General features: G+C 72.9%; 47 protein-coding genes and 1 pseudogene. 20 read left to right on the forward strand and 28 right to left on the reverse strand.

Annotation, left to right across the window (positions count from 1 at the left end; translation table 11 throughout):
- Positions 1-114: 114 nt before the first annotated feature.
- From ACEPPI_RS19930 to ACEPPI_RS19955, 6 genes are all read left to right on the forward strand, one after another.
- Positions 115-2,376, forward strand: coding sequence for an MMPL family transporter (locus ACEPPI_RS19930; RefSeq protein ID WP_373916581.1), 2,262 nt, complete (start codon positions 115-117; stop codon positions 2,374-2,376).
- Positions 2,373-3,089, forward strand: a complete 717-nt coding sequence (locus tag ACEPPI_RS19935; RefSeq protein ID WP_373916582.1) for a DUF2993 domain-containing protein — start codon at positions 2,373-2,375, stop codon at positions 3,087-3,089. Before ACEPPI_RS19930 ends, ACEPPI_RS19935 begins: the two co-directional genes overlap by 4 nt.
- A gap of 75 nt (positions 3,090-3,164) precedes the next feature.
- Positions 3,165-3,467 carry a DUF1876 domain-containing protein gene (locus ACEPPI_RS19940; protein ID WP_373916583.1) on the forward strand — a complete coding sequence of 101 codons (303 nt, stop codon included), beginning with the start codon at positions 3,165-3,167 and terminating at the stop codon, positions 3,465-3,467.
- A 94-nt stretch (positions 3,468-3,561) separates the two neighbouring features.
- On the forward strand, positions 3,562-4,215 hold the full coding sequence (locus ACEPPI_RS19945) for a DUF4389 domain-containing protein (RefSeq protein ID WP_373916584.1): 654 nt from the start codon (positions 3,562-3,564) through the stop codon (positions 4,213-4,215).
- Between the two features lie 135 nt (positions 4,216-4,350).
- Positions 4,351-7,164 carry an AAA family ATPase gene (locus ACEPPI_RS19950; protein ID WP_373916585.1) on the forward strand — a complete coding sequence of 938 codons (2,814 nt, stop codon included), beginning with the start codon at positions 4,351-4,353 and terminating at the stop codon, positions 7,162-7,164.
- A 441-nt stretch (positions 7,165-7,605) separates the two neighbouring features.
- Positions 7,606-8,265 (forward strand): LuxR C-terminal-related transcriptional regulator, encoded by a 660-nt coding sequence (locus tag ACEPPI_RS19955; protein ID WP_373916586.1) that lies wholly within the window; start codon positions 7,606-7,608, stop codon positions 8,263-8,265.
- A 38-nt stretch (positions 8,266-8,303) separates the two neighbouring features.
- Here ACEPPI_RS19955 and ACEPPI_RS19960 read toward each other — a convergent pair whose 3' ends face one another.
- Both ACEPPI_RS19960 and ACEPPI_RS19965 read right to left on the reverse strand, forming a co-directional pair.
- The gene (locus ACEPPI_RS19960) at positions 8,304-8,585 is read right to left on the reverse strand and encodes a hypothetical protein (RefSeq protein WP_373916622.1); all 282 of its coding nucleotides are present in this window, start codon (positions 8,583-8,585) and stop codon (positions 8,304-8,306) included.
- A 92-nt stretch (positions 8,586-8,677) separates the two neighbouring features.
- Positions 8,678-8,811: pseudogene (locus ACEPPI_RS19965) on the reverse strand (IS5/IS1182 family transposase); the annotation flags it as partial.
- A gap of 550 nt (positions 8,812-9,361) precedes the next feature.
- Between ACEPPI_RS19965 and ACEPPI_RS19970 the strand changes: the two are divergent.
- From ACEPPI_RS19970 to ACEPPI_RS19980, 3 genes are read left to right on the forward strand one after another with little or no spacing between them, the layout of a single operon-like run.
- The gene (locus ACEPPI_RS19970; RefSeq protein ID WP_373916587.1) at positions 9,362-9,820 is read left to right on the forward strand and encodes a MarR family winged helix-turn-helix transcriptional regulator; all 459 of its coding nucleotides are present in this window, start codon (positions 9,362-9,364) and stop codon (positions 9,818-9,820) included.
- Between the two features lie 26 nt (positions 9,821-9,846).
- Entirely contained in the window at positions 9,847-11,325 is a 1,479-nt protein-coding gene (locus tag ACEPPI_RS19975) for an MFS transporter (RefSeq protein ID WP_373916623.1), read from the forward strand.
- An 11-nt stretch (positions 11,326-11,336) separates the two neighbouring features.
- Positions 11,337-11,777: a hypothetical protein gene (locus ACEPPI_RS19980; RefSeq protein ID WP_373916588.1), complete on the forward strand. Its 441-nt coding sequence runs from the start codon at positions 11,337-11,339 to the stop codon at positions 11,775-11,777.
- Between the two features lie 312 nt (positions 11,778-12,089).
- Here ACEPPI_RS19980 and ACEPPI_RS19985 read toward each other — a convergent pair whose 3' ends face one another.
- Entirely contained in the window at positions 12,090-13,229 is a 1,140-nt protein-coding gene (locus tag ACEPPI_RS19985) for an amidase domain-containing protein (RefSeq protein ID WP_373916589.1), read from the reverse strand.
- Between the two features lie 526 nt (positions 13,230-13,755).
- Here ACEPPI_RS19985 and ACEPPI_RS19990 point away from each other — a divergent pair.
- Complete coding sequence (locus tag ACEPPI_RS19990; RefSeq protein ID WP_373916624.1) at positions 13,756-15,606, forward strand: transglycosylase domain-containing protein; 1,851 nt, start codon at positions 13,756-13,758, stop codon at positions 15,604-15,606.
- Between the two features lie 49 nt (positions 15,607-15,655).
- Here ACEPPI_RS19990 and ACEPPI_RS19995 read toward each other — a convergent pair whose 3' ends face one another.
- The 9 genes from ACEPPI_RS19995 to ACEPPI_RS20035 all read right to left on the reverse strand — a co-directional run bounded on the left by ACEPPI_RS19995 (position 15,656) and on the right by ACEPPI_RS20035 (position 27,638).
- Positions 15,656-16,969, reverse strand: coding sequence for a hypothetical protein (locus tag ACEPPI_RS19995; protein ID WP_373916590.1), 1,314 nt, complete (start codon positions 16,967-16,969; stop codon positions 15,656-15,658).
- A gap of 176 nt (positions 16,970-17,145) precedes the next feature.
- Positions 17,146-17,421 carry a hypothetical protein gene (locus ACEPPI_RS20000; protein ID WP_373916591.1) on the reverse strand — a complete coding sequence of 92 codons (276 nt, stop codon included), beginning with the start codon at positions 17,419-17,421 and terminating at the stop codon, positions 17,146-17,148.
- 480 nt (positions 17,422-17,901) lie between these two features.
- Positions 17,902-18,051, reverse strand: coding sequence for a hypothetical protein (locus ACEPPI_RS20005; RefSeq protein ID WP_373916592.1), 150 nt, complete (start codon positions 18,049-18,051; stop codon positions 17,902-17,904).
- Between the two features lie 95 nt (positions 18,052-18,146).
- Positions 18,147-18,704, reverse strand: a complete 558-nt coding sequence (locus ACEPPI_RS20010; RefSeq protein ID WP_373916593.1) for a hypothetical protein — start codon at positions 18,702-18,704, stop codon at positions 18,147-18,149.
- A complete protein-coding gene (locus ACEPPI_RS20015; protein ID WP_373916594.1) occupies positions 18,701-20,434 on the reverse strand; it encodes a hypothetical protein in 1,734 nt (577 codons plus the stop codon). The genes ACEPPI_RS20010 and ACEPPI_RS20015 overlap by 4 nt, the downstream gene beginning before the upstream one ends.
- On the reverse strand, positions 20,431-23,460 hold the full coding sequence (locus tag ACEPPI_RS20020) for an ATP-binding protein (protein ID WP_373916595.1): 3,030 nt from the start codon (positions 23,458-23,460) through the stop codon (positions 20,431-20,433). Before ACEPPI_RS20020 ends, ACEPPI_RS20015 begins: the two co-directional genes overlap by 4 nt.
- Positions 23,457-25,334 carry a hypothetical protein gene (locus tag ACEPPI_RS20025; RefSeq protein WP_373916596.1) on the reverse strand — a complete coding sequence of 626 codons (1,878 nt, stop codon included), beginning with the start codon at positions 25,332-25,334 and terminating at the stop codon, positions 23,457-23,459. The genes ACEPPI_RS20020 and ACEPPI_RS20025 overlap by 4 nt, the downstream gene beginning before the upstream one ends.
- A 123-nt stretch (positions 25,335-25,457) precedes the next feature.
- Entirely contained in the window at positions 25,458-25,586 is a 129-nt protein-coding gene (locus ACEPPI_RS20030; RefSeq protein ID WP_373916597.1) for a homocysteine S-methyltransferase family protein, read from the reverse strand.
- 429 nt (positions 25,587-26,015) lie between these two features.
- Positions 26,016-27,638 (reverse strand): ADP-ribosyltransferase domain-containing protein, encoded by a 1,623-nt coding sequence (locus ACEPPI_RS20035; protein ID WP_373916598.1) that lies wholly within the window; start codon positions 27,636-27,638, stop codon positions 26,016-26,018.
- Between the two features lie 225 nt (positions 27,639-27,863).
- On the opposite strand from ACEPPI_RS20035, the gene ACEPPI_RS20040 reads away from it, so the two are divergent.
- Both ACEPPI_RS20040 and ACEPPI_RS20045 read left to right on the forward strand, forming a co-directional pair.
- Positions 27,864-28,541: a macro domain-containing protein gene (locus tag ACEPPI_RS20040; protein WP_373916599.1), complete on the forward strand. Its 678-nt coding sequence runs from the start codon at positions 27,864-27,866 to the stop codon at positions 28,539-28,541.
- 88 nt (positions 28,542-28,629) lie between these two features.
- Positions 28,630-29,010 (forward strand): hypothetical protein, encoded by a 381-nt coding sequence (locus ACEPPI_RS20045; protein ID WP_373916600.1) that lies wholly within the window; start codon positions 28,630-28,632, stop codon positions 29,008-29,010.
- Between the two features lie 191 nt (positions 29,011-29,201).
- Here the strand turns inward: ACEPPI_RS20045 and ACEPPI_RS20050 are convergent, their stop codons facing one another.
- On the reverse strand, positions 29,202-29,981 hold the full coding sequence (locus ACEPPI_RS20050; RefSeq protein WP_373916601.1) for a crotonase/enoyl-CoA hydratase family protein: 780 nt from the start codon (positions 29,979-29,981) through the stop codon (positions 29,202-29,204).
- Between the two features lie 338 nt (positions 29,982-30,319).
- On the opposite strand from ACEPPI_RS20050, the gene ACEPPI_RS20055 reads away from it, so the two are divergent.
- Positions 30,320-30,583: a hypothetical protein gene (locus ACEPPI_RS20055; RefSeq protein ID WP_373916602.1), complete on the forward strand. Its 264-nt coding sequence runs from the start codon at positions 30,320-30,322 to the stop codon at positions 30,581-30,583.
- Between the two features lie 39 nt (positions 30,584-30,622).
- On the opposite strand, the gene ACEPPI_RS20060 is transcribed toward ACEPPI_RS20055, so the two are convergent.
- Both ACEPPI_RS20060 and ACEPPI_RS20065 read right to left on the reverse strand, forming a co-directional pair.
- The gene (locus ACEPPI_RS20060; RefSeq protein WP_266845971.1) at positions 30,623-30,802 is read right to left on the reverse strand and encodes a hypothetical protein; all 180 of its coding nucleotides are present in this window, start codon (positions 30,800-30,802) and stop codon (positions 30,623-30,625) included.
- Positions 30,803-30,890: 88 nt separating this feature from the next.
- Positions 30,891-31,253 (reverse strand): STAS domain-containing protein, encoded by a 363-nt coding sequence (locus ACEPPI_RS20065; RefSeq protein ID WP_373916603.1) that lies wholly within the window; start codon positions 31,251-31,253, stop codon positions 30,891-30,893.
- A 236-nt stretch (positions 31,254-31,489) separates the two neighbouring features.
- Between ACEPPI_RS20065 and ACEPPI_RS20070 the strand changes: the two genes are divergently transcribed.
- Positions 31,490-32,611, forward strand: a complete 1,122-nt coding sequence (locus ACEPPI_RS20070; protein ID WP_373916604.1) for an alkene reductase — start codon at positions 31,490-31,492, stop codon at positions 32,609-32,611.
- Between the two features lie 48 nt (positions 32,612-32,659).
- On the opposite strand, the gene ACEPPI_RS20075 is transcribed toward ACEPPI_RS20070, so the two are convergent.
- The 6 genes from ACEPPI_RS20075 to ACEPPI_RS20100 all read right to left on the reverse strand — a co-directional run bounded on the left by ACEPPI_RS20075 (position 32,660) and on the right by ACEPPI_RS20100 (position 37,733).
- Entirely contained in the window at positions 32,660-33,082 is a 423-nt protein-coding gene (locus tag ACEPPI_RS20075) for a CBS domain-containing protein (protein WP_373916605.1), read from the reverse strand.
- Between the two features lie 80 nt (positions 33,083-33,162).
- On the reverse strand, positions 33,163-34,008 hold the full coding sequence (locus tag ACEPPI_RS20080; RefSeq protein ID WP_373916625.1) for a class II glutamine amidotransferase: 846 nt from the start codon (positions 34,006-34,008) through the stop codon (positions 33,163-33,165).
- 231 nt (positions 34,009-34,239) lie between these two features.
- On the reverse strand, positions 34,240-34,431 hold the full coding sequence (locus tag ACEPPI_RS20085) for a CsbD family protein (protein WP_373916606.1): 192 nt from the start codon (positions 34,429-34,431) through the stop codon (positions 34,240-34,242).
- A 125-nt stretch (positions 34,432-34,556) separates the two neighbouring features.
- Positions 34,557-34,679: a hypothetical protein gene (locus ACEPPI_RS20090; RefSeq protein WP_373916607.1), complete on the reverse strand. Its 123-nt coding sequence runs from the start codon at positions 34,677-34,679 to the stop codon at positions 34,557-34,559.
- Positions 34,680-34,810: 131 nt separating this feature from the next.
- Positions 34,811-35,689, reverse strand: a complete 879-nt coding sequence (locus ACEPPI_RS20095) for a helix-turn-helix domain-containing protein (RefSeq protein ID WP_373916608.1) — start codon at positions 35,687-35,689, stop codon at positions 34,811-34,813.
- Between the two features lie 61 nt (positions 35,690-35,750).
- Positions 35,751-37,733 carry an amino acid transporter gene (locus ACEPPI_RS20100; protein WP_373916609.1) on the reverse strand — a complete coding sequence of 661 codons (1,983 nt, stop codon included), beginning with the start codon at positions 37,731-37,733 and terminating at the stop codon, positions 35,751-35,753.
- Between the two features lie 306 nt (positions 37,734-38,039).
- Here ACEPPI_RS20100 and ACEPPI_RS20105 point away from each other — a divergent pair, with 306 nt between their 5' ends.
- On the forward strand, positions 38,040-38,672 hold the full coding sequence (locus ACEPPI_RS20105) for an AAA family ATPase (protein WP_373916610.1): 633 nt from the start codon (positions 38,040-38,042) through the stop codon (positions 38,670-38,672).
- Between the two features lie 55 nt (positions 38,673-38,727).
- Here the strand turns inward: ACEPPI_RS20105 and ACEPPI_RS20110 are convergent, their stop codons facing one another.
- A complete protein-coding gene (locus tag ACEPPI_RS20110) occupies positions 38,728-39,669 on the reverse strand; it encodes a M56 family metallopeptidase (protein ID WP_373916611.1) in 942 nt (313 codons plus the stop codon).
- 14 nt (positions 39,670-39,683) lie between these two features.
- Complete coding sequence (locus ACEPPI_RS20115; protein ID WP_373916612.1) at positions 39,684-40,088, reverse strand: BlaI/MecI/CopY family transcriptional regulator; 405 nt, start codon at positions 40,086-40,088, stop codon at positions 39,684-39,686.
- A 265-nt stretch (positions 40,089-40,353) separates the two neighbouring features.
- Between ACEPPI_RS20115 and ACEPPI_RS20120 the strand changes: the two genes are divergently transcribed.
- The gene (locus ACEPPI_RS20120) at positions 40,354-41,190 is read left to right on the forward strand and encodes an undecaprenyl-diphosphate phosphatase (RefSeq protein WP_373916613.1); all 837 of its coding nucleotides are present in this window, start codon (positions 40,354-40,356) and stop codon (positions 41,188-41,190) included.
- A 30-nt stretch (positions 41,191-41,220) separates the two neighbouring features.
- Here ACEPPI_RS20120 and ACEPPI_RS20125 read toward each other — a convergent pair whose 3' ends face one another.
- Entirely contained in the window at positions 41,221-42,147 is a 927-nt protein-coding gene (locus tag ACEPPI_RS20125) for a M56 family metallopeptidase (RefSeq protein WP_373916614.1), read from the reverse strand.
- Positions 42,144-42,515: a BlaI/MecI/CopY family transcriptional regulator gene (locus tag ACEPPI_RS20130; protein WP_373916615.1), complete on the reverse strand. Its 372-nt coding sequence runs from the start codon at positions 42,513-42,515 to the stop codon at positions 42,144-42,146. The genes ACEPPI_RS20125 and ACEPPI_RS20130 overlap by 4 nt, the downstream gene beginning before the upstream one ends.
- A gap of 155 nt (positions 42,516-42,670) precedes the next feature.
- Between ACEPPI_RS20130 and ACEPPI_RS20135 the strand changes: the two genes are divergently transcribed.
- A complete protein-coding gene (locus ACEPPI_RS20135; RefSeq protein WP_373916626.1) occupies positions 42,671-43,345 on the forward strand; it encodes a DedA family protein in 675 nt (224 codons plus the stop codon).
- A gap of 58 nt (positions 43,346-43,403) precedes the next feature.
- Here ACEPPI_RS20135 and ACEPPI_RS20140 read toward each other — a convergent pair whose 3' ends face one another.
- A complete protein-coding gene (locus tag ACEPPI_RS20140) occupies positions 43,404-44,414 on the reverse strand; it encodes a GNAT family N-acetyltransferase (protein WP_373916616.1) in 1,011 nt (336 codons plus the stop codon).
- Positions 44,415-44,591: 177 nt separating this feature from the next.
- On the opposite strand from ACEPPI_RS20140, the gene ACEPPI_RS20145 reads away from it, so the two are divergent.
- The gene (locus ACEPPI_RS20145) at positions 44,592-45,224 is read left to right on the forward strand and encodes a hypothetical protein (protein WP_373916617.1); all 633 of its coding nucleotides are present in this window, start codon (positions 44,592-44,594) and stop codon (positions 45,222-45,224) included.
- A 26-nt stretch (positions 45,225-45,250) separates the two neighbouring features.
- Here the strand turns inward: ACEPPI_RS20145 and ACEPPI_RS20150 are convergent, their stop codons facing one another.
- Positions 45,251-46,597 carry a chloride channel protein gene (locus ACEPPI_RS20150; RefSeq protein ID WP_373916618.1) on the reverse strand — a complete coding sequence of 449 codons (1,347 nt, stop codon included), beginning with the start codon at positions 46,595-46,597 and terminating at the stop codon, positions 45,251-45,253.
- A 291-nt stretch (positions 46,598-46,888) separates the two neighbouring features.
- Here ACEPPI_RS20150 and ACEPPI_RS20155 point away from each other — a divergent pair, with 291 nt between their 5' ends.
- Positions 46,889-48,709: a glycoside hydrolase family 15 protein gene (locus tag ACEPPI_RS20155; protein ID WP_373916619.1), complete on the forward strand. Its 1,821-nt coding sequence runs from the start codon at positions 46,889-46,891 to the stop codon at positions 48,707-48,709.
- 13 nt (positions 48,710-48,722) lie between these two features.
- On the opposite strand, the gene ACEPPI_RS20160 is transcribed toward ACEPPI_RS20155, so the two are convergent.
- A complete protein-coding gene (locus tag ACEPPI_RS20160; protein ID WP_373916620.1) occupies positions 48,723-50,501 on the reverse strand; it encodes a cation:proton antiporter in 1,779 nt (592 codons plus the stop codon).
- A gap of 310 nt (positions 50,502-50,811) precedes the next feature.
- Between ACEPPI_RS20160 and ACEPPI_RS20165 the strand changes: the two genes are divergently transcribed.
- Positions 50,812-51,492 (forward strand): hypothetical protein, encoded by a 681-nt coding sequence (locus ACEPPI_RS20165; RefSeq protein WP_373916621.1) that lies wholly within the window; start codon positions 50,812-50,814, stop codon positions 51,490-51,492.
- Positions 51,493-51,576: the final 84 nt, after the last annotated feature.

Genomic DNA, 51,576 nt, shown 5'->3' on the forward strand with positions numbered 1-51,576 from the left:
TGCGCCGGCGCCCGCGCGCCATCCGCGGTCCCCGCGGCGGGCGCGCGCGGGCCCGTACGTTCCCCGAACAATGCGCCAACGGTCCCCTTACCGGAGCCCCGCACCGTGGGGCCCATGAACACCACACCGTCCGGCGGGCCCGGACTCCTCCACCGCAGCGGGCGCTGGTGCGCCCGGCACGCCTGGCGGATCGTCGCCCTGTGGGTCCTGCTCCTGGCCGGCCTCGCGTCCGCCGACCACGCCTGGGGCGGCACCTTCGCGGACAGCTTCTCCCTGCCCGGCACCGGCGCCCAGACCGGCGCCGACCTGATCGAGGCGCACACCACCGGCGCCGGGGGCACGGCCGCCCCCCTCGTGCTCCACACCGGCAGCGGTACGGTCGCCGCCCACCGGGAGGCGGTCGCGGCGGCCGTGGCCAACCTGAACCGGCTGCCGGACGTCCTGTCGGTGGCCGACCCGCTGACCACGCCCGGGGCGCTCTCCCCCCATGGCGACACCGCCCGGGTGACGGTCCGCTTCGACGGCAACCCGGCGGGCTTCGACCCCTCCTACCTGGCCCGGGTCGACGCGGCCGTGGAGCCGCTGCGCGCCGACGACGTCACCGTCGAGTACGGGGAGCCGCTCGGCCAACCGGCCTCGGCCGGATCCGCCGACCGCGTCTCGGAGGGCATCGGGCTGGCCGTCGCCGTGCTGGTGCTGCTGATCGGCTTCGGCAGCGTGGCCGCGGCCGGGCTGCCGCTGCTGACGGCCGTGCTGGGCCTGGCCGTGGGTCTCGCCGCCCTCGGCCTGCTCGCCGCACCGTTCGACTTCGCCCGGGCGTCCCCGACCCTGGCCGCGATGATGGGCCTCGGCGTGGGCGTCGACTACGCCCTCTTCCTGACCACCCGCTACCGGGCCCTGCTGCACGCCGGGGCGGAACCGGCCGACGCGGTCGGGCGTACGGTCGCCACCAGCGGCCGTGCCGTCCTGGTCGCCGCGGCCACGGTGGCCATGGCGCTGGGCGGGCTCTGCGTCTGCGGCGTGGGCTTCATCGGCACCCTCGGCATCGCCGCGGGGCTCGGTGTGGTCGTGGCCGCCGCCGCGTCGGTGACGCTGACGCCCGCGCTGCTGGGTCTGCTCGGCCGCCGCGTCGACCGGCTCCACGTGCGCACGCCGGTCGCCGAGCCCGCCGGGGAGTCCGACGTCTGGCACCGCTGGGCCCTCCGGGTCGCCCGACGTCCCTGGGTCTTCCTGGCCGCCGGCCTGCTCCTGCTCGGCGTCCTCGCCCTCCCGGCGGCGTCCATGCGGCCGGGGCACGTCGACGCCGGGGCGCAGTCCACCGCCAGGACCGACCGCCGGGCGTACGACCTGATCACCGAGGGCTTCGGTCCGGGCGCCAACGGCCCGCTCACGGTCGTCGTCCAGCTCGACAGCGGCCGGGTAGCCGACCCGGCCCGCCGCGAGGACCTCGCGGCTTCGCTCCGGCGGCGGCTGACGGCCGTACCGGGCGTGGCGTCCGTGACGGCCCCGGTCGCGGGCGGTGACGGGGCCCTGCTCCTGTCCACCGTCACCCCCTCCACCGGACCGCGGGACCCGGCGACCGCCCGGCTGTTCCGCACCCTGCGGGACGAGACCGTCCCGCGGGCCCTGACGGGTACCGGTGCCACCGGCTACGTCACCGGCACCGCCGCCGCCACCCAGACCTTCACCGACACCCTGGCGGGCGCGCTGCCCCGGATCGTCGGCGTGGTGGCCGTGGCCGCGTTCCTCCTGCTGCTCGCCGTCTTCCGCAGCCCGCTGATCGCGCTCAAGGCCGCCGTGCTCAACCTGTTCTCGATCGCGGCCGCCTACGGGGTGGTGGTCGCGGTGTTCCAGTGGGGCTGGGGCGGGGCGCTGTTCGGGGTGGGCGAGCCGGTGCCCGTCGAGTCGTACGTGCCGGTGATGATGTTCGCGATCGTCTTCGGACTGTCGATGGACTACGAGGTCTTCCTGCTCTCCCGGATCCGCGAGGTCTGGCTGCACCGGCGCGACAACCACCTGGCCGTGGCCACCGGTCTCGCCGCCACCGCCCGGGTCATCACCTGTGCGGCGCTGATCATGACCAGCGTCTTCCTGGCCTTCCTGCTCTCCACGAACGTCGCCGTCAAGATGCTGGCCCTCGGCCTGGGGGTGAGCGTCGTCCTCGACGCCACCGTGGTCCGCCTGCTCCTGGTGCCGGCGTCCATGTACCTCTTCGGGCGCGCCAACTGGTGGCTCCCCGACCGGCTGGACCGGCTCCTGCCCCGGCTCGACCCGGAGGGCCCCGCCCCGGCACACGCGCCGGCGCCCGCCCCCGAGAGCACTCCCGAAGCCGCTCCCGAAGCCGCTTGCGCACCCCTTCCCGGAGACCGGCGATGAAGCGCGTTCCCCTCGCCGGGACCCGGGCGGCCCTGCGCCGCCACCTCCTCCTCACGATCACGGGCGCCGTCGCCGCGGTGGCCGTCGCCGTGACCGGTGCGGCCGAGTCCGCGGCCGGCGCCGTGATCCGCCACCGTGTCGCGAAGGCGGCTCCGGGACTCGGTGACGCCGTCACGGTCGGCGTCGGCGGCGACTGGGCCCTGTGGGACCTGGCGCACCGGAGCATCCCCCGGCTCGACGTCGGCAGTGACGACGCCCGCGTGGGCCGCCTGTCGGGGGTCCGCGTACGGGCCCGGCTCGACGACGTCCGCCTCGGCGAGCGGGCCACCGTCGGGGGCACACGGGCCGAGGTGACCGTCTCCCCGGGGGCGATCGCCGACGCGATCCGGGCCACCGCACCGTCGGTGACCGTGGCCTCGGTGACGGCCGACCCGGCGGCCGGCACGGTGCTCGCCGCCGTCGGCCCCGGCGGCGCGGGACGGCTGACGCTGCGTCCCGCCCTCGCGGACGGCAAGGTCACCCTCGCCGTGGACGGGCTCACCGTCTTCGGCCGCACCGTCCCCGCCGGCCGGCTCGGCCTGGACGGCCTCGCGCCGGGTCCGGACCCGCGCGCGGCCTACCCCCTCGGGCTCAGGGCCACGTCCGCCGAGGTCCGGCCGGACGGCCTGCACGTGTCCCTGGAGGGCGGCCCCGGCCCCCTTCCCGCCGCCTGACGGCCCGGAGCGCGCCCGGACCCGCGCGGAGGGATGCTGGAGGGGAGAGGGACCCGGGGCGTGAGGAGGCACGTCATGACACATGCCGAACAGTGGCAGGTGGGCGTCTACCTGGACGAGGAGAGCGGCACGACCACGGCGCGCGCGGTGCTCGACAACGGGACGTCCATCATGACGGGCCGCGGCAAGGCGCGCTGCAACCCGCAGGACGTGGAGGTCGCCGCGATCGGTGACGAGCTCGCGGCGAGCCGGGCGATGCGCGACCTGGCCGGTCAGCTGATGCGCGCCGCCGACCGGGACCTGGCCGCGATGGGCGCGGTGCCCGAACGGCCGCGCACCGGCTACGGCTGGCCGGACGACGCACCGCGCAAGGGCTGACCCGAACACCCGGCCCCGGAAGAACGCGCCCCGGCCCCGGACCGCAGCCGGGGCGCGCCCCCCGGGCCCGCGGACGACCGAAAGCGTGATCCTCATGACTACAGCAGCCGACGCCCACCGGCCGGTGACGGTGACGGCCTACCTGGACGCACCCCTGTCCCGCTGGATGTGGCTGGTGAAGTGGCTCCTCGCGATCCCCCACTGCATCGTGCTCGCCTTCCTGTGGATCGCCTTCTTCGGGGTGAGCGTGGTCGCCTTCTTCGCGATCCTCTTCACCGAGCGCTATCCGAGGGCCCTGTTCGACTTCAACCTCGGGGTGCTCCGCTGGTCCTGGCGGGTCTCCTACTACGCGTACGGCACCCTCGGCACCGACCGGTACCCGCCCTTCAGCCTGGGCCCCGAACCGGACTACCCGGCGCGGCTCGACATCGCCTACCCGCAGCACCTGTCCCGCGGGCTGGTGCTGGTGAAGTGGTGGCTGCTCGCCATCCCGCAGTACCTCGTGGCGGGCATCTTCACCGGCGCCCTGCACGGCGGCTGGTGCCCCGGCGGGCTCATCGGCCTCCTCGCGCTCATCGCGGTCGTCACGCTGGCCTTCACCGAGAAGTACCCGCGCGACCTGTTCGACCTGGTGGTCGGTCTCAACCGCTGGGTGCTCCGCGTCACCGCGTACGCCGCCCTCATGACGGACCGGTACCCGCCCTTCCGCCTCGACATGGGCGGCGAGGAGCTGCCCACCACGGGCTGACGGGGCACCGCCCGGGGCCATGAGACGCAGTTCACAGGGGGGTACGGAGCGGCCCCGGGGTTTCGCACGTCTTGCAGCGGCAGACAGAATTGCCACTCCCGTTACGCAGCGTGCCTTGAAAGTCCAGGAGTTCCCATGCCGAGCCCCGCCCTCCGGGACCGTGCCCACACCTCCTCCGCCGTGCTGCGGGAGCGTGCGGAGCCGCCGGCGAGGGCTCGGGCGCTGGTGAGACGGGCCGAGGCGGGGGCCGGGGGCACGGTGGTGATCCGGGGGGCCAGCGGCAGCGGACGCAGCTCCGCGCTGCGGGCCCTCGCCCGGGACACGGAGCGTCACGGGACGACGGTCCTCAGGGCCCGGTGTTCCCTCCAGGAGGCCGGGGTCGACTTCGGGGTGGTCCTGCAGCTGTTCGACGGCCTCGGTCCCTGCGACGGCCCGCCGGACGTCGACGCCTGGGGCGGGTCGTTGCACGGCGCCGACCTGCCGTCCCGGCTGTGGAGCCTGCTGCGGTCACGGGCCGCGTCCGGGCCGGTGCTGCTCGCCGTGGACGACGTCCACCTGGCGGACACGGTGTCGCGCCGCTGGCTCGCCCAGGTGACGCGGCGTCTGGACCGGTTGCCGGTCGTGCTGGCGGTGACCGAACGGTGGCAGTACGACCTGGTGCTGCCCCAGCCCTCGTTCACCGACGCCTGCCGCGTTCCGGCCGACGAGATCTGCCTGCTGGCCCCGCTCGGTGCGACGGCCGCCCGGGCTCTCGTGCGCTCCGTCCTCGGCGACGGCACACCGCACACCCTGACCGAGGAGTGCGTCGGCGCCGTCGGCGGCAATCCGATGCTGCTGCACGCGCTCCTCACGGACCTGCGGGAGATGGCCGTCGGGGGCCCCCTCCCGGCCCGTCTGCCCGGGAGTTGCGCCGACCTGCGTCCCGGCGCGTTCACCTGCGCGGTGCTCCGATGGCTGCACGACGCCGGTGCCGAGACCGCGGACGCCGTCCGGACCTTCGCCGAGATCCAGGACGAGGACGACGCACTGGCGCTGCTGGTCGCCGTGACCGACGTCGACCCGTCCCGGGTGCGCGGCTGGACCGGCGAACTCACCCGTCAGGGGCTGCTGCGCGAGGACCCGCGCAGCGGCCGGCCGGTCTTCGCCCACCCGCTGCTGCAGGAGGCCGTACGCGACACTTGGGAACGGCACCGCCGCGCGGACGTGCGCCGGCGTGCGGCCGAACTGCTGCACCACCGGGGCGATCCGGAGGAGGCGGTGGTGCGCCACCTGCTGCCGATACCCGCCGTGGGCGCTCCCTGGGCCGCCGACGCCCTGGCCGGCGCCGCCGCGAAGGCCGTCCGCGACGGGCGACCCGACGAGGCGATCGCCTGCCTCCGCCGGGCGCTGCGGGAACGGCTGTCCGTCGTCCGCCGCAGCGAGACCCTCATCCGGCTGGGCTGTCTGGAGGTACGGGACGAACGCGCCTCCGGAGTGCGCCACCTGGCGGAGGCCCTGCGTCTGCAACGCTCCGCCGGAGGGCGCGTCCGTGCCGCCACCGCGCTCGGTACGGCCCTGGTGGCCCGCGGCGAGGTCCACACCGCCCTGGACGTGCTGGCCGAACTCGCCGAGGGTTTCGCCGACTCGACCGACCTCGCGCACGCGGTGCAGGCGGCGACCGCCCTGATCTCCTCGCACGACGGGGACAGTTGGCTGCGGGTGGTGGCCGAGCTGCGCCGCATCGAGGAGCAGTCTCCCGACGGGATCGCCCCGACCGCCAAGGCCCTGCTCACCGAACACGGCGCGACGGCCGGGCGGTTGTCGGCGGCCGAGGCCATGGAGCGGGTCCGGCCGCTGACGCGCACCTCGCTGGACCCGCTGCTCGCACCGTACCTGTACGCGTCGGCCGCCACGCTGGCCCAGTGGGCGGACGAACTGACCGAGGCCGACCGGTTGGTGGCCAGGGGGCTCGTCGCCTGCCGGACGCCGAACCTGCTGCACCCCGGTCACCAGAGCCTGCTGAGCGTCGCCGCGGAGACCGAGGTGATGCGCGGCCGGTACACCGCGCTGCTGGCCGACACCGCGCTGTGGGACGTCCTGCCGGGCGACATGGCCGCGCCCGGCACGGAGCACTCCCATCTGCGCGCCCAGGCGATCATCGCCCTGATCGAGACCGGGCGGCTCGCCGAAGCCCGCCGCCTCGCCTACGCCGCTACGGCCGGGGGCGCGCACGGCTCGTGGGAGTGGAACGAGTTCCTGTACGCGCGGGGTCTGCTGCACATGGCGTCGGACGAACCCGGCGCCGCCCTCCTGGACCTCCTGGAGTGCGGCAGGCGCCAGTCCGCCCGGGAGGTGGAGAGCCCGATCGTCACCCCGTGGCGCTCCGCCGCCGCCGACTGCCACGTGGCGCTCGGATCGCCGGAGCGGGCTGCCGTGCTGGCCCGGGAGGAGCTCCGGCTGGCCCGCGCCTGGGGAACGCCCCGCACGGTGGGCCGGGCGCTGCGCGCCCTGGGCGTGGCGCTCGGCGGCCGGCACGGGCTGGAACTTGGCGAGGAGGCGGTGGAGTTGCTGCGCGGCACGGCGGAGCCGCTGCCCGAGCTGCTGCCCGCCCTCGTATCCCTCGGGCGGTCACTGCAGGACTCGGGCCAGAGCCGGCGGGCCCGCGCGGTGTTCCGCGAGGCCGTCGAGCGGGCCGAACGGACGGGAGCGTTACGGATGCACCTCGTCGCGCGGGCGGCCCTGCGCGACTGCGGGGCCCGGCCCCGGCGGGTGCGGCACACCGGAACCACGGCGCTCACCTCCAGCGAGCGCCGCATCGCGCAACTGGCCGCGGCCGGGCACAGCAACGTAGAGATCGCCGAGTTGCTGCACCTCGCCGTACGGACGGTGGAGACCCATCTGACGCACTGCTACCGCAAGCTCGGCATCCGCCGCGGGGACCTGGCCGTGGCCCTCGGCGAGACCGGCTGAGCCGACTCGGCCGGCTGGACCGGCCGGACCGGCTGACGACCGGACCGGCCGAACCGGCGTCGTGGTGATCAGGGGGAAACCCCACGACGCCGACGAGCCTAGGAGCGGGCGGGCGCCGGGGGCAGTACGGGAAGGGCAGACCGGAGGGAAACCTCCGCGCCCTTTCGTTGCCCGCAAGGGCGCCGGCTCTGCCCTCGGCGTCGGGGCGCGGAGGCGCGGGCCGCGGATAGCCTGCGATCCGGACGTGTCCGCGCGCCCTGGCGACCCCTGCCGGACCGGTGCGGACGTCCGGTACTCCCGTGGAGCGCTCCCCACGGACCCGCACGCCCCCGCACCGCCTTCCTCGTGGTCGTGGTCCCGATCTCGTGGTCGACCACGATGGCCGCGCCCCGCCCGATGGGAAAGGGTGGGAGCCGGTCGTGGGAAAAGGAGTTCTTCACCGTGCTGCAGTTCGTCGACGACGTCCGTACCTCCCGCCGGGTGGCGGTCGCCATTCACGCCCCGGACCCGATCACCCGGGCCGGAGCGATGAGCCACCTCCGCCAGTACCCGGAGATCGCGCTCGTGGACGACCCCCGGCAGGACGGCGCCGACGTCGCCCTGCTGATCGCCGACGCCTTCGACGAGACGGTCCTGTCGAGGCTGTCCCGGCTGGTGCGGGCCGAGAAGGTCGGGGTGGTGCTGGTCCTGGACCGGATCCGGGAGGCCGAACTGCTGGACGTCGTCGCGTGCGGTGTGACCACGATCCTGTGGCGCCGCGAGGCCACGGGGGCACGGCTGCGCCAGGCCGTACTCGCGGCCGAACGGGGCGGCTGCGAGCTGCCGCCCGACCTGCTGGCCCAGCTGATCGGCCACATGGGGCGGCTCCAGGACGGCAAGGCCGGCGGGCAGGGCACCGCCTCCGTCGCCCTGGGCATGGTGCCGCGCGAGGTCGACGTCCTGCGGCTGGTGGCCGACGGCATGGACACCGCGGAGATAGCGGTCGAGCTCGCGTACTCGGAGCGGACGGTCAAGAACATCCTGCACACCGTGACGACCCGGTTCCAACTGCGCAACCGGGCCCACGCCGTGGCCTACGCGCTGCGCGAGGGCTACATCTAGTGCGTGTTGCGAAGGTATCGATGCGGCTGCCTGACAGCTCACAGGCCGTGGATGGCTCCGGCCAGGTCAGGGCCATAGGAGGCCCAGCAGATCACGGATCCGTCAGCGTCGATCTGTCCCATGAACCATTCGCCACCGTCTCTTGCGAGACACAGGCCGTGGAAGGAGAGGATGAGGTCGGGCTGGAGGACGTCGTAGTCGGCGGAGCCGTACTGCTCGACAACGACGAGTCGTTCAAGCGAGATCAGATCCGCTTCAGCGTCACCCGATGCGCGGCGGACCTGCTCGATCATCCAGCCGTCGGGGAGATTCGTGTTCACGGCCGCATCGTCGCAGCCGATGTGTCTCACAGCCACTCGTTTGTCACTGCGACCAGAACGGTTGCGTGATGGCGGACGGCGAGCTTGATGCCCTCCGGGATGGTGCACTTCGCTCCCCTTCGTCGCAGGTATACGCGGTTCGCGCGGGAGCCGTACGCCTTGTCCGCGCGGACCGCTCGACCGCCAGGTGCAGCTTCGTGGTCAGCCCGCCGCGCGACCGGCCGAGGGCGTGGTCCCCCGGCTCGGTATCTACGGCTCCGGGAGGCTCCTTCGAAGTCCGACAGCAGGAGCTCGCGCTGGTCGGGGAAGTCGGTGAAGGCTTTCAGCCCGTGGGCCATGGCGTTGCGGGTCGTCTCGTCGCCCGCGGCCACCAGGAGGATGAAGAACGAGCCGAACTCCTGGCCGGTCAGGCTTTCGCCGTCGACGTTCGCGTTCACCAGGGCCGACGTCAGGTCGCCGGTCGGGTGGTCCCGGCGCTCGCCGGCCGAGGGCGGCCGCCGGGCGATGCAGCTCACGGCCGGCCGAGACCGGCTTGCAGAGGCTCGCCGCCGTGCTCGGCCTGCCCGACGATCCGGTGTCCGCGCCGGTGCACTCCCGGCCGCCGCCTCGGCGACGAATTCGCCGGTGCGCCGCTCGACCGGGCCGTCCACGATCCCCGCGGTGATGCGCGTCAGATCGCCGTCGCGGCCGGAAGGCATCTTCGGGGTTCCGGCTCGCCTCCACGACGTCCGCGACAGATACATAAAGAATGCATATAAATCCGCTATGCTTCGAGCATGAGTCGTCAAGACCCCGCCCCCGACGCTTCGGCCGCCATCGGGTCAGCCCTCTACGGCCTGGCCACCAGGGCCGTGAGACGCCTTCCCCGCGACATGAGCCTCACCTCCGCCGCCACCTTGGCCACCCTGGACAAGACCGGCCCGCGACGGATCACCGATCTGGCCGCGGCCGAAGGCGTCACCCAGCCCGCGATGACCGTCCTGGTTCGGGTCATGGAGGAATCCGGCCTGGTCGAGCGGAGAGGCGATCCGTCCGACAAGCGGGTCACGCTGGTGTGCCTGACCGAGGCCGGCGCGTCCTACGTCCGGACGCGGCGCCAGGCGGGCGTCGACGCGTACGCGCGGCTGATCGAGGCGCTCACCGGTGACGAGGTCGAGGCCTTGACGGCAGCCCTTCCGGCGCTGCTGCATCTGGCAGAGCTCGAAAGCCACGCCCGAGAGGGGTCGGGGCAGTGACCGCGGCCCAGGCGCGGGACCAGCCGATGAGCACCGCCCCGATACGTGCCGAGGCACGGCTGCTGGTCCCCGCCCTGATGTTCATCGCCCTGGTCGTGGCGGCGGTCGCCAGCCTCGGGACACCGCTCATCACCAGCGTGGCGACCACCTTCCACGTCTCCCTCGACAGCGCCCAGTGGACGCTGACCATCGCATTGCTCAGCGGCGCCGTCGCCACGCCCGTCCTCGGCCGGCTCGGAGCCGGCCCACACCGACGGGCCACGATTCTCGCCACGCTGGCGATCGTCGTCGTCGGCAGCGCGCTCACCGTGCTGCCGCTGCCGTTCGCTGGGCTGCTCGTCGGCCGGGCGGCCCAAGGCGTCGGACTCGGCCTCACGGCGCTGTTGATGGGCGTGGCCCGCGACCACCTTCCCGAGGAGCGCAGCGCTGCCACGATCGCCCTGATCTCCGTGGTCTCCATCATCGGAGCCGGCGTCGGCTACCCGCTGGCCGCGCTGCTCGCCGAGATCGGCGGGCTGCGGGCCGCCTACGGCCTCGGTCTGCTCGTCACCGCCATCGCGTTCCTGACCGCGTGGCGCTCCGTGCCCGCAGCTCCCGAAGGCCGCTCCGCTCGGGTACACGTGGCCGGCGCGCTCGTCCTGGCGAGTGGGCTGTTCCTCGTCCTGTTCCTGGCCGGCGAGAGGAGCCTGTGGAGCCGTCACCTCGCCGCGGCGGTGACCCTCGCCGTCGTCGCCGTGCTCCTGCTCTGTCTATGGACCGTTTCCGAGCTGCGCAGCAAGACGCCCCTGGTCGACGTCCGGGCGGTGCGGCACCCGGCGGTCGCCGGGGCGAACATCGCGATGTTCGTCGGCGGGAGCGGCATGTACCTGCTGCTCACGCTCATCACCCGATACGCGCAGACGCCGTCCGGCGCCGGCTACGGCTTCGGTTTGACCACCTTCGTCGCGGGGCTGGTCCTCATCCCGTTCTCCGTGCTGGGGTTCGTCGCCGGCAAGCTCACGCCGAGGGTCCGCGAACGGATCGACGGCCCCCTGCTCCTGGCCGGCAGCGCCGCCATCGTCGGCGGCGGGTTCGTCCTGTTCGCGACGGCCCGGTCCAACCTGGCCGAACTGCTCGTCGCCATGGGTGTGCTGGGATTCGGCGTCGGCGGCTTCTCGGCCGCCATGCCCGGCGTCATCCTGGCCGTCACCCCCAAGAGCGAGACGTCGAGCGCCATGAGCTTCAACTACGTCGTCCGCAGCGTCGGGTACTCCCTGGGCAGCGCCATCGGCGGTCTGGTCCTGGCCGCCGGCACCGCCACCGGTCGCCTCTTCCCGGACGACGACGCCTACACCACCGCGGCGCTGGTCGGCATCGCCGCGATGGCGACCACGACGGTGGCCGGCCTCGCTCTCGCGCGTCGGCGCTCGCCCGAGACCAGCCTGACCACAGACCCGACCGCAGACCCGACCGCAGACCCGACCGGTGTGCCGGGCCAGGGCGAGTCGACTCGAACCGGAAGCTGAGGACCGCCCGCATGCAGTTCCCTCACATGGCAGCCCGCGACGCCGCGGCACTCGCGCCGTCCGAAGACGCAGCCGCCGATGACGCCACCACTCGATGGAGCGTCGCACCGCGACAATGGGCGACGGTGGTCATCGTCACTCGCCAAGGGCTCGGGGACCCCGTGGAGCGCGTGCGGTCCGGCCGGCCCCTGGTGGTGGAGTTCCGCACCGGGGCCGACTGGTACACGGTGTACGACGTACCGGGCGACGCGGCGTTCGCGGCGGCGGAGCGGCGCCGGCGCGAACGGATGGACCGGGTCGTCGACGAGGTGCTCGCGCTGGAGCCGTCGGGGTGGGAGTACTGCGGATGCCCCCCGTCCGCGACTCGGCCGGGCCGTTCGGCGGGTCCCGGTGGATGCGCCTGGTGGTGGGCGCCGGGCCGAGGCGCCCGTCGGGCGCCGCCGCAGAGGTGACGGTGTTCCGCGCGGGCGGGACCGTCGCCCGCTCGGTCCGGGCCGCGCGCGCCCTGGCCGCCACGGGCGTGACCGTCCGGCTCTTCGGGCCCTCGCGCCGTTCCCGTTCGGCCTGGAGCCGGTCACGGGGTTCGCGGGCCCCGGCGGCCCGGTGTCCGTCGTCGACGACGGGCCGGGCCCGGCCGGGTGGGCCGGCGCCGTCGCGGCCGCGCTGGCGACGCGCCTGCGGGGGACCCTGCGCAAGGCTCCCGCGCCGTGAACCGGCCGCTCCCGCCGCGGAATCCCGCGACGGGAGGGGCCGAGGAGCACCGGTCAGGTGCGGTACGCGTAGTACACCGCGTCCGGGTAGGACGCGATGAGGCTCGCGAGCGACTTCCGGTAGGTGTTCGTGGAGTGGTACGTGACGTACGGCATGCCCGCACTGCTGCGGTACGTCACCATCATGGAGTGGTCCTTGGACCCGTCCTTGTTGAAGTCCACCTGCACGATGTCACCGACGTCCGTCTGGTAGACGTTGGCCAGGTTGGCCGCACGCTGGTTGGACAGCGTGAACCAGGCCCACTCGTTCGCGCCGACCCAGGAGTCGGACTGCTTGGCTCCGTCGTACCACCAGTTGCGGTAGTCCGAGGTGGAGCCCGGGACGGCCTTCCAGCCACCCGCCTTCAGCGCCTGGCTGATGAAGTTGGTGCAGTCACCACCCGCGCCGGAGAACTTCCGGTACGCGGGGTTGTAGTTGCTCCAGTACTTCTCGGCGTACTTCGCCATGGCGGCGTAGTCGTAGGCACCGCCGGTCTTGGCCTTGGGCTTCGCCGGCGCCGGGTACTTGGTGGACGCGGGCGTGCCGTCCGGGTACTGGTTGCCGTCGTCCTTGACCACGTTCGCCTTGGCCGCCACGGGCTCGTTCACCGCGACCGGGCCGTTCTCCTGGGACTTGATCGAGTTCAGCTCCCAGGCACCGCCCTTCTTGCTGGTGAGCTTGAGCTCGTACCGGGTCCGGAAGTCGGTCGTCGCCGGCTCGTCCCCGCGCAGCTTCTTGTACGTGAGCGTGGTCTGTTCGGTGACCTCGACGGTGGCCTTCCCGCCGGTGACCGTGGCCTTCTCCACGGTCACCTTGGTGTCGGCCTTCGTGTAGGCCTCCCCGAGGTCCGCGAGCCGGGTCCTGCGGGACTTCAGCGACGAGAGCGCGGAGTCCTCGTCCTTCGCCAACTGGGCCGACATGCGGCTCTTCGCGGCGTTACGGCCCGAATTGCGATGCCCTCCCTGGTCCTCGACCAGGGCATCGGAGCGCTGCGACAGTACGTCGCCCGCAAGGCGCCCGAAGGTGTCGACCGTCTTCCGGTCGGCTGCTTTGGGGCCGGATTCCGCACTCGCAGAGGAAGCGAGCAGACCTGCGGTCACCACGCCCACGGTCAGGGCCGCGCCGGCGGCGAGCCTGAACCTCTTTGGTATCACTATTTTTCCCCTTGTCACCCGGTCCACTCGAACCGAGGGACGGAATTTTCGCACAACTCGACGACCCCTTCGTTCCGTTCCGCTTGTGCGGCCGGACCGGCGGCACGTTTCCCTACTCACCCGTACGGAAACGGACACGTTCGGTCGCTGGGCGACTCCACAGCAAGTGCCTCTAGGGTGTGGGGCAAGAGCAGCAGAAGGGGCATGCGCAGTGGGCAGGCAGGAAAAGGCCGGAAGCGGCCGATCACGGGACAGAAGGGTGGTTCCGGACAGCGGCGGTGGCGCCCCCTCGGGCCGTCGCGGAAGTTCCGGTTCCCGTCGCAAGCCCCGCGCGACGGCCCGTCGGCGCATCACCCTCCCCCCGGCCCTCGTCGGCGCCGCCACCTCCGCCGCCACCAGGGCCGTCGCCGCGGCGCGGCCGTGGCTGCGGCGCCTGCGCCCCGCCTACCCGAGACCCGGCCGCACCGGCTGGCGGCGCTGGGCCCCCTCGTGGCGCCAGTGGCTGGGCGCGTGCCTGTACGCCTTCATGGGCATGGTGGGCTTCGTCGCCTGCGCGTACGCGACGACGGACATACCCGACGACCTCAACTCCTTCGCCAAGCAGCAGGACAACATCTACTACTGGGCCGACGGTTCCACGATGGCCAGGACGGGCTGGGTCAGCCGGCAGGAAATGCCGCTCGACAAAGTGCCCCCGAAGGTCCAGGGAGCCGTCCTCGCGGCCGAGAACGCCAGCTTCTACTCGGACCCCGGAGTCTCCCCCTCCGGCGTCCTGCGCGCCGTACGCGCCGCCGTGACGGGGGGCGAGACCCAGGGCGGGTCGACCATCACGCAGCAGTACGTGAAGAACGCCTACCTGAGCCAGGAACGCACCCTCTCGCGGAAGTTCACCGAGCTCCTGCTCGCGGTGAAGCTGGACAACCAGAAGCCCAAGAAGCAGATCCTCCAGGACTACCTCAACACCAGCTGGTTCGGCCGCGGCACCTACGGCATCCAGCGCGCATCCCAGGCCTACTACGGCAAGGACGTCTCGCAGCTCAACGCCAGCGAGGGCGCCTTCCTCGCCTCGCTCCTCAAGGGCGCCGGCCTGTTCGACCCGGCCCTCGGCAAGGAGAACCGCGAGCGGGCCGTCGAACGGTGGAGCTGGATCCTGGACCGGATGGTCGCGACCGGGCAGATATCGGCCGCCGAGCGCGCCACGTACAAGACCTTCCCCGAGCCCTCGGGCACCTCCCTCTCCGGCACCCCCGGCGCACAGACCGGCTACCTGGTGGAGCTGGCCAAGCAGTACGCGGTCAAGTCCGGCCACATCAAGGACTCCGACTTCGACCTCGGCGGCTACCAGGTCTACACCACCTTCGACCAGTCCCGGATGACGGCACTGACCGCCGCCGTGCAGAACGCCCAGAAGGGCTTCGACGCGGAGAAGCGTCCCGACACCGACAAGCACGCGAAGATCGGCGCGGCGAGCGTCGCCCCCGACGGGCGCCTGCTGGCCGTGTACGGGGGCCCCGACTACCTCAAGCAGGGCTTCAACGAGTCGAACGCGACGACGATCCCGGCCGGCTCGGCCTTCACCCCCCTCGTGTACGCCGCCGGTCTCGAAGAAGGGGTGCTGCGCACGCGCGGCAAGGCCCGTACGCCCCTCTCCCCCACCGCCACCTACGACGGCAACGACCAGGTCACCGTACAGACGCCCGAGGGCCCTTACTGGGACCGCAGCGGCAAGGTGGTCAAGGGGCGCAACGACGGGGGCCGCAACTGGGGCCAGGTGACCCTGCGCCAGGCCGTCGCCGACTCGGTCAACACACCCATGCTGCAGCTCGGCCTCGACGTCGGCCTCGACCGGGCGGAGGCGTTCGCCGAGCGCTCGGGGCTGCTCGCGTCGAGCCTGGGCCCGCGGATCCCCACCTTCGCCCTCGGGGAGAACTCGACGCCCAGCGCGATCCGCATGGCCGGCGCCTACGAGACCTTCGCCGCGGACGGCATGCACACCGACCCGTACTCGGTGCGCTCGGTCAGCCGCAACGGCGCCGCGGTGCCGATCGACGCCCCGAAGCCGGTCCGGGCGATGTCCGCCAAGACGGCGCGCACGGTGACGGAGGCCCTGCGGGACGCCGTCACCGAGGGGTCCGCGAAGACGGCGGGCAAGACCCGCCCCGGCGCCGCCGGCAAGACGGGCACGACGGCCGCGAACACGGCGGGCTGGTTCGTGGCCAGCACCGGGCAGGAGTCCACGGCCGTCGTGGTCTACCGGATGTCGCTGACCGACCTGATTCCGCTTCCGCTGACCGGGCTGGGCGGTGACGCGCCGGGTACCCCCGGCAGCGAGCGCGCGGTGCGGCTGTGGGCCGACTACGTCAGGGCCGTGAAGTAGCAGCCGGGCGGGCGGCCCACCGCGCGCCGCCCGCCCGTGACCCGCCCCGCTACTTGATCAGCTTCTTCCAGTCCGGCGCCTGCGCCGGGTCGAGCATCCGCAGCTGCGCCAGTACCTTCGGGTCCTGGACGTCGAGCCAGTCCGACAGCTCGCGGAACGACACGCAGCGGACCTCCTGGCGCGGGCAGACGTCCCTCATGACGTCCTCGACGGCCTTCATGTAGATGCCGCCGTTCCAGTCCTCGAAGTGGTTGCCGATGAACATGGGCGCCCGGCTGCCGTTGTAGACCCGGTTGAAGCCGTTGAGGTACGACATCCGGGTCTGCGTCTCCCAGGCCGCGAACTTCGTCGGGTCGCCCTGGGTGGCGTCACCGGACTGGTTGTAGAGGAAGTTGAAGTCCATGGAGAGGACCTGCGCCTCCTTGCCCTGCAACGGGACGAGTTGGAGGGGAAAGTTCCATATGTCCTGCTGCTTGGACGGCCACATCTGGAAGTCCCCGGAGGAGCTCGCGTCGTAGCGCCAGCCGTACGGCTTGATCGCGGTCAGCAGGTTCTTCTGGCCCTCCAGGCAGGGGGCCCGGCCGCCGACCATCTCCCGGTCCGGGTCGAAGGGCAGGGGCGCCTCCTTGGTGAACCCGGTGTTGGTCTTCCAGTTCTTCATGAAGGAGTACTGCTGGTCGATCTCGCTCTTCCACTCGTCGACACTCCAGTCCCCGCCGCCCTTGGGACCGCAGAAGTGCCCGTTGAAGTGCGAGCCGATCTCGTCGCCGTCGGCCCAGGCACCGCGCAGCTGCTCCAGCGTGGTCTTCACGTGCGGGACGGTCGGGTACGAGATCGCGGAGGCGCCCTGGGCGTGCTGCGGCGGCCGGTAGAGCATCTTCTTGGCGTCCGGCAGCAGGTAGATGCCCGTGAGGAAGAAGGTCATGTGGGCGTTGCTGTCCTTGGCCACCTGACGGAAGTGCGAGAAGAGGTGGTCGTCGCCCTCCAGCGCGCCGTCCCAGGAGAACACCACGAACTGGGGCGGCTTCTCGCCCGGCTTCAGCTTCTCGGGCTTGAGCTGGCCCGGCTGCGGCCCGGTGTTCGAGGTGGAGCCGTCCCCCAGGACCTTCACCTTGCCGTCCCAGGGCTCCTCCGGCCCCTTCGCCCCGTTCGAGGGAGCAGGGGCCGCGAAGTTCGCGTCGTGACCGGTGGAGCCCGCCGCGCCGCCCAGGGTGAAGGCGTACGCGGCCGCGCCGCCCAGGGCGACCACGGCGGCGCCGGCCCCCAGACGCTTGCGGTTCTGCGCCTTGCGGCGTTCCTTGCGCTCCTTACGGGCACTGCGGGACTCCGCACCCGTCTGCGGAGCGAGGTCGGTCTCGGCCATCGCTGTCGTATCCCCCCTGATCACCGCAGCAGGGCCGCGCATGGATGGTTCGTACGAATATAGAACTTGTCGGCACAGCTGCCGCACCCATGTCCATCAACGACGTCGCTTCACAGCCAACCCACAGCCCCCGGCCGCACCGCGGGGCCCCGCCGGGGGAGTCCGCCGGGCCCCGCTCACCCGCGCGGGCAGGCCTCCTTCCGCTCCAGGCCGGGGGGCCGGGCGGCGGGTTCCGCCCGGCTCAGACCCGTACCGGTCACCGCGCAGACGGCCGCGCGGGGATCGCGCGCCGCCCGTACCACCGCGGTGACGTCGCGTTCGCGCAGGTCCTCGGGGCCCACGCGCAGCGTGCGGCCGCCCTCCTCGAACAGCAGCCGCCCGGTGGACTCGCCGACGAGCGCCTCCTCCGGTCCCGTGCCGTCGCCGGGGATCGCCCCCGGTTCCGCGGACATGGCCGGTACCGACTGCTCCCCCTCCGGTTCCGCTCCCGGGCGTGCCATGATGCGCGCGGCGGCGCGGCCCCCGCGCCCTCGTCCGTGACCCTCCACACCGGAGCCTGGTGCCGGTCGGCCAGTAGGGGTCCCTGTAGTTCTCGCCGAAAAAACAACGCCAAGGACTGAGCCGCGTGCGGATGACCAGGCGGGCGGCGTTCGCGCGGAGGGAGGGACCTTCGTCGCGCAGGTGCAGGGCGGTGGCGAGCATGTCCTCGTCGGAGACCCTCACGCCGCCGATGGCCTTGCCCTTGCCGCTGGCGGTCTCCTGGCCTTCGAGGGTCTTGTCTCGGATGTAGTCGCGCTCGGACTCCGCCATGGCGGCGAAGAAGGCGAACAGGGCGGCACCGTGGCCAGCCGGGTCGTGCTTGCCCCGGAGCGGGCCGGTCAGGAACGGCCAATAGCCCAGCGACCGTTTCCTGCATCACGCGCGACCCGCTGCTAGTGCGCCTCCCACTGCCGCCGCCGCTCCTCGGCCGCCCGCTCGCGGTTCGGGTGGGCGACGGACACGACGACGATGAACATCCCGGCCAGGATGAGGGAGATCCAGCCGACCGTGATCACCCCGAGCACGGCGATGGCGAATACCACCCCCACCGCTCCCCGCCCCCGAACACCCCGTCCACCAGACCAAGAATCGAGGGACTGTCTGACCACCCGGGGCGACGAAGACCGGAACAAGAAATTCACCCCTGAGAGGCCTGCCTCTTGAGGAGTTTCCCGCGAATTTGCCCCGCGCGCGAATAGCGCCCGAACGTCTCCTGATTCAACTGCCTCGCCCCTGACTCCCGGAAAGCCGTCCGAACCACATCATTGAGGAGAACATCAGGGCGAGCCGTCGTGACCTCGTCAACAAGGCTGCGCAGGAAACGACCGGCAGATCCCACCAGATCGACGAACGAGCACTCCCCCTCCGTTCCGCTGCGAATATCGACCACCCGCACCGCGTCACCGATCTGCTCCAAACGAAGGTTCGGGCCCCCCTCCGCATCGAACTCAATGGCGCCGTCGGCCGCCAGGATATTGACCGCATAGCGAAGAGCCAATGCGAAGTCGAGCAGCGGAGTGTTCCTGTAACCCCATACGGAGCCCCCGACCTGAATATCGACCGACCCGAGGAACCACCGCTCGCGGACGACCCACTCTTCGGCGTTCAGGATCGCCAACTGGTCACTCGGAAGTGAGGGAGGAAAATCACCCAGCCCTTCACCGAGCACGTAAGAAATTACAACGGATCCACTCATGACTGCTCCGCTCCATAAATCGGATTCCAGGGGTATGCATCTCGAACACTATGCTCACCAGTCACGTCATTCGGGTCATTCATAATGACCTCCACGTGATCGAGTGGATAGTTTCCGTGAGCTGCACCAGCGCGGCCGATATACCCTTCGTCGCCAACGGATTCCGGCATTTCGGCACGATGGATTGTACCCGTTCTATCCAACGTATTGGGGATTCCTTGGGGGTCCTGCTCCAGGGTCAACGCCATGACCTCGTCCAAGCCCTCGCGAGGAATTGTGAAATATGTCTTGTCGGGGAAATTTTCCGCCCCGGGCATGAAGTGTCGCCCTTCGATGTAGTCACGCTGCTCCGGATGGAGAACGTAATCGGCGGCGCTTGCGTCATCGGCCGTTTCGGCATCCTCACCCTCCAGATCCTCCGGTGCATCCTCACCGTCAACAGCGGTCTCGTCATCAGCTTGAGTCCCCCCGTCGATCGGATCGTCAGAATCCGGCGGCTGATCACCGTCTGCCCGGCTCTCAGCACGTGCGTCTTCCTCTCCAGCCGCCTCGACGTCCGAGTCGCGGTCAGGCGTGAAGCCCTGGGAGACCTCGTCGGCGCGGGCGTCGACGGCCCCTTCCGCGGTGGCCCTGTCCGCTGCGTCGACCGTGGCCCCGATCAGGGCCACGCCGGCTCCGGCCACGGCCACTCCGGCCTTGACCGTGCCTTCGGCCCCAGTGCCTACCGTTTGAGCGAGTTCGTTGCCGGCGGCCGGCTCTTCTCCTGTCTCCGCGGCCTGTTGGCCGTCGCCCGTCGGGTCGTGGTCCGGGCGTTCCGCTTCGGGTGAGGTCGCGGAGTCGGGCGGGGGCGTGTCCTGCGCAGCCGTGTCCTGAGCAGCGTCGGGCTCGGCCTCGGAGTGCGGTTCCCGTTCGGGGTCGGGTCGGAGTTCGCGTTCGCGTCCGAGTTCCCCTTCGGGTTCGGGGTCCTGTTCCGCGGCCGGCTCCGGCTCGGCTTCGGGTTCTGACTCCGGATCCGGTTCGGTGTCGGGCTCGGGCTCCGCTTCTGGCTCGGGTTCGCGCTCCGGTTCCGGGTCAGCCTCCGGCTCGGGCTCGGGCTCGTGCTCCGGTTCCGCCTCGGGCTCCGCTTCCCGCGCGGGCTGCTTCTCGGGCTCCGGTTCGGGCTCAGGCTCAGGTTCCGGGTCCGGCTCCGGGTCCGGCTCCGGGTCCGGCTCGGGTTCCGGGTCCGGCTCCGGGTCCGGCTCGGGATCCGGCTCCGGCTCGGGTTCTGACTCCTGTTTCTGGGGTTCCGGCTGTTCCGAGGTTTGCTCCTCGGGAGCCGGCTCTTCCGGTGGGGTGTCGGTCGGCTCCGGGGAGGGGGTTTCGGGCTGTTGGGGGGTGGGCCCGTGCGTTTCGGGCGTGGCCGGGTCCTTGGGGGTCCCGGGCGTGGTGGGTTCCTGGTGGGCCGTCGGCGGCTGCGCTTCGGTCGGGTTCCCCGGCTCGGCCTCCTGGGGTGCGTCCATCGGCGGCGGGTCCGGGACGTGGTCGCCGTCCAACGGCTGTTCGGCGGCGTGCGCGGCGGGGTTCGTATCCGAGGCCGAGTCGGAGTTCGTGTCCGTTGCCGCTTCGGCGTCCGCCGCCCCCGCCTCCTCCTCCGGTTCGTCGCCGTCGCGGGGCGCGTCCGTCGGCGGCTCCGGGGGCGGAGGGGGCGGGGGTGGGGGCGGGGCGTCGGTCGGGCCGCCGAGTTCGCTCATGGACGGGTCCCCTTCTCGCGGGCGCACTCCAGCGCCACCCGTACCGCCGTCTCCGCCACCACCGCGCGCAGGCGCGGTCCCGCCGCGCAGGCCATCGCGAAGGCCCGCGTCACGTGCTCCTCCGCCGTGCCGCCCGTCACCGCCGCCACCGCGTCGCGCAGGCCGCTGCGTTCCACGTCCCCGACCCGGGCGTGGACCCGCTCCTGCCGGTAACCCGGCAGGGCGTGGATCTGGAGGCGGTGGTCCGCGCCCGAGGTCCCGGTCAGGACCAGGCCCCGGGAGGCCCATTCGGCCTCGTGGTCCGGGTAGGTGTGCGGGCCGTCCGGAACGGATGTCCTGGTCCGGTGGATGACCCGGATCACGTCCCGGAAGCGGTAGTTCGCGTACGTGTAGCGCCGCGGGTCGCCGCCCGGCGGGTCGGTGCCCAGCAGTTCGGCGCGGAGCACGGCGTGCAGGCGCCGGGCGAAGTCGCCCGGGTCGACCTCGTCGCGCATCAGGGACTCGCGGGCGGACACCGCACGTTCCACCCCGTACACCAGGGTGCATTCCAGGTCGCGGTCCGGGAGCATCGTCAACGCGGCCCGGACCGGGTCGGACGGGCCCGGCGCGTCCTTGCCCATCGCCTGGGCCGAGGCCGCCACGTCCGTCCAGATCAGCTGGAGGGGCTCCACGGAGCGGTGGTGGGAGTTGTTCATCGTGCGCAGGGTGCACGGCTCGCGGCGGCAGGAGGTCCCGCACAGCGGGCTGCGGCTGCTCAGCAGCGGCGGCTCCGTCGACGCGTTCTCGGCGCTCTCGGCGTGCTCCCCGTGCGGGATCGCAGTCAGGACGGGCCGGTCCATGCCGTCGGCGGCGACGGCGGCCCGTCCGGGCGGCAGGGCGACGACATTCTCGCTCTGCTCGGGCTGGAGGTTCATCGTCGCGCCGACCGCCCGCCGGTCGTCCTCTGCGGGCAGCCGGTGCATGATCTTCAGCGCGCTGTTCTTGATGACGTCGGGCAGGATCTTGCTGGGGATCTGCTCGACGATCACAACACCCTCGCCGTACGCCCGGATCTCCGCCAGCAGGGAGGCGAAGAGCTCGACGGCGGCGGCCGCCGGCCCGTCCTCCACGTTCTTCAGGAGCCGGTGCGCCTCCTCTACCACCAGGACGTGGCGCAGCGGGACCCCTCCGGCGCCGTGGTGCACCCGCAGGTGTTCGACCAGGCGGATGAGCACTGCGCCGATGAGGAAGGCCTTGTCCTGGTCGTTGGTGATCGTCTCCAGTTCGAGGACCACGTTCCCGGCGAGCAGCCCGGCGATGTCCAGGGGGTGGCCGCCCTCGAAGAACCGGCCCGGCGCGCCCTCCCGCAGCGAGCCCATCCGGACGTCGACGAAGCCCCGCACGTCCGCGGTGACCTCCTTGCCGTACCCGATCATCTCGACGACCTGCCGGGCGGTGGCCTGGAGTTCGCCCAGGGTCGGGTAGCGGGCCGTCCGCGGCTCGTCCGGCTCCTCCAGTACGTACTTCGGCTTGTGGGCCGGGCGCGGTTCGCCGGTGACGAGGTCCCATCCGGCGGCCGTGTAGCACTGGGACAGGGCCCGTGACAGCACCTGCGGGAAGGGCTCGTGCCCCTCGAACGCCGCGAGGAACAGGGCCCGTACGAGGTCCACGTGGCTCTGCAGCGGAAAGCCCGGCTCCGGCTCCAGCGGGTTGAGCGAGGCGGGGGCCACGTCCACGTCACCGGGCCGGATCACGGTGACGCGCCGGGCTCGCTCGGGTCCCCCCGCCGCGGCGAGGCGGCCGGCGATGCGTGCGTACTCGGCCTTCGCCGGCTCGACCGCCAGCCAGGGGATCGGCCGGTCGTGCGTGGACAGGGCGGTGAGCAGGCTCCGTACCGTCTGGGACTTGCCCGAACCGGTCGCCCCGCAGACGAAGGCGTGCCGGTTGAGGGTGGAGCGGGAGACGTGGAGCCGGTCGGCGGGCATGAGGGCCTCGTCGAGGATGTCGCCGATCAGGAAGGCGTCGGCGTCGTGTCCCGTGTCGTCGGAGGTGACGTCGAACCGGTTCGGGGCCACCGTACGGATGCCCGGGAGCTCCCGCGCGGGCGGCCGGGCCAGCGCCGCGACCAGTTCGGCGGGGGCGACGAAGGGCACGCTGCCCGGCGGCCCGGCGGCGCCCGCGGCCGGGGCCGGTTGCGGCGTGACGGTGGTCAGCGCCTCGGCGAAGGGCATCGGCCGCCGCGCCGGTACGAGCACGTACGGCAGCTCGTCGAGGTCGCCGGCGCCGCACAGCAGGGCCGCCGAGGCGAGCGCCGACTCGGGCCGCTCGGCGCCGACCAGCACGCGCACGTTCCACACCCCGGTGGCCAGGGCCCGGGTCAGCTCGCGGTAGCGGGCCTCGGCCCGGTCGGCCGCCACCCGGTCGGCGGCGGAGTTCTCGCGCTGGCGCAGCCGGGGCAGTTGGACGGCGAGTGCCGCGCGCTCCTGGTCCAGTCGCTCGTACGGGACGGGCTCGGCCAGCACGAGCCAGGCGAAGGCGTCCGGGAGGTGGGCGACCGCGTCGTCGAAGGAGCCGCGGCGTTCGCCCGGCAGGGCGCGCTCGTCGTCGCCCAGGCGCAGGGCGTCGTGGGAGCCGGGGCAGGGGATCCAGAACGGCAGCCGTTCCAGCAGGGCGACCGCCTCGCCCGCCGGGACGTCGCGGGCGGTGGAGCCGGGGGGGTAGCGCAGGGGGCGCTGCGCACCGTCCGCGGCGGGCTCGTCGCCCGCGGGCGGGAAGCCGGGCGCTCCGCCCACCAGGAAGTGCAGCGGCCGGTGCCGGCCCGGGCGTATCCATGCCGCGGCCAGACCCGCCGGACGGTGCTCCCCACCGGCCGAGGGCGCGGAGAGCACGGCGTGGGCCGCCGTGACGGCGGCGGTGAGCTGGGCGGCGGTACGGTCCTCCGTACGGCCGTCCTCGGGCCGCCGGGGCACGGTGATCAGGCGGTGGAAGCGGTACGCGCCGAGTCCGGCGGGCCGGGCCGCGCCCCCGGACCCGCCACCGGGGCTCACGTCAGGCTCGCGCGGGGGTGGGCGGAGAGCCGGGGCAGGAAGTTGATGCCGGGATTGCAGTCCCCGAACACGACTCGGCGGCCCGCCGGCCCGGTTTCGACGAGGACCAGGCCGGTAGCCGGGAGGGACTGGAGCTGGGTGGGCTCGATCGCGAACTCGTAGACGCGGCTGAGGTTCTCGCCGGTCGTCGTGGATCGGGCGGTGGAGGTGTTGGTCGAGTCCTGCCAGCTGCGCGAGAGGGAGGTCGAGAAGGACCTGGAGCTCCCCCAGCTGCTGCCGGAGGTGCCGCCGCCCCGGTTGGAGCCGTCCGTGTCCGAGACGCCCCGCTGGCCGCCGTAGCTGCTGCCGCGGCCCTCGGTGAGGGTCTCCCCGACCTGCCGGGTCAGCTGGTTGACGAGGAACTTGTGCTCCTGCCCGATGAACTGCGCGGCCGCCTTGGCCTCCTCGCCGTTGCCCATGCGCATGAACACCGTCGCGCTGTCCGATCCGCCGGCGACCTGGACGGTGCCCTCTCGCAGGTGTTCGAGCAGGAACACGAGCCGGACACCGGCCGTGCGGGCCTCGCGCGCCATCGATTCCAGGGCGTCACGGCCGAGGTGGTCGGCTCCGGCGACGACGAGGGTCCCCGAGCCGTGCGCCACGGCACGGGTGCGCAGCGCGTGGACCAGCCGGAAGAAGACGAAGCGGTCGGTGAGGTCCTTGCGGCGGCGCACGGAGTCCTCGGTCGTGACGATCGTCAGTCCGCCGGGCCGCCACCAGTCCGCGGCGCGGCCGCCGCCGGGGACGGTGGCCTCCTGCCCCCTCGGCGTGAGCAGCTCCGTCTGCGCCCGGACGTAGCGCAGTTCGTTCTGGACGCGCTCGCCCTGGCCCAGGAGGTCGACGGCCCGGGTGATCGACTCGACCTCGGTGGGGCCGAGCGGCCCGGGCGCGCCGGCGGCGGGATCGTAGACGCGGAGCAGCACGCGCAGCCCGGCGGCGAGCCGGGCGAAGGTGACGGGCCCTTCGAGCAGTTCCGCGACGGTCTGGACGAGGTCCACGTCGATGGTGTGGAGGTCCACGTCCGCGCCGGGCGGCCGCATGGTGCCCAGCGCCTCGGCCATGGTCTCGGCCAGCTCCTCGGGAGTGAACTCCGCGCTCAGGTCCGCGTCGAGCAGGGCCCCGGGCATGGGTACGTGGGCGACGGCGATGTCGCGGCGCGCGGCGAGGCCGGCGAGTTCGAGGGCGACGGCCTGCTGCGTGAGGTCCAGGACGACGAGCGGGGCGCCACCGCCGAGGAGCGGCCCGCCGACCGTGGCGAGCAGGCTGGCCCAGCCGTTGCCCGTGCCGCCGAACACGTCGATCCGGCTGGGACCGGAGGCGAGGGAGAGCGGGAACCAGGTGTCCAGCGTGTCGTTGTGCCGCAGGTGCTCCGCGTGGTGGGCGTCGATCCGGCTCTGCCAGGCGCGCCGGCGCTGCTCGTAGTCCCGCTGGGCGCTGGTGCGGGCGGCTGCCAGGCGCCGGCGGGCGGCCCTCAGCCTGGCGGCCGGGGAGGTCGCGGCCATGAGGACGATGATGAGGACGACGACGATCACGACGGCGGACAGGCCGCCGGCCGCGTAGGCGACGATGCCCGCGAGCAGGAGGAGACAGCCCGTGCCCCTGTTCTTCCGGGCGGTCATGGCGCGCTCCTCCATGGCGCGGACCCCGTCGCCGGAGGGTTCGGAGTAGACGGGCGGATGCTGGGCGTCCCGGTGTGCGGGGGGCGCGGACGGCTGGACGAACTCCCAGCCCCAGCGCTCCTGGCCGGTGAAGACCCGCCGCGCCAGTTCCGCTCCGGCGTCCGGCTCCTCCCCGCCCCGAGGTTCGGTTGCCGGTGCGCTCTCGGCAGTGCTCATAACGCCCCCCTGTGGATGTCGGAGCATCCTGACCTTCCGGAGCGCCCCTGTCAGCTCCCGGGAGCCGTGCGGGAGACCTCTTTGACCAGAAGTCATCTACGAATGACCGAAGTTGATGCACCGTCATATTTCCGGACCAGCGCACTCCGCCGCGAGGTCAGCGATCCGGGCCGGGCCGATGCGGCAGCAGCCGCCGATGAGGCGGGCGCCCGTGCGGCGCCAGGCGGCGACGGGCCGGCGGGCCCGGTCCACGGGGGTGCCAGGTGGCGGCCGGCTCCCAGACGGAGCCGTCGTTCGGGAGACATCGGCCTTCGCTCACCGCACCGACGATCCCGAACGCGCCATGGACGCCGCCTTCGCTCTCCTCCAAGATGGCTGGGGAGCCGTACAGCGGATCATTTGGCGAAGGGGGACAACGCCCCCGCTGCTGGGCCCACCCGCTCGGCGATGTCCGAAGTGGTGCGGGGGCCGGGCACCTCGCCGGGGCCGATCCGCTGCTCTACAGCCCGGCTCCGGGCTCGTCCGTGGCAACGGTCCGCAGCGGCCGGTGGCCCTGGTCGTCGAGCTGGGCCAGTTCGCGCTCGTAGTCGACGGCGATGGAGCCGTAGGTTCGTTCCCGTCCTGGAGCACGCCGCGGCGGGCTTCCGCTGGACGTGGTGACCGTACGCCGCCCCCGCCCGCTCAGGAAACGAGGGTCTGCTCGGCCAGCTCGGTCAGCCGTACGGTGCACAGGCCGCCGCGTTCGGTCCTGACGTCCGTCACCTTGAGCTGTGTGCCCGGCGAGAGGATGAACTCCTCCTCGGCCGTGAACGCGGAGAACTCGCGGATGCCCACGGCCCGGAGGGGGACCACCTCGAAGAGCGTCCGCTTGCCGCGGCCGCCGAGGAAGGCCCTGGCCACACCGAGCTCGGGCGTGCAGGAGGACACGCCCCACCAGGTCACCGTGCGGCCGAGCGGGTACTGTGCGCGCAGGTCCAGCGACACCCCGCGCCACAGCGGTTCCGTGCGGACGGGAAGCCGTGACACGGCCGAGAACAGCAGGCGCAGGTAGGGGAGGTACGGGACGACCCTGGACCGGTCCGGGGTGCGCAGGACGGCGTTGATCTCCCGGTAGAAGGCCGACTCGCAGGTGTAGAGGTGGACGGCGGCGATCGCGTCGGCGGACAGGCCGCCGGGCGAGGCCTGCGCCCGTCGCCTGCCGAACTCGTGGGACAGCCCGACGTGCCGGTCGAGGGAGGACAGCAGCTCGGCGACCGGGGCGACGGCCTCGCGGAAGTCCATGAGCGGGGTGTCGAAGACACCGGTGAGGGCGGGGAGGACGAGTCCCTCGTCCTTGACCCCCGCGAGCCGGTCCAGATAAAGCTGGTGCAGCTCCATCGTGGACGCGATGAAGGCGCCCATGCGCGCGGCGACACCGCCGTCGCCGTCCGTCCCGCCGGATTCGCCCGCGGCCTCGTTCCACCCCTTGCTCGGCAGCCAGTCGACCGGGACGGCGCCGACCGACGCGAGCGCCTCGTTCACCAGGGCGAAGTGGTCGCCCTCGCAGAAGACGTCGCCCTGGGCCGCCGGGTTGGGGTGGTCGATGTGCCGGACCTCGACCTCCGGGTACTTCTCCTGGAGGCGCAGGACGACCTTCTTCAGGCTGCGGGCGTGGGCTCCCCACCACGCGAAGACGACGCCGCGGTCCTCCTCGTCGGCGTTCTGTTTGGCCCGGAGGATCTCCTCGACGATCCCCTCGGCGACCGGGCGCCAGAAGGCGGTGTGGCGGTCGGTTCCCGTCGCCCCGTCGGCACTGGCGGTGAGCGCGGCGTTCAGCAGCAGCACGCCCTGCGTGAGCATGGCCTGGAACCACTCCGGCGGCTGGACGGTGTCCCGTTCCCCGAGCAGTGCGCGGACGTCGGCGATGGGGGTCTTCTTCTGGATGCCGTACTTCCACATCGCCGCCGCCTTGATGATGCAGCGGATGCTGACGACCCGGCCGAACTGGCTGTCCTTCCAGTCGTGGAAGGTGTTGTCGAACATGGCTATGCCGGTGGCGCTCTCCGGCCGCGGGTACGGGTTCTGGCCGAAGATCACCACCCTCCACTTGTGCGGCGGGTGGGGCTTGAGCGCCTGGAAGGTGAGTTCGCGGACGGGAACGACCTGCGGGTCACGGCCCGGTCCGATGAAGCCGGCCGCGTCGGGCTGCGCCTCGATGACCGGCTTCAGGAGCGGGAGCCACGGTTCGCCACCGCCTGTGAACAGTTCGGCGAGGGCCAGCGGGTCGTCGGTGCCGGGTTCGGCCGGGACGTTGTCGTCGCGCATGGTGAAGTCACTCCGGATGAGAGAAGCCTGCTGGGGAGGGGCGGCGCCCGCCGGGGCCGATCCGCTGAAATCCGACGGCAGGCTAACAGCGGCTCCTGACAGTGGCCCCTGACGGCGGCTCCGATCGTGACGGTACGTCACGATCGGGGTTCGCACCGGGCGTTGTCAGTGGGGGGCGCTAACGTCGTGAGCAGTGGAGAATCCGTATCTCGATGGGAGTGGACCATGGCCGTGGACCTCGCGCAGTCGTCGCTCAGGGTGGTGTTGACCGACCTCAACGCCGAAGTGGTGGAGGCGTGGCGCGCGGCCTTCGCCGACACACCGGGCGTCGAGATCCGCTCGGGCTCGATCCTCGACGAGGTGGTCGACGCGTGGGTCAGTCCGACCAATTCCCGGGGTCGGATGGACGGCGGGGTCGACGCGGCCGTCAAGCGGCACCTGGGGGCGGGCATCCAGTTGCGCGTGCAGCGGGCCATCCGTGACGGATTCGGGGGCAGCCTGCCGGTGGGCAGCGCGGTGTGCGTGCCCTCCGGGGCGGTCAATCCGAAGTTCCTGATCTCGACGCCGACGATGGAGACGTCCTCGCAGGACGTGAGCGAGACCCTCAATGTGGCCCTGGCCTGCGCCGCCGCGTTCCAGGCGGTCCACCGGCAGAACGAGCTGGCGCCCGGCAGCATCCGGTCGGTGGCTCTCGTCGGCATGGGCGCCCGGACCGGCCGGGTCCCGGCCGGGGTGTGCGCCAACCTGATGTGGACCGGCCACACGCTCTTCAACGACCACTCCTTCGCGGACTACGAGGACCTGCGCCGCACGGTGATCGCACAGCTCGACGACCTCGAGAACGCTCCGGCCGGAGAGCTCATACGCATCACGCCGCCCCGGGACCCGGCCCGGCGCCCCTGACCACTCCCGACCGCCCCTGACCCCCCTGATCGCCCCTGCCCGCCCGCCGATGCGGCCGGGGACGCGCGGAATCGCCACACGAGGGACAATGGGCACAAATCTGGAGGACGGGGGCGCTGCCATGGACGGCCCTGAGCTTTCCCGGCGGGAGCTGGAGATTCTCAACGGCATCGAGCAGGAGCTGCGCACCGAGCAGCTCCTGGACCGCCGGTTGCGCACCCTGCACCGCGGGCTGCGGCCCTGGTCCTCGGCCCGGGACTGGCCCCGGCGACATTGGCTCGGCGCGTGCACCGCCGTTTTGGGCCTGGTCTGCGCGGTGTTCTTCGTCCGGGCCGTGGTCACCTCCTCCCCCGCCCAGATCTGGGCCTTCTCCGGCCTCTGGGTGCTCACCCTGGTCGGCCTGCTGCTGCTCGTGATCCGCTGGTGTCGCAGAGTGGCCGCCGCGTCGGAGCGGGCGAAGAAGTACTGACGCGGGGACCGGCCCCGCCCAACGGACCGGGAGCACTGCGGATGCCGTGAAAAGGTCCGGCGATCGTCCCCGCGAAGGAGTCGGCACAGGACGGTGCGTCGGCCACGCCCCTACGGTGCCGTGCCCGACCGGCAGGGCGCCAAAGGGGCCGGACCGCTGCCGGGCGGGGGCACCGGGGCCGGCTCCTGCGCTCACTCCTCGAACGAGCCGTGCCGCCCCGCGCCGGCCGCGAACCGGTCGGCGCCGGACCGGGTCTCGCCGGCCCCGAGCGGGACGATCCCGTGCCGGTACTCGGCGGCGAGTGCGTCCGCCTCGCCCAGACCGTGCTGGTCGAGGACCGAGAGGCGGTCGTGGCGCAGGCACAGCTGGGGAAAGCCCGCGATCCGGCGGGCCAGTTCCTCCGCCTCCGGGCGGGAGCGGCCCGACGGGACGATCCGGTTGGCCAGCCCCATGTCGAGGGCCTCGGCGGCGCCGACCGGCCGCCCGGTGAGGATGAGATCCATCGCCCGGCTCTCCCCGATGAGCCGAGGCAGCCGCACCGTGCCGCCGTCGACGAGCGGTACCCCCCAGCGCCGGCAGAACACCCCGAAGACCGCGTCCTCCTCCACGACCCGAAGGTCGCACCACAGGGCCAGCTCCAGGCCACCGGCGACCGCATGGCCCGCCACGGCGGCGATGACCGGTTTGCCCAGCCGCATCCGCGTGGGGCCCATCGGGCCGTCGCCGTCCGGGAGGACCCGGTTGCCGCGCCCGGTACCTACGGCCTTGAGATCGGCTCCCGCGCAGAACGTCCCGCCCTCGCCCCACAGCACGGCGACGGCCGCTTCCTCGTCGGCCTCGAACTCCCTGAAGGCATCCGCCAGTCGGGAAGCCGTCGGACCGTCGACGGCATTGCGCGCCTCCGGCCTGCCGATGACCACCGTGAACACCGGCCCGTCCCGCTCGATCCGCACGGTCGCCTTCTCGTCCACCCCGCACCCCTCCCACGGACGCTGATGATGGGTGATCGTGCCACAGCGAAAGGCCCCGGTCTCCATGAGGAGGCCGGGGCCTTGATCGAGCGCTGGGCAGGCCTTGCACCTGCATTCCCCCACGGGAAGTGGGGTGTCTTTCCTTGGACCACCAACGCCGGTCTCACGGCCGAGGTTCTCGGCCGCAGGAACAATGCCAACCATACACCGGGATCGCACACCGTCAGACGCCCCCCGGAGCAGCACCGTTGCCACCCGGGCGGGTGAAGCCCGCGTGCCGCGGGGCGAGGCTGCCGGGCCCTGCCGCCGCGGCGGCGGGCCGTTCTAGGATCCGTCCCGTGAACCGTGACGACGAGCCCGTCTTCAAGCGCAGCAAGTGGGGGAACCGCTACCACTACAACCCCCACAACCCCCTGGGCCTCGCGCTGATCATCGCCTCGCTGCTCTTCACCGCGACGATGCTGATCCTCATGGCCAACCGGGCCGGCCCGTTCGCGCCGCCCCCCGCGCCCGCGCCGTGGAGCCCGCCGCCGTTCGACCGGTCCTGGCCGCCCCGTCCTACCGCACCGCTGCCGCCCGCACCGTCACAGGAGGGCCGCTGACGTGAGGGACGAGCCCGGGGCGGCGCCCTCGTCAGGTGGTCATCGGGCGGCTCCGGGCGGGTCGTCGTCGGGGTGCAGGCCGAGCATGTCCAGGAGCAGGAGGAGTTCGGCGGGGTCGGTGGCGTGGGCGGCGACCGTGCGGCGGGCGGCCGCGCGGTCGTCTCCGGCACCGCCCGGGGCCAGGAGGGACGGGTCGTCACAGCCGAAAGGATCCTTCATGCCCTCGATGCGACCAGCCCGGCCGCCGGAACGCAGCCGGGCCTGCTCCACCCGGCCCCGTCTCCGACGGCCCGCTCCGGGGCCGGGCCTAACCCAGCGGAGGGACCCCGGCGGCTTCACCCCTGCGGGCACGGGCGCGCTGCTCGACCAGACGGCGGAAGCTCGCGAGACCGTAGCGTTCCCCGGTGGCGGAGCCGGGCCCGGGGATCCGGGCCACCTCGGCCATCAGCTCCTGCGGCTGGCGCTGCCAGCCGACGACGAGCACCCGTAGGCCGAGGCATTCGGCCCTGCGGTGGACGTCGAGGAGGAGCAGCAGGCCGGCGGTGTCCATGAAGGGCACCCCGTGCAGGTCGATCACGACCACCGAGTGACCCTCGGCGACGGCCCACAGGCAGGCCCGCAGCGCCGGCGCGGCGGCGGCGTCGAGGTCGCCGGTCGCGGTGATCGACAACGTACTGCCACGACACCCGGTCTCCGTCACGAACGAGGGCTTCAACCGCGGCCTTCCCTTCCCACCGGCGGCCCCGCGCACGGTCCCGGCGCGGGGGGCCTCCATCCTGGCGCCACCACCACCGCGACGGGCACCAGGCGCGCCCGAACGCCCGCCGGCGCAGGACGGTCGCGGCGGGCCCGCACCCTGCCCCGGACCTTGAACCTGACACCGATGTGAGGTTCTACGGTGCCCGCATGGACCAGACCCAGCAGATCCCCTCCGCATCCCCGCTCTTCGCCCCCGCCCGGCTCGGCGGCCTGGAGCTCCCCAGCCGACTGGTGATGGCGCCGCTCACCCGCACCCGCGCCGGGGCCGACGGGGTCCCGGGCGATCTCATGGTCACCCACTACGCGCAGCGCGCCTCGGCCGGCCTGATCATCGCCGAGGGCACGACGCCGAACGCGGTCGGCCAGAGCTACCCGCACATCCCCGGGATCCACACGCCGGCGCAGATCGCCGGCTGGCGGCGGGTCACCGACGCCGTGCACGCGGCCGGCGGGCACCTGTTCCTCCAGCTCCAGCACAGCGGCCGGGTCGGGCACCCCGACACCAGCGGGCACGTACCGCTCGCCCCGTCCGCGGTGCCGCTCCCGGAACCTCTGCACACCCCGAGCGGGTTCCAGGACGCCGTCGTGCCCCGCGCGATGACGGCGCGGGACATCAGGTCCACGATCGCGGACTTCGCGACGGCCGCCCGCAACGCCGTCTCGGCCGGCTTCACCGGGGTGGAGGTGCACTCCGCCAACGGCCACCTGCTCCACCAGTTCCTCTCGCAGAACACCAACCTCCGCACCGACGGGTGGGGCGGCTCCGTCGAAGGGCGGATCCGGTTCACCGTGGAGGTGGTGCGGGCCGTCGTCGAGGCCGTCGGCCCGGAGCGGGTCGGCGTCCGCGTCTCGCCCGGGGCGACCGTCAACGGTGTGGAGGAGGGCGACACCCAGGAGCTCTACCCCGCCCTGCTCAAGGCCCTGACGGACCTCGATCCCGTCTACCTGCACCAGATCTCCGCGGACCCGGACGAGCCCGTCTTCGCGGAGATCCGCCGGACCTGGGCGGGCACACTGGTCGCCAACCCCGCTCTCACGCGCGAGGAGGTCGCGGCCGACGGGGGCCTGCGGCGGGCCGAACTCCTGCTCGCGGAAGGTGCGGACCTGGTCTCGCTGGGACGGGGCTTCATCGCCAACCCCGATTTCGCGGAGCGCCTGCGCACGGGCGCCCCGCTCAACGAACTGCGTCCCGAGTTCCTGATGCACGTGCACGGCGCCGAGGGCTACAACGACTACCCCGCGCTGGAGCGGACCGCGACGTCCCGGTGACGGCGCGGCGGTGCGCCCGGACCGGCGCCGTGTCCGGTGGCCCCGGGGTCAGGCCTCGGGTTCCGCCGCCGAGATGAACGAGAGGGGCGAACCCGGATCCCGCTCGACTTCGAGGTCACCCAGGGTGACGATGCCGACGAGGCCGCCGTCCTCACCCACCACCGGCAGTCGGCGCAGGGCGTGTCGCCGCATGACCTCGACGGCCCGGTCGACGAGTTCGTCGCGCCCGATCGTGACCGGCTCGGTGCTGCAGATCGCGCCGACCGTCGTATCGGCGGGGCTCCGTTCCTCCGCGAGCGCCCGGACGACGATGTCACGGTCCGTGACGATGCCGCGGAGCCGGCCTCCGTCGAGGACCAGCACGTCCCCGATGGAGGCGTCCCGCATCACCCGCGCGGCCTCCGCCAGTGACGTCTGCCGGTCCACGGTCACCGGATTCCCGGTCATCACCTCGTGCACTCGACGGGTCATCGGACCTCCCGCTGCTGGTACCGGCCCCTGGGCCGGGCGCCTACCCTCCCGCGTACGGGGTAAGCACGCGCCGGGGGACGTCAGGGGAGTTCGGGGACGAAGGGGAGGTAGTCCGTCTCCAGGCTGGAGGGGACCACCACGTAGCTGGCCTCGGGGAGCTCGTTCCACACGCCGTGCAGGTCCCCCAGCGGCTCGGAGACCACGATGCGGGTCGCGTCGGAGATCTCGCTGAGGTATTCGATCTCCGGGTGGAGGTGGCGGACCGTATCGGCGCGGCTGCTGTAGAAGAGCGTCCGGGACGCGCCCTGGCTGGAGTACCGGAAGGCCCAGACCCGCTCGCCGTCGCTGACCGCCACCGTCATCTGGAGCGGTTCGGGCACTCCGTGCTCCTTGCCGAGCCGTTCCACGAGCCCGGCCATCCTGGCCACCGCGCCCGGGGGGTCCTGGTCGAGGCCGAAGGTGACCGCCAGGTAGAACATCACCTCGGAGTCGGTGGACCCCTCGATGCACGGGAAGAGCGCCGGGTCGACCGCCATGCAGAGGTCCCGCTGCAGCCGCTGGAAGTCCGCGATGGCCCCGTTGTGCATCCACAGCCAGCGGCCGTGCCGGAACGGGTGGCAGTTGGTCTGCTGTACGGCCGAGCCCGTGGAGGCCCGTACGTGCGCGAAGAACAGGGGCGATCGGACGTGGGCGGCCAGCTCGCGCAGGTTGCGGTTGTTCCAGGCCGGCGCGACGTCCCGGAAGATGGCCGGTGTGCCGTCTCCGGCCCGGTCCGCGCTGTACCAGCCGATGCCGAAGCCGTCCCCGTTGGTCGCTTCGGCGCCCATGCGGGCGTACAGACTCTGGTTGATCAGGGAGTGCTCCGGACGGTAGAGCACGGCATCGAGCACCATGGGCGAACCCGAATAGGCGAGCCAGCGGCACATGCGCACCATCCCCTTCCGCGGCATGATCCGAGCCTAACTCCGTGACGGCGATCCGCCCTGCGGTACGCCGTCACCGCAGGTGGGTGCGCCGGGACGCCCCGTGGTCGCGACCCGGGGCCGTTCGGCGCGCGTCCGGGGCCACGTACCCTCCGGGCGGCGCCCCGGACGCGGACCGGCCGGGCCCGGCCCCGCGTGCTGGGGCGGGCCCGGCCGGGTCGGGCACGGGGCCTGCTAGTCCTTCTTGCCCCGGAGGCTGTCGGCGGCGCCGCGGGCCTGTTCCTCCGTCTTGGACACGGCCTCCTTCGCCTTCCCCTTGGCCTGGTCCATCTTGCCTTCGCCCTGCATCCGCTCGTTGCCGGTGATCTTCCCGGCCGCTTCCTTGGCCTTGCCCTTGGCCTGGTCCATCTTGCCCTTGTCAGCCATGCGAACTCCTTGACGTGTGGGTCGGTCCAACGCCTGCCAAATTATGCGAGAACCGGACATGTCGCATGGCGAGCGCGGCCCGCCCCCCGTACGGGCCGCGCCCCCCGGGCACGAGAAGGCGAAGGTCAGCTCCCGTTCGGGTCCCCGCCCTCGCGGCGCCTGCGGTTGCGCCGGCCGAGCGTCCCCGCCAGGGCGATCAAGCCCCCCGTGAGCGCTCCGGACACGAGGATGCGCAGCAGGTTCTCCATCGGGTACTCCCCTCTCAGTCAGGTTCACCGGCCCCTGGGCCCGGTGCCTGATCCACTCCGAACGGGGACACTAGCGGCGGACCGGCGGCCTGGCTTGGACGAATTTGACCTCACCCCTCAGCCCTCACCCCTCACAGCGCGAGCGCCCCCTCCGCCACACGGGCCGCCGCCATCCGGCCGGGGGTGGTCCCGGCCAGCGCGCGGAACTCCCGGTTGAGGTGCGCCTGGTCGTAGAAGCCGCAGGCGGCAGTCACGTCCGTGGGGTTCACGCCGTCGCGGGTGAGCAGCCCCACGGCCCGGTGGAAGCGCAGCACGCGGGCGGAGGTCTTGGGCGTCAGGCCGACCTGTTCGGTGAACCGGCGCACGAGGTGGCCCTGGCTCCAGCCCACTTCGGCCGCGATCCGGCCGACGGGGATCGCCCCGCCGGCGCGGGTCAGCAGCCGCCATGCGTGGCCGACCTCGGGCGCGGGGCGCGGCCCGTGATCGAGCCGGGCCGTCAACGCGGTGTCCAGCAAGTCGAAGCGGGCTCCCCAGTCCCCGGTGGCCGCCAGCCGCTCCACCAGGAGGGCGGCCCGGGGGCCGAGGACGTCGGACAGCTCGACCACCCGGTTGGTCAGCTCGCCCATCGGCACGGCGAACAGCCGGAAGGCACCCAGCGGGGTCAGTTCCAGCCGGATCGCCTCCTGGCCGCCGGGGTGGTCGCACACGCGGGGCCCGTCCTCCAGCCCGGCGACGAGCGAGCCGGTCACCGGGCCGGGCGGGCCCGTGTCCCCCAGCCGCCGGATGCGGGTGAACGGCTCGGCCAGGCTGAGCACCACGACGGCCCGGCCCGTGGGCACCAGCCGCACCCGGTAGGGGGACGCCGTCGCCTCCCAGTAGCCGGCGTAGCTGTGCACGAAGGGGCGCAGCGCGGCCGGCCACGGCCGCGTCACCCGCCACCGGCCGCCGACCCTGGTGACGTCGACTCCCCCACCGGTCACGCACGGTCCCGCCTTCGCAACCACCGGCATGTCCCTCTCCTCCCCCGGCCCCTCCGCGTCCGTGCGCGCCGGGCCGTACGCGCCCCGGCCGTCAGTCGCCGACGTGGATGCCGGGGCGGCGGTCCGGGTCGGGCTCGTGCCTGCGGATGATCTCCCTGGTGACCGGGGCCGTATCGCCGCGGCCGAGCAGGAAGTAGCGGAACATGTGCCGCAGCGGGCTGCCCTCCGCCCAGGCGAAGTAGCAGTGCGGCCTGACGCCGGTCGTGTCGCGCAGCGCGAGCAGGATCGCGGCGATGGCGTTCGGCGCGGCCGGCGCCTCGGCGCGCAGGATCCGGTGGCCGTCGACCTCGATGCCGCGCACGGTGAGGGTCTCGCTGAAGTCGGAGGGGTCGACCACGTCGATCTCCAGGAACATGACGTCGGCGGGCCCGGGGACGGGGTTGGAGCGGCGCTGCTCCCGCTCCTTTCCGGCGTATTCGGCGCTGTCCCCGGTCTGTCGGCGGTTGGCGATGATGTTGACGGCGTTGTCGAAGGCGATGGTCTCGGTGACGAACCGGCGGGCCGCCGGGTCGAAGACGATGCTGTCGGCCCGCAGTTCCGTGGTCCGCGAGACGCGGGAGACCAGGGACACGACGATGATGCCCGCGATGAACATGCCCGAGATGGCGAGGCCGTCGGGCTTGTCGACGACGTTGGCCACCAGCGCGTAGAGCAGTACGGCGGTGAGCAGCGTGAAGCCGGCCGCCGCCGCGCGCCGGCGACGGCGCAGGGCGGAGACGGTCACGGCGAAGGCGCCGGAGACCATCATGGCGAGGATGCCGGTGGCGTAGGCGCCGGCCTGGGCGTTGACGTCGGCGTCGAAGGCGACGGTGATGACGACGCAGAGGACCGTGTAGACGAGCACGACCGGTCGCACCGCGCGTCCCCATTCCGGGGCCATCCCGTAGTCCGGCAGGTAGCGGGGCACGATGTTGATCAGCCCTGCCATCGCGGACGCCCCGGCGAACCAGAGGATGAGGATCGTGCTGATGTCGTAGACGGTGCCGAAGGCCTCACCGACGTGTTCGTGGGCCAGCCACGCCAGCGCGCGGCCGTTGGCGCCGCCGCCGGGTTCGAACTCCTTGTGCGGGATGAGGACGGTGGTGACGAAGCTGGCCGCCAGCAGGTAGACGCTCATGATGAGCGCGGCGGTGGTCAGGAGCTTGCGGGTGTTGCGGACGCGCGACCGCAGCCGTTCCTCGGGGTCGGCGCCTTCGGCCTCGACGAGCGGCATCATGCTCACCCCGGTCTCGAAGCCCGAAAGGCCGAGGACGAGCAGGGGGAAGGCCAGCAGGGCCGGGCCCACGACGTCGCCGAGGCCGCCTCCGCCCTCGACGAGCGCGTCCGTCCACGCGGACCAGGCGCCGGGGGTGGTGAACACCTCGACCGAACCGACGCCGATGACCACCGCGTTGAGCAGCAGGAAGACGGCGACGAGGGGAATCGCCACGCTCACCGCCTCGCTGAAGCCCAGCAGGAAGACCCCGCCCAGCAACAGGAGCAGGGCCACGGTGATGGCGACCTCGTGGCCGTGCAGGGCGTGCGGGAAGAACGGGTTCTCCACGATGTGCACGGAGGCGTCCGCCGCGGACAGGGTGATCGTGATGATCCAGGAGGTGGCCACGAAGCCGAGGAGGACCAGGACGAACACCTTGCCGCGCCAGAACGGCAGGAGGTCCTCCAGCATCGCCACGGATCCGGCGCCGTGGGGGCTCTCACCCGTCACCCGCCGGTACATGGGCAGCATGCCGAGCAGCGTGAGACCCACGATCAGGAGGGTGGCGAGGGGTGACACGGCGCCCGCCGCGAGCGCGGCGATGGCCGGCACGTAGGCCAGGCTGGAGAAGTAGTCGACGCCCGTGAGGCACATCACCTTCCACCAGGTGTGCGATTCGCCGTGTCCTTCGCCTGACGTCGACCCGACGGGCTGCACCCGGTGGCGGAGCATCCACCGTCCCAGGCCGCCGTCGGCCTGCGGCCGGAGTGCCGGACTGTCCACCACTTCCGGTATGAGCAGTTCGTCCGTGTCCTTCATGTCCCCCAACAACCTTTCCCGCCCGGCGTTCCGGGCCCGACCCTCGCTGCGCTCGCGGTTCGGCAGCGATCAACGAGTATGAGGGCTGTCGGGGGCCCGCCGAGCCATGATCCGGTCAAGGGTGTCCCACCGCTCCGACACCCGCCGGAGACCCCGGGGGGTGTCGGCGCGACGGCTCGCGTAGTCTCGGGGGCTTCCACGGCTCCCCACTCGAACGGCCCGTCACCTGTGAGCACCTCCCCCGGCACCGAGCACGCGACGGTACGGCCCCCGGGCCGCGGCGGTGGCGGTGGCGGTGGGGCGGGCATGGACGACGGCCCGGCCCGGAAGCCCGCCGGACACCTGGTTCCGCGGGGGGTCGTCGATCTGCGGGGCCGCAACGGCCGGGACGTCACGCTGTCCTACCCGTCCGACGCGGCGGTCGTCGTCGCCGGGCTCCCCGGCAGCGGGAAGAGCACGCTGCTGCGCGCCTGGTCCCCGGCCGCCCTCGTCGTCGATCCCCGCACCACCCGTACCTCCTACGAGGCGCGGCTGCCCGGCTGGCTCCCGTACGCCGTGTACCGGCCGTTGGCGCGACTGGGTCACCTGCGCCGTCTGCGTGCGGAGATACGGGGCGGCGGGCCCCTGCTCGTCCACGACTGCGGCAGCAGGCCCTGGATGCGTCGTTGGCTGGCCCGTACGGCCCTGCGGGCCGGGCGTCCCCTGCACATGGTGGTGCTCGACGTCGGGCCCCGGGAGGCACTGCTCGGTCAGCACGCCCGTCGGCGCGTGACCTCGCGGAGGGTCTTCGGAGTCCATCGGCGGGGCCTTTCGAGGCTGCTGGCCCGCGTCGAGCGCGACGGCCTGCCGGCGGCCTCGGGCATCCGTTCCATGGTCCTGTTCGACCGCGGGCTGAGGGACCGCGTCACCGAGGTGCGGTTCGGCGGCGGCCGGACCTGACGGTTCAGGAGGCCGGACCTGACGGTCCGGAAGTCCCGGTCCGGCAACTCCCCGATCACCCTCCCGCGGCCCTCCTCACCACCTCGTGGAGGTCCTGTACGGCATCGGCGGTGCACAGAGCGGCGGCAGCGACGCAGGCGGCCGCGACGGCCCCGCGCCATCCGCCGCCCTTCGGCGGGGGTGCGAGCAGTGCGGCCACGCGCCGGGGAACGGGCCCCGGCGTCCCGCTCCGCGGGGAGCGGCCCAGCAGCCCCAGGGCCGCCGCGGGCAGTCGGCGCCGGCCTCCCGACTTCCCGGCCGCCAGCGCGGCCTTCCCCACGGTGACGGCGACCCGGCGCCGGTCCCCGGTCGCCTCGGCGGCGGCCTCGTCGGCCCAGCGTTCCAGCGTGTACGCGACCTGCTCCGCGAGCGGTCGCAGCAACGGGTTGAGGGTGACGGCCAGTTGGACGGCCGCGGTGTACAGGTAGTGGTGGCCCCTCAGGTGGGCGCGCTCGTGGGCGAGGAGGACCTCGCGCTCGGCGGCGTCGAGGGACGCCAGCATGCCCGTGGACACCACGATCCGGCCGGGCAGCCCCGGCATCGCGAAGGCGTCCGCGGCGGGCTCCTCCAGGACGACGAGCGGGTCCTGACCGGGGAAGCAGGCGGCTTCCAGGACGGCCGCGCACACCGCCCGCACCCGCCGGTACACGAAGCGGGAACCGGCCACCACGACGACCGGCAGGAGCAGCGCGGCGACGACGGCGACGGAGACCGAGGCGGGATCGTCGCGCTGGAGCACGGCCGGTGACAGCTCGGCCAGTCGGGTGACGACCGGGATGCGGACCAGGCCCGCCAGGGCCAGGAGCCCGAGCACGGTGGTGCTGCCCGCGGCGAGCACCAACGCGCCCCCCGTCAGGAGCATCGTGGCCGGACGCGGGTGCAGGCGGTCGTCCAGCCACCGGGCTCCGGGGGCGGCGAGCAGCGGGAGGAGCAGGGGGAGGTACACGGCGAGGTGCACGGCGGGCCCCGCGCCTACCGGTCCGCGTCGAGGTCGCCGCCCAGCAGGCGGCGCAGCAAGGCCTCGTCCCCGCTGGAGAGGTCGTCGACGAAGCGCGTGAGCACCCGCTCGCGGTCGGGCACCTCTTCCATGGCCTGGTGCATCTTCCGGGCGGCGAATCCCGGTTCGTCCGTGGCGGGAGCGTAGGCGTAGGCGCGGCCGTGCGGCCGCCGGGTGAGCATGTGCTTGTCGTACAGGCGGGTCAGGATCGTCACCACCGTGCTGTACGCCAGGTCACCGCCCATGCACTCCAGCACCTGACGGGGCGTGAGCGGACCGGGGGCCGACCGGAGTACGGCCAGAACCTCGGCCTCGCGTTTGCCGTTGGCCAGGCGACGGTCCCCTTCGTGCGCGGTACCGGCGTGTTCGTGCCCGTCCAATGTTGGCCGCCTCCTCGGTCATCCTCTACAGTCACCCTCGTCTTCTACACGCGCGTAGAAGACGAGGGTCTTCCCCGAGTGTGCCACGAGCTCCCTTCACCCATGACCCCCGCCGTCCCCTGCGGCGCGACGACAGGAATCCCGTGCACCCACCACCAGGACGCCCCCGGCGACCCGCGCGGGCCGCGCGGCCCGCCCTCGGCCTCGGGCACCGGCCCTCTCCAGCCTCCGCCGCTCCATCCAACCAACCCCAGGGACGGACCCATTGAGCACCATCGGCATCGGTCAGGCAGCCATTCTCGGCATCGTCGAGGGGGTGACCGAGTTCCTGCCGGTCTCCTCCACCGGGCATCTGAAGATCACCGAGGGCCTGATGGGCATTCCGGTGGACGACAAGGCCGTCGTCGCGTTCACCGCCGTCATCCAGGTCGGAGCCATCGCCGCGGTGCTGGTGTACTTCTTCAAGGACATCGTGCGGATCGTGAGCGCGTGGGGGCGCGGCCTGACCAACCGGGAGGAGCGCTACCACCACGACTACAAGTTCGCCTGGTGGGTCATCTTCGCCACCGTCCCCATCGTGGTCGTGGGCCTGGCCGCCAAACCGCTCATCGAGAGCACCCTGGCCTCCCTGTGGGTGGTCGCCGGGTCCCTGATCGTGGGCAGCGGCCTGATGTGGGCGGCCGACCAGATGGGCCGGCACAAGCGCGGCGAGGACGACACCGGCTTCAAGGACGCCATGCTGGTGGGCTGCTCCCAGATCCTCGCCCTGCTCTTCCCCGGCTTCTCCCGCTCCGGCGCCACCATGTCGACCGGCCTCATCCTCGACCTCGAACGCGTCGCCGCGACCCGCCTCTCCTTCTTCCTCGGCATCCCCGCCCTGACCGGCGCGGGCCTGTACGAGCTCAAGGACGCCGTCGGCGCCGGCGTCGACATGCTCCCGCTGGCCGTCGGGACCGTGGTGTCCTTCGCGGTCGCCTACGCCTCGATCGCCTGGCTGCTCAAGTTCGTCGCCAAGCACTCCTTCAACGCCTTCGTCGTCTACCGGATCGTCATCGGCGTCCTGCTCTTCGGTCTCCTCGGCACCGGCGTCCTGGCCGCCTGACGGCGCGGGGCGCCCGGCCGCCCCGGCGGCCTACTCCCCCTGGGCGATCTCGACGCCCCGGTGCAGCCAGACGGCACCGGACAGGGCGGACGTCCCGGCCGTCGTGCACAGCAGGGCCACGGCCAGGAGCACCGGGGCGACCCACCGGACGGGGGCGTGGCCGAGCAGGGCCTTCACCCGGGCGGGGACCGGACCGGTGACCGCTCCGGCGGCGAGTACGGATCCCCCGGGGCGCCGGCCGCCACGGGTGGCGGCCAGGGCCGCGCGCCCCACCGCGCGCGCCGTGAGGGTCCGGCTGCCGATGACCCGTGCCGCGGACTCGTCCGCGGCGCGTTCGGCCGCGAACCGCACCTGGGGCACGACGGCGGCCAGGGCCGGGTGGCACCATCCGGCGAGCTGGGCGACGGCGAGGAAGAGGTGGTGGCGCGCGGCGAGGTGGGCGCGTTCGTGGGCCAGGAGCGCCTCGCGCTCGCACGGGTCCAGGGAACGCAGCATGCCGCTGGTGACCACGATCCGGCCCGGACCCGTCAGGCCCGGCAGGGCGTAGGCGTCCGGGCGGGAGTCCTCCAGTACGCACAGCCCTCCGACCTGCGGGAGGTGCGCGACGTCCCCGTGGGCTCCGCGCAGGCGCTTCGCCTCGGACAGCCCACGCCGGACCACGGTCACACCGGTGACCGCCACGATCCCCGCGGACAGCGCCGAAATGCCGAGGGCCACGGGCGCCGGACCGGCCTGGAGCGGCCGGATCAGGTGCAGGAGGGCGGCCAGCGGCGCGATCGCCAGGGCGAGGGGCAGCAGCAGGACGCCCAGGCAGGCCACGACCGCGACGGCGAGCGCGGCGGTGGCCGCGGTGACCGTCCAGAGCGCCGCCTCGGGCCTCACCCGGGCCGCCGCGCGCCGGGCGAGCGGCGGCAGGATCCAGGGCAGTACGAGGGGGACGAGAAGGAGGACGATCACTGTCCGCCTCCCTCCAGCAGCCGCCTGAGCTCCGCCTCGTCGTCGGAGCTCAGCCCTTCGACGAACCGGGCCAGGACAACGCTGCGGTCGCCGTCCTGGTCGAGCTCGCGGTGCATCCGGCGAGCCGTCATGCCGTGCGCGTCCTCCAGGGGGAAGTACAGGAAGCCCCGCCCGCCCGGACTCCGGCCGATGACGCCCTTCTCGTACAGCCGGGCGAGCAGCGTCGCCACCGTGGTCCGGGCCAGCGGCTGCGGTATCGCCGCCCTGACCTGCGCCGCCGACCGCGGTTGACCCGCGGCCCACAGGGCAGCCAGAACGCTTGACTCCAGCTCGCCGGCCGGCCGGCGTTCGCTCGCGCTGTCCACCACGGAAGTTTCCTCTCACGGAGTCGTCTACGGCGGGGTAGACCGACTACTGTTCTGTAGACGCCGAGATGGGCCGGCCGCACCCGCGGCGGTCCGGAAGCCTTTCGCCCACGGCTGTGAGCCCCACCCCGACCTCCATTATCGATGGGACCGTGCCGATGCCCCTCGCCCAGCTCGCCGCACCCGCGCCGGTGCACCTCGCCGTGAACCTCCTCGACGCCCAGTCCCTGCTCGCCGCGTTCGGGACGGTCGGCATCGCGGTCGTCCTGTTCGCCGAGACCGGCCTGCTGATCGGGTTCTTCCTGCCCGGCGACTCGCTGCTCTTCACGGCCGGCCTGCTGTGCGCCGGCTCGGCCACCACCACCGGGCACCTCTCGCTGCCCTGGGTGCTGCTCGCCTCGGCCGTCGGCGCCCTCGCGGGCGCACAGACCGGCTACCTGCTGGGCCGGAAGGCGGGCCCCGCCTTCCTGACCCGGACCGGGTCCCGCAAGATCGGCGAGGGCGCCGCCCGCGCGGCGGAGATCCTCCAGCGCTACGGGTACGCGAAGGCCATCGTCCTGGCCCGGTTCCTGCCCATCGTGCGGACCGTGCTGAACCCCCTGGCCGGGATCCTGAACGTACCGGCGCGCACCTTCGCCCTCTGGCAGGTCCTGGGAGGTCTGCTGTGGACCACCGGCCTCGTCCTGGCCGGGTACGCGCTCGGCTCCTCCGTACCCGACGTGGACCGCTACCTCCTGCCGATCATCGCGCTCATCGTCGCCGTCTCCCTCGTCCCCGTCGGCCTGGAACTGCGGCGCTCCCGCCGCGCGGGCCGCGCCGACGAAAGCGTGTGACACCCACCCCCACGGAAGGAGCGGCGGCGGTCCGGATCGTGATGGAGGACGTCCCGGATCACCTCTGCGGCGAGGGCGTCACCGTCCTCGTGCGGTGCGACCGGGCCGGGGGCCGGTAGACGAACCCGGACAAGGGCGAGAGGACCTTCCAGCCGAGCGCTTCGTAGAGCGCCCGGCCCTGGACGGTCGCGCCCAGGATGCCCGTGGTCGCTCCGCTCTCGATGGCCGCGTCGGTGAGGGCGGCCATCACCACCGTCCCCAGGCCGAGGCGCCGGTGAGCCGGTTCGGTGACGATCTGGTCGAAGACGCAGGCGGTACCGGCCAGACCGGTCCGGCCGCACGCGGCGGGTTCCCCGTCGGCGCTCAGGACGCGCACCAGGGTGACGCCGTCGGCGGTCTCGACGGTGACGGTGTACCCGTCCGGCGCCCGCACGGGCGACGGGCGCAGGTCGACGGCCATCAGGAAGCAGTGATCGGTCGGCTCCCACGCGGACGGGAACCAGGGTTCCATGTCGCCCGGTGGGAGGAACGCCTTGACGCACGTGCCGGGCTCGGTGATCGTGCCGATGAGCCCGCGGGCGGTTGCGGCATCGGCGTCGAGCAGGACGTGCCGGACCGTGCGGGCCGGCCGGCCGATCTCGACCCGCAGCCCCCAGGGCACATCCACCGGCTCGGACGCCCCTCGGACGACGGCCCATCCCTCGACCCAGGACCGTGCCGTCGCCAAATGATCGCCCATGACCGCCGACCCCTCGGACTCGGCCACCGGGGGACCGGGCGGCTCCGCGAGCATGTCGTCGACGATCAGCAGGCGGGTCTCCGGGAAGCGCTCCGCGATCGCCCCGCTCATCATGGCCACGCCCTGTGGATCGGGCACCTCGCACCGTTCGCGGCTCTCCGCGTCCGGCCATCGCGCGTACGCCACCCACGTGCCGTCGTCCGCCCGGTGCAGGCGCGAGCCGTAACTGCCGCACCGGGCGTGGATCGCGGCCGTCACCCGCCGCCAACCATCCTTGAACTGCTGCTCCTTGCCCTCGTGGAGCCGCCACCGGTAGACCACTGCGAACATCGCGGAATCCCCCCTCGTCACGTAACACCTCGTCACGTTTCAGCAGACCCTAGGCGATCGCCCGAACCGGCGGGACGGCCGGGAACACCACCGCCCCGGTGATCATCAATGGCGACGGGTGAGGCAGAATCCAGAGCGCCGGACAGACCGGCCGAACGACGAACAGGAGCGGGTCCGTTGAGCGAGGGCGGGCGTGAACAAGCCGAGGCGTTCCTGCGACCCGGGGAGCGGCTCATCGCCTGGTGCTCCTACGGACTGGGGCCGGGCGTGCCGACCCCTCCCGAGTCGCTGCTCCCGCCGCCCGAGCCCTCCGAGCTCCAGCGGCGGATCGAGGGAAGGCTGCCCGGGCCCCTGAAGCAGCTGGCCAAGGCGCGTGTGCTCGACCCCCGCCGGTCGAGGCCGGCCGCGGCGGCGGACGCCATCGACCGGATGCCGGACGCGGTGGACAACTTCGGCAACCGGTTGATGCACGGGAGGAGCATGGAGGGCGGCTGGCAGAGCGCGGCCGGACGCTTCGTCATCTCCCGGGCCGGCGCGCGCGGCTCGGTCACCGGTGTGCTGGCCGTCACGGACCGGCGCTGGTACGCCCTGAGCGACGTCTCACAGCTGTGGCAGATGACGCCGGTGATGAAGCAGTACTGGGAAACGCCCCGATCGGCCGTCTCCGCCCTGCGCGCCAAACCGACGGGCGTGCTCCAGAAGGGACGCATGGACATCGAGTTCACGGACGGCTCCTGGGTCGCCCTCGTCGCCTCGGTGTCCCGCGACGCGGCACCCTTCGTCGCGGCCTCCGCCCGCTATCCGGGCTGAGCGATGCTCCGGTCCCGGACCGCCGTTCACGGGGACGTCGGGAGAGTCGGGGGCGTCGGGGGCGTCGGGGCGGGGGTCAGTCTGAGTGAGAGGACGTAGGAGACCACCACCGCGACGATCACGAGCGGCATCACGGTGATCCCCTCGGTTCCCATCAGGATGGTGGCCAGCAGCACGGAGGTCATCGGCAGTTTCAGCATCGCCACGCACATCGCCCCGACGCCCATCGCGAAGCCGGACGTCACGTCCAGCCCGGGGAGGTGGGCCAGGGCCAGACCGACCGCGGCTCCCACGAACATCGACGGGAAGACCGGGCCGCCGCGGAAGGCGCCGAGTGCGAGGCCGTAGGCGACGGACTTGCACACCAGCAGGACCACCAGGGCCCCCGCCGTGTATCCGGCCTGGCCCGCCAGCAGCGGACCGAGGGCGCTCTGCCCCGAGTAGAGCACCTCGGAGGCCTCCCGGCCGGTGGTCTCGGCGTACACCAGGGCGGCCACGCCCATGAGCACACCGGCCAGCACGGTGAGCGGCAGCCGCCGGCGCTCGACCCGGGCCTCCAGGAGCAGGGACGTCCGGTGGAGCGCCGCGCCGAGCAGGGCCGCGGCCACTCCGACGGCCAGTGCCCAGCCGAAGCCCGCGAGGTCGGGGCGGGCGGCGGGCGGTACCTTGCCGAGGACCAGCGAGAACGTGCCGAGGCCGGTCCACGACCCCAGACCGGTGAAGATCAGCGCGCCCACGCCGGCCGCGAGCAGGCCCGGTACCAGGACGATCCCCAGCATCGCGCCGCCGATGCCGGTCACCTCCATCAGGAGGAACGCACCGAGCAGGGGTGAGCCGAGCAGCGTGCTGACGGCCGCGAAACTCCCCGCGGCCCCGAGGACGCCGGTGGTTCCGGCATCGAGGTTGCGCTTCACGGCTCGGACGGCGAACACCGCCAGGCCGCCGCCGAGCGCGATGAGCGGCGCCTCGGGCCCCAGCACCACCCCCGCGCCCAGCGACAGGATCGCCGCGAGCGCGATGCCGGGCAGCTCCGCCGCCGTCGGCGGTCCCTTCGTGACCAGGCCCTCGGCCGGCCGGTGGCCGCCCTCCCCCGGAAGGAACCGGATGGTCAGGGCCACCAGCAGGCCGCCCACGGCGAGCAGCGGGATCGGCCACCACGAGGGCGTTCCGTCGAAGCCCAGCCCCCTCGGCAGGTCGGTGTAGGTCAGCGACTGCAGCTCGGACACGAGCGCGAGGAACCCGAAGGCCACCGCGGAGACCGGGATGCCGAGGAGCGCCGTCATGACCAGCAGCACCACGTACCCGCGGGTGCGGACCAGGGCGAACGCGTCCGGCGGTGTCGCGGTGGGCGGCCCGGCGGGTACGGCCGACATGCGCATCGTCTCCTCAGCTCAGGGATCCACCCGGACACGTCGGGCGACAGGCCTCACGGTGGTCGTATCACGGCACCGGGCCATGTCGGGCGCATACGGTCCGCGACGTCCCGGCGAGTCACCGAACGTCATTCCGACGGCACGCTCCGACCCCGCGCGCCCTGCGTGTCCGGAGCCTGTTCGCACCCCCGCGGACCAGGGCCGACGCCCGGCGCTCCCCGGCTCGCCGGGCGCTTCGGGTGGCGCTGGCCGATAGTGAGTCCAAAGGACCACCCTGACCCGGGGATGCTCATGGACCGCTATCCGCCCATCGCCGAGCACGGACTCATAGGTGACCTGCAGACCGCCGCGCTCGTGACCTCGACCGGCGTCGTCGACTGGTTCGCGGCGCCCCGCTTCGACTCCCCCAGCATCTTCGCCGCCCTGCTGGACCACGACCGCGGCGGCTACTTCCGGATCGCGTCGGCGGACCCGCAGGCCCGCTGCAAACAGCTGTACTACCCGGACACCGCCGTCCTGGTCACCCGCTTCATGTCCCCCGACGGAGTGGGCGAGGTGCTCGACTGGATGCCGCCGCACACCGGCCGTACCCCGGCGGTCCGGCACACCCTGATCCGCACCGTCCGCACCGTGCGCGGCACCGTCCGCTTCGACATGGAGTGCCGCCCCCGGTTCGACTACGGCCGGGCCGCCCACAGCCTGGAGCTGGGCCCCGAGGCCGCCGTCTTCCGGGCGCCGGGCGTCTGCGCGCACCTGCAGAGCACCTTCCCGGTGGAGCGTGACGGCGACGACGTACGGGGCTCCTTCACGCTGAAGGTGGGCGAAGCGGCGGCGGTCGTCCTCACCGTCCGCGGAGCCGACGCGCAGACCCCGCCGCCGCTCTCCGTCGACGGGATCACCCACCAGCTCTGGGAGGCCGCCGACTTCTGGCAGAGCTGGGTCCGCGGCTCCAACTACCGCGGCCGGTGGCCCGACATGGTCAACCGCTCCGCCATCACCCTCAAGCTCCTCACGTACGCGCCCTCCGGAGCCCCGGTCGCCGCCGCCACCATGGGCCTGCCCGAACAGGTCGGCGGCGAACGCAACTGGGACTACCGCTACACCTGGGTCCGCGACGCCTCGCTCTCCGTACGCGCCCTGCTCGACCTCGGGTTCGTCGAGGAGGCCACCGACTTCACGCACTGGCTCGGTGACCGGCTGCGCGAGTCCGCGGGCAGGAACGGCGAACCGCTCCAGATCATGTACCGGGTCGACGGCGAACCGCTGCTGACCGAGGAGATCCTCGGTCACCTGGAGGGTTACCGGGGCTCGGCGCCGGTCCGGCTGGGCAACGCGGCCGCCGACCAGTTGCAGCTGGACATCTACGGAGAGGCGCTCTACGCCCTGTCCGAGGGACACCAAATCGCCGTGCAGGCCGGCTACCAGGGCTGGAAGGTGCTCTCCCGGACGCTGGACTGGCTGGCCGGTTCCTGGGACCGACCCGACGAGGGGATCTGGGAGACGCGCGGCGGCCGCCAGGACTTCACGTACAGCCGGATCATGTGCTGGGCCGCCTTCGACCGGGGCCTGCGGCTGGCGGAGGAGTTCCGCCGGCCCGCCGACACCGAGCGCTGGACGCGGACCCGCGACGACATCCTGTACCAGGTCATGGAGCGCGGCTGGAGCGAGTCCGGCCGGGCCTACGTCCAGCACTACGGCAGCGATGCCGTGCTGGACGCCTCCCTCCTGCTCATGCCCCGGGTCGGCTTCGTGGCGCCCAAGGACCCGTCCTGGCTCTCCACCCTGGACGCCATGGACCGCACCCTGGTCTCCGACAGCCTCGTCTACCGCTACGACCCGGCCGCTTCCCCGGACGGCCTGCGCGGCTCCGAGGGCACCTTCAGCCTCTGCACCTTCCTGTACGTGGACGCACTCGCCCGGGCCGGCCGCCTGCGGCCCGCCCGGTACACGTTCGAGAAGATGCACACCTACGCCAACCACGTCGGTCTCTTCGCCGAGGAGGTGGGCCCCAGCGGTGAGCAACTGGGCAACTTCCCGCAGGCGTTCACCCACCTGTCGCTCATCCTGGCGGCGTGCACCCTCGACGAGGCGCTGGACCGCCAACGCGGCTGAGACCACGGCGGGACTACGCCCGGGACCGCGGCGGGGACGGGGCCCCGGGGGTCAGGAGGATGGCGGTGTCGCCGTCGCCCGGCGTCGGCGGTCCGGCCTCCGTGGCGGCGGCGAGCCGTCCGTCCGGCCGCACCAGGAACAGCGTGTCGTGTCCGGCCGGGACGCCCTCGTCGGCCGGCACGACGACGATGCGGGCGCCGTCCGCGTACCGGTGGGCCAGTTCCGGCCGGTTGAGGCCGGGCCCGAACAGCGCCTCGTTTCCCGTGTACGGGGCGACGACGCCGTGGCCGCTGGTGGGTGGTGCCAGCCGGTGGACGGGGCCCTCCACGGTCTCCTTGAGGGTCATGAACGCGAGGGCGTTGAAGTCGTCCTCGTCGGTGAGCAGCAGGACGTCCGTGATGCCTTCGAGTTCGGCGCCGGCGCCGGTGGCGGCGGCGAGCAGTTCGCCCGGGGCCAGGTCGAGGCCGGCGTCGGTGATGCCGCGCCGTTGGCCGTCGAGGCCGGCCCACATGAGGACGTCCAGGCCCGCGGAGCGCAGGGCGCGCCCGAGCTCGATCACCCAGGGGTCGCCACCGACCAGGAGGGGCCGGGAGCGGGCCGAGCGGCGGACGCCGAGCCGGCGGGCCGCGGGTACCGCCGTCAGGCCGTACACCGTGACGGTGGCGACGATCACCACGAAGGTCGCGGGAAGGATCTTCTGTGCGCCGCCGATGCCGGCCGCGACTAGGGAGACGGAGAAGGTGGAGGCGGTGGCCGCGGCGACGATGCCGCGGGGGGCCATCCAGCCGATGAACCAGCGCTCGCGGTAGGGGAGGTCGGTGCGGGCGGTGCAGAGCAGCGCCACCAGCGGCCGGACGACGAGGACGAGCGCGGCGACCAGCCCCAGGGCGGGCAGTGCCACGTGGCGCAGGGACTGCGGGGTGACGGTGGCCGAGATGGAGATGAACAGCAGGCCGATGACGAGCGAGACCAGCGTCTCGAAGAAGGACCGGCGGGCGGGCATGTCCAGGCCGGGCAGGTTGGCCAGGGCGATTCCCATGACCACGGCTGCGATCAGGCCGGTGTCCTCGCGGAAGGCGTCGCAGGCCGCCGCCACCGAGACCACGGCGGCGAGCTGAACCGTCGTGGCGAGCACCTCGTCGAGGGTGAGGCGGCGCAAAAGCAGCCAGAGCAGGGCCGTGCCGACGGCGCCGCCCGCGAGGCCGACCGCGGCGCTGCCGCAGAACATGGCGAGCTGTTCGGTGAAGCCGTACTGTCCGCTGGCCAGGACGCCGTGGAAGACGAGCGCTCCGAGGATGCCCCCGAGCGGGTCGATCAGGGAGCCCTCCCAGACGAGGACGCGTTGCAGACGCTCCGTGGGGCGGACGAACCGCAGCAGCGGCCCGACGACGGTCGGGCCGCTGACCACGAGGATCGCGCCGAGCATCACGGCGGCGCCCGCCGACATGCCGAGGACGGGGACGGCGATCAGGGCCGCGGCCGCCCCGGTGACGAGGGCGCCGAGCCAGACCAGCCGGACCACGACCGTGCGGGTGTGGCCCTTGAGGTGGCGGAGGTCGAGTCCGAGGCCGGAGTCGTAGAGGATGACCGCGACGGCCAGGGAGACGAGCGGGGAGAACGCGGGACCGAGCAGCTTCTCGGGGTTGACGTCGTCGGTCAGCGTGCCCGCGAGGAATCCGGCCGGCAGCAGCAGGAGGATCGCCGGGACGCGCAGCAGGCTCGCGATCACCTGGCAGCCCACGGCGAGGGCCACGACCAGTCCGATGCCGAGCAGGATCTGACTCGTTGTCATGGCTGGCCTTCCGTGGCGGCGTTCCGTGGAGGCGCCCCGCCCGAGGAGCGCGCCGGCTCCGGCAGGCCGGGGCGGCGGCGCTCCGTGCGCGCCATTGTGACGTGCCGCGACGGCCGGAACGCCGCGGCGGGGATGTGTGCGGGGAGCGTGTCGGTCACCTCGCCGCGCCTTCACCTCGGTCTACGGTGGGAGCCGCGGTCCCGGCCCCCCTGCGTCGGGTGACCGCGGTGGCCGGGGCGGACCGCCCCGCCGCCCCGCCCCCTCGCAGCAGTCTGCCCTGACCGGACACACCCCCTCGGATGCGAACCGTATGAGCGACCCGCACGAGCCGGAGCCCGCACCGCCACCGCCGGTGTACCCCGAGACCCGCTGGCCGATGGCCGCGGCCGTCATCGCCGCCGCGGTGCTGACCCTGCTCCTCCCCGACGACCTGCGGCTCGGACCCCGATGGGCGCTCCCCGCGGCCGAGGGGCTGCTCCTGGTGGCGCTGGTCTCGGGCGACCCCCTCCGGATCAGCCGCCGCTCGTCCGCCTTGCGCGGGGTGTCGGTCGCCCTGGTCGTCGTGCTGGCGTGCAGCACCCTGTGGTCCACCGTCCGGCTGATCGACGATCTCATCCACGGTGGGAACGAGACCGGGTCCGCGTCCGCCCTCCTCCTGGCCGGCAGCAGCGTCTGGGCCTCCACCGTCCTCACTTTCTCCCTGCTGTACTTCGAACTCGACAGCGGCGGACCGGCCGCCCGGGCGCACCACATGCCCCGGACTCCGGCGCTCGCCTTCCCCCAGCAGATCACCCCCGAACTGGCCGGGGCGCAGTGGCGCCCCCGCTACATCGACTACCTCTACCTCGGATTCACCAATTCGACCGCGTTCAGCCCCACCGACGTCATGCCGCTCGCCCCCTGGGCCAAGAGCGTCATGACCGTCCAGTCCGTCATCTCCCTGGCCATCCTGGGTCTCGTCATCGCCCGGGCCGTCAACGTCCTCGTCTGACGGAGCGCCGGACCGACCGCCGGACGGCCGGACGGCGGCGGCGCCGGGCGCCGCCGCCGTCCCCGCGGCCGGGCCGTCAGCCGC

This window comes from Streptomyces sp. AB3(2024) (genome assembly GCF_041862025.1).
In the GTDB taxonomy this organism is placed as follows: Bacteria; Actinomycetota; Actinomycetes; order Streptomycetales; family Streptomycetaceae; genus Streptomyces.

What these genes read in the sequence shown, in the direction of transcription:
- ACEPPI_RS19975 (WP_373916623.1), top strand. Translation starts at nt 9,847, where the DNA reads ATGAGCACCGCCCCGATACGTGCCGAGGCACGGCTGCTGGTCCCCGCC.
- ACEPPI_RS20035 (WP_373916598.1), bottom strand. Translation starts at nt 27,638, where the DNA reads ATGCGCGACGACAACGTCCCGGCCGAACCCGGCACCGACGACCCGCTG.
- ACEPPI_RS20165 (WP_373916621.1), top strand. Translation starts at nt 50,812, where the DNA reads ATGAGCGACCCGCACGAGCCGGAGCCCGCACCGCCACCGCCGGTGTAC.
- ACEPPI_RS20025 (WP_373916596.1), bottom strand. Translation starts at nt 25,334, where the DNA reads ATGAGCACTGCCGAGAGCGCACCGGCAACCGAACCTCGGGGCGGGGAG.
- ACEPPI_RS20040 (WP_373916599.1), top strand. Translation starts at nt 27,864, where the DNA reads ATGGCCGTGGACCTCGCGCAGTCGTCGCTCAGGGTGGTGTTGACCGAC.
- ACEPPI_RS20010 (WP_373916593.1), bottom strand. Translation starts at nt 18,704, where the DNA reads ATGAGTGGATCCGTTGTAATTTCTTACGTGCTCGGTGAAGGGCTGGGT.
- ACEPPI_RS20150 (WP_373916618.1), bottom strand. Translation starts at nt 46,597, where the DNA reads ATGTCGGCCGTACCCGCCGGGCCGCCCACCGCGACACCGCCGGACGCG.
- ACEPPI_RS19930 (WP_373916581.1), top strand. Translation starts at nt 115, where the DNA reads ATGAACACCACACCGTCCGGCGGGCCCGGACTCCTCCACCGCAGCGGG.
- ACEPPI_RS20000 (WP_373916591.1), bottom strand. Translation starts at nt 17,421, where the DNA reads ATGTCCGCGGAACCGGGGGCGATCCCCGGCGACGGCACGGGACCGGAG.
- ACEPPI_RS20105 (WP_373916610.1), top strand. Translation starts at nt 38,040, where the DNA reads ATGGACGACGGCCCGGCCCGGAAGCCCGCCGGACACCTGGTTCCGCGG.
- ACEPPI_RS19970 (WP_373916587.1), top strand. Translation starts at nt 9,362, where the DNA reads ATGAGTCGTCAAGACCCCGCCCCCGACGCTTCGGCCGCCATCGGGTCA.
- ACEPPI_RS20095 (WP_373916608.1), bottom strand. Translation starts at nt 35,689, where the DNA reads ATGCCGGTGGTTGCGAAGGCGGGACCGTGCGTGACCGGTGGGGGAGTC.
- ACEPPI_RS19935 (WP_373916582.1), top strand. Translation starts at nt 2,373, where the DNA reads ATGAAGCGCGTTCCCCTCGCCGGGACCCGGGCGGCCCTGCGCCGCCAC.
- ACEPPI_RS20070 (WP_373916604.1), top strand. Translation starts at nt 31,490, where the DNA reads ATGGACCAGACCCAGCAGATCCCCTCCGCATCCCCGCTCTTCGCCCCC.
- ACEPPI_RS20045 (WP_373916600.1), top strand. Translation starts at nt 28,630, where the DNA reads ATGGGCACAAATCTGGAGGACGGGGGCGCTGCCATGGACGGCCCTGAG.
- ACEPPI_RS19950 (WP_373916585.1), top strand. Translation starts at nt 4,351, where the DNA reads ATGCCGAGCCCCGCCCTCCGGGACCGTGCCCACACCTCCTCCGCCGTG.
- ACEPPI_RS20160 (WP_373916620.1), bottom strand. Translation starts at nt 50,501, where the DNA reads ATGACAACGAGTCAGATCCTGCTCGGCATCGGACTGGTCGTGGCCCTC.
- ACEPPI_RS20155 (WP_373916619.1), top strand. Translation starts at nt 46,889, where the DNA reads ATGGACCGCTATCCGCCCATCGCCGAGCACGGACTCATAGGTGACCTG.
- ACEPPI_RS20135 (WP_373916626.1), top strand. Translation starts at nt 42,671, where the DNA reads ATGCCCCTCGCCCAGCTCGCCGCACCCGCGCCGGTGCACCTCGCCGTG.
- ACEPPI_RS20060 (WP_266845971.1), bottom strand. Translation starts at nt 30,802, where the DNA reads ATGAAGGATCCTTTCGGCTGTGACGACCCGTCCCTCCTGGCCCCGGGC.
- ACEPPI_RS19945 (WP_373916584.1), top strand. Translation starts at nt 3,562, where the DNA reads ATGACTACAGCAGCCGACGCCCACCGGCCGGTGACGGTGACGGCCTAC.
- ACEPPI_RS20080 (WP_373916625.1), bottom strand. Translation starts at nt 34,008, where the DNA reads ATGTGCCGCTGGCTCGCCTATTCGGGTTCGCCCATGGTGCTCGATGCC.
- ACEPPI_RS20085 (WP_373916606.1), bottom strand. Translation starts at nt 34,431, where the DNA reads ATGGCTGACAAGGGCAAGATGGACCAGGCCAAGGGCAAGGCCAAGGAA.
- ACEPPI_RS20090 (WP_373916607.1), bottom strand. Translation starts at nt 34,679, where the DNA reads ATGGAGAACCTGCTGCGCATCCTCGTGTCCGGAGCGCTCACGGGGGGC.
- ACEPPI_RS20075 (WP_373916605.1), bottom strand. Translation starts at nt 33,082, where the DNA reads ATGACCCGTCGAGTGCACGAGGTGATGACCGGGAATCCGGTGACCGTG.
- ACEPPI_RS19990 (WP_373916624.1), top strand. Translation starts at nt 13,756, where the DNA reads ATGGGCATGGTGGGCTTCGTCGCCTGCGCGTACGCGACGACGGACATA.
- ACEPPI_RS19995 (WP_373916590.1), bottom strand. Translation starts at nt 16,969, where the DNA reads ATGGCCGAGACCGACCTCGCTCCGCAGACGGGTGCGGAGTCCCGCAGT.
- ACEPPI_RS19980 (WP_373916588.1), top strand. Translation starts at nt 11,337, where the DNA reads ATGCAGTTCCCTCACATGGCAGCCCGCGACGCCGCGGCACTCGCGCCG.
- ACEPPI_RS20015 (WP_373916594.1), bottom strand. Translation starts at nt 20,434, where the DNA reads ATGAGCGAACTCGGCGGCCCGACCGACGCCCCGCCCCCACCCCCGCCC.
- ACEPPI_RS19940 (WP_373916583.1), top strand. Translation starts at nt 3,165, where the DNA reads ATGACACATGCCGAACAGTGGCAGGTGGGCGTCTACCTGGACGAGGAG.
- ACEPPI_RS20100 (WP_373916609.1), bottom strand. Translation starts at nt 37,733, where the DNA reads ATGAAGGACACGGACGAACTGCTCATACCGGAAGTGGTGGACAGTCCG.
- ACEPPI_RS20140 (WP_373916616.1), bottom strand. Translation starts at nt 44,414, where the DNA reads ATGTTCGCAGTGGTCTACCGGTGGCGGCTCCACGAGGGCAAGGAGCAG.